Annotated in this window: 57 protein-coding genes, 1 pseudogene and 1 riboswitch (1 of these 59 running past the window's edge); of the genes and pseudogenes, 40 read left to right on the forward strand and 18 right to left on the reverse strand. The window is 53.2% G+C overall.

The window, feature by feature from the left end:
* Positions 1 to 300: 300 nt before the first annotated feature.
* Positions 301 to 858: a hypothetical protein gene (locus tag AN477_RS25195; protein ID WP_054967929.1), complete on the reverse strand. Its 558-nt coding sequence runs from the start codon at positions 856 to 858 to the stop codon at positions 301 to 303.
* A gap of 162 nt (positions 859 to 1020) precedes the next feature.
* Between AN477_RS25195 and AN477_RS04195 the strand changes: the two genes are divergently transcribed.
* Complete coding sequence (locus AN477_RS04195) at positions 1021 to 1398, forward strand: toprim domain-containing protein (protein WP_211265950.1); 378 nt, start codon at positions 1021 to 1023, stop codon at positions 1396 to 1398.
* A gap of 39 nt (positions 1399 to 1437) precedes the next feature.
* Here AN477_RS04195 and AN477_RS04200 read toward each other — a convergent pair whose 3' ends face one another.
* A complete protein-coding gene (locus AN477_RS04200; protein ID WP_054967930.1) occupies positions 1438 to 1821 on the reverse strand; it encodes a DUF488 domain-containing protein in 384 nt (127 codons plus the stop codon).
* 181 nt (positions 1822 to 2002) lie between these two features.
* Between AN477_RS04200 and AN477_RS04205 the strand changes: the two genes are divergently transcribed.
* Positions 2003 to 3163, forward strand: a complete 1161-nt coding sequence (locus AN477_RS04205; RefSeq protein ID WP_245631711.1) for a VIT1/CCC1 transporter family protein — start codon at positions 2003 to 2005, stop codon at positions 3161 to 3163.
* A gap of 141 nt (positions 3164 to 3304) precedes the next feature.
* Here AN477_RS04205 and map read toward each other — a convergent pair whose 3' ends face one another.
* The 5 genes from map to AN477_RS04230 form a co-directional block, all read right to left on the reverse strand.
* On the reverse strand, positions 3305 to 4051 hold the full coding sequence (map, locus tag AN477_RS04210; protein ID WP_211265951.1) for a type I methionyl aminopeptidase: 747 nt from the start codon (positions 4049 to 4051) through the stop codon (positions 3305 to 3307).
* Between the two features lie 229 nt (positions 4052 to 4280).
* On the reverse strand, positions 4281 to 6146 hold the full coding sequence (locus AN477_RS04215; RefSeq protein ID WP_211265952.1) for a S9 family peptidase: 1866 nt from the start codon (positions 6144 to 6146) through the stop codon (positions 4281 to 4283).
* Positions 6147 to 6347: 201 nt separating this feature from the next.
* Positions 6348 to 7631, reverse strand: a complete 1284-nt coding sequence (gene kynU, locus AN477_RS04220; protein ID WP_054967932.1) for a kynureninase — start codon at positions 7629 to 7631, stop codon at positions 6348 to 6350.
* Positions 7632 to 8210: 579 nt separating this feature from the next.
* Complete coding sequence (locus AN477_RS04225; RefSeq protein WP_054967933.1) at positions 8211 to 8402, reverse strand: hypothetical protein; 192 nt, start codon at positions 8400 to 8402, stop codon at positions 8211 to 8213.
* A 65-nt stretch (positions 8403 to 8467) separates the two neighbouring features.
* Entirely contained in the window at positions 8468 to 9196 is a 729-nt protein-coding gene (locus AN477_RS04230; protein WP_054967934.1) for a hypothetical protein, read from the reverse strand.
* A gap of 547 nt (positions 9197 to 9743) precedes the next feature.
* Here AN477_RS04230 and acpS point away from each other — a divergent pair.
* The 8 genes from acpS (at position 9744) to AN477_RS04270 (ending at position 15782) form a co-directional block, all read left to right on the forward strand.
* Entirely contained in the window at positions 9744 to 10118 is a 375-nt protein-coding gene (gene acpS / locus AN477_RS04235) for a holo-ACP synthase (protein ID WP_054967935.1), read from the forward strand.
* Positions 10119 to 10223: 105 nt separating this feature from the next.
* Positions 10224 to 11678: an NAD(P)H-hydrate dehydratase gene (locus AN477_RS04240; protein ID WP_054967936.1), complete on the forward strand. Its 1455-nt coding sequence runs from the start codon at positions 10224 to 10226 to the stop codon at positions 11676 to 11678.
* A gap of 53 nt (positions 11679 to 11731) precedes the next feature.
* The gene (locus AN477_RS04245; RefSeq protein ID WP_054967937.1) at positions 11732 to 12730 is read left to right on the forward strand and encodes a LolA family protein; all 999 of its coding nucleotides are present in this window, start codon (positions 11732 to 11734) and stop codon (positions 12728 to 12730) included.
* Positions 12731 to 12937: 207 nt separating this feature from the next.
* On the forward strand, positions 12938 to 14140 hold the full coding sequence (alr, locus tag AN477_RS04250; protein ID WP_054967938.1) for an alanine racemase: 1203 nt from the start codon (positions 12938 to 12940) through the stop codon (positions 14138 to 14140).
* A 113-nt stretch (positions 14141 to 14253) separates the two neighbouring features.
* Entirely contained in the window at positions 14254 to 14526 is a 273-nt protein-coding gene (locus AN477_RS04255; RefSeq protein WP_083485943.1) for a CopG family ribbon-helix-helix protein, read from the forward strand.
* A 4-nt stretch (positions 14527 to 14530) separates the two neighbouring features.
* On the forward strand, positions 14531 to 14881 hold the full coding sequence (locus AN477_RS04260) for a type II toxin-antitoxin system PemK/MazF family toxin (RefSeq protein ID WP_054967940.1): 351 nt from the start codon (positions 14531 to 14533) through the stop codon (positions 14879 to 14881).
* A 341-nt stretch (positions 14882 to 15222) separates the two neighbouring features.
* Positions 15223 to 15462, forward strand: coding sequence for a DUF1659 domain-containing protein (locus AN477_RS04265; RefSeq protein WP_054967941.1), 240 nt, complete (start codon positions 15223 to 15225; stop codon positions 15460 to 15462).
* 101 nt (positions 15463 to 15563) lie between these two features.
* Positions 15564 to 15782 carry a DUF2922 domain-containing protein gene (locus tag AN477_RS04270; RefSeq protein ID WP_054967942.1) on the forward strand — a complete coding sequence of 73 codons (219 nt, stop codon included), beginning with the start codon at positions 15564 to 15566 and terminating at the stop codon, positions 15780 to 15782.
* A gap of 84 nt (positions 15783 to 15866) precedes the next feature.
* Here the strand turns inward: AN477_RS04270 and AN477_RS04275 are convergent, their stop codons facing one another.
* From AN477_RS04275 to AN477_RS04285, 3 genes are all read right to left on the reverse strand, one after another.
* Entirely contained in the window at positions 15867 to 16118 is a 252-nt protein-coding gene (locus AN477_RS04275; RefSeq protein ID WP_054967943.1) for a YuzB family protein, read from the reverse strand.
* A gap of 24 nt (positions 16119 to 16142) precedes the next feature.
* Positions 16143 to 16748 (reverse strand): DedA family protein, encoded by a 606-nt coding sequence (locus tag AN477_RS04280; protein WP_054967944.1) that lies wholly within the window; start codon positions 16746 to 16748, stop codon positions 16143 to 16145.
* 185 nt (positions 16749 to 16933) lie between these two features.
* Complete coding sequence (locus AN477_RS04285) at positions 16934 to 17473, reverse strand: c-type cytochrome (RefSeq protein ID WP_054967945.1); 540 nt, start codon at positions 17471 to 17473, stop codon at positions 16934 to 16936.
* Between the two features lie 326 nt (positions 17474 to 17799).
* Between AN477_RS04285 and AN477_RS24265 the strand changes: the two genes are divergently transcribed.
* The 11 genes and pseudogenes from AN477_RS24265 (at position 17800) to AN477_RS24270 (ending at position 25734) form a co-directional block, all read left to right on the forward strand.
* Positions 17800 to 17961, forward strand: coding sequence for a hypothetical protein (locus tag AN477_RS24265; protein ID WP_157061811.1), 162 nt, complete (start codon positions 17800 to 17802; stop codon positions 17959 to 17961).
* A gap of 137 nt (positions 17962 to 18098) precedes the next feature.
* Positions 18099 to 18494 carry a fluoride efflux transporter FluC gene (locus AN477_RS04290; RefSeq protein ID WP_054967946.1) on the forward strand — a complete coding sequence of 132 codons (396 nt, stop codon included), beginning with the start codon at positions 18099 to 18101 and terminating at the stop codon, positions 18492 to 18494.
* Positions 18491 to 18856 (forward strand): fluoride efflux transporter CrcB, encoded by a 366-nt coding sequence (gene crcB, locus AN477_RS04295; protein WP_054967947.1) that lies wholly within the window; start codon positions 18491 to 18493, stop codon positions 18854 to 18856. The genes AN477_RS04290 and crcB overlap by 4 nt, the downstream gene beginning before the upstream one ends.
* A 22-nt stretch (positions 18857 to 18878) precedes the next feature.
* Positions 18879 to 19577 carry a DUF190 domain-containing protein gene (locus AN477_RS04300; RefSeq protein ID WP_054967948.1) on the forward strand — a complete coding sequence of 233 codons (699 nt, stop codon included), beginning with the start codon at positions 18879 to 18881 and terminating at the stop codon, positions 19575 to 19577.
* 83 nt (positions 19578 to 19660) lie between these two features.
* Positions 19661 to 21349 (forward strand): amidohydrolase, encoded by a 1689-nt coding sequence (locus AN477_RS04305; protein WP_245631713.1) that lies wholly within the window; start codon positions 19661 to 19663, stop codon positions 21347 to 21349.
* Complete coding sequence (thiL, locus tag AN477_RS04310) at positions 21346 to 22338, forward strand: thiamine-phosphate kinase (RefSeq protein WP_054967950.1); 993 nt, start codon at positions 21346 to 21348, stop codon at positions 22336 to 22338. Before AN477_RS04305 ends, thiL begins: the two co-directional genes overlap by 4 nt.
* A 24-nt stretch (positions 22339 to 22362) precedes the next feature.
* Positions 22363 to 22602 (forward strand): annotated as a pseudogene (gene tsaE / locus AN477_RS25815) (tRNA (adenosine(37)-N6)-threonylcarbamoyltransferase complex ATPase subunit type 1 TsaE); the annotation flags it as partial.
* 386 nt (positions 22603 to 22988) lie between these two features.
* On the forward strand, positions 22989 to 23756 hold the full coding sequence (gene tsaB, locus AN477_RS04320) for a tRNA (adenosine(37)-N6)-threonylcarbamoyltransferase complex dimerization subunit type 1 TsaB (protein ID WP_054967952.1): 768 nt from the start codon (positions 22989 to 22991) through the stop codon (positions 23754 to 23756).
* Positions 23743 to 24243 carry a ribosomal protein S18-alanine N-acetyltransferase gene (rimI, locus tag AN477_RS04325; RefSeq protein WP_083485945.1) on the forward strand — a complete coding sequence of 167 codons (501 nt, stop codon included), beginning with the start codon at positions 23743 to 23745 and terminating at the stop codon, positions 24241 to 24243. Before tsaB ends, rimI begins: the two co-directional genes overlap by 14 nt.
* 102 nt (positions 24244 to 24345) lie before the next feature.
* Positions 24346 to 25380, forward strand: coding sequence for a tRNA (adenosine(37)-N6)-threonylcarbamoyltransferase complex transferase subunit TsaD (tsaD, locus tag AN477_RS04330; RefSeq protein WP_083485946.1), 1035 nt, complete (start codon positions 24346 to 24348; stop codon positions 25378 to 25380).
* A gap of 186 nt (positions 25381 to 25566) precedes the next feature.
* Positions 25567 to 25734, forward strand: coding sequence for a hypothetical protein (locus tag AN477_RS24270; protein ID WP_157061812.1), 168 nt, complete (start codon positions 25567 to 25569; stop codon positions 25732 to 25734).
* Positions 25735 to 26021: 287 nt separating this feature from the next.
* Here the strand turns inward: AN477_RS24270 and AN477_RS04335 are convergent, their stop codons facing one another.
* On the reverse strand, positions 26022 to 26795 hold the full coding sequence (locus AN477_RS04335; protein WP_054967954.1) for a MerR family transcriptional regulator: 774 nt from the start codon (positions 26793 to 26795) through the stop codon (positions 26022 to 26024).
* A 173-nt stretch (positions 26796 to 26968) separates the two neighbouring features.
* Between AN477_RS04335 and AN477_RS04340 the strand changes: the two genes are divergently transcribed.
* The 3 genes from AN477_RS04340 (at position 26969) to AN477_RS24275 (ending at position 27886) form a co-directional block, all read left to right on the forward strand.
* Positions 26969 to 27259 carry a 4a-hydroxytetrahydrobiopterin dehydratase gene (locus AN477_RS04340; protein WP_054967955.1) on the forward strand — a complete coding sequence of 97 codons (291 nt, stop codon included), beginning with the start codon at positions 26969 to 26971 and terminating at the stop codon, positions 27257 to 27259.
* A 41-nt stretch (positions 27260 to 27300) separates the two neighbouring features.
* Positions 27301 to 27648, forward strand: a complete 348-nt coding sequence (locus tag AN477_RS04345) for a CHY zinc finger protein (RefSeq protein WP_054967956.1) — start codon at positions 27301 to 27303, stop codon at positions 27646 to 27648.
* A gap of 94 nt (positions 27649 to 27742) precedes the next feature.
* Positions 27743 to 27886 (forward strand): hypothetical protein, encoded by a 144-nt coding sequence (locus AN477_RS24275; RefSeq protein WP_157061813.1) that lies wholly within the window; start codon positions 27743 to 27745, stop codon positions 27884 to 27886.
* Positions 27887 to 28655: 769 nt separating this feature from the next.
* On the opposite strand, the gene AN477_RS04350 is transcribed toward AN477_RS24275, so the two are convergent.
* The 6 genes from AN477_RS04350 to AN477_RS04375 all read right to left on the reverse strand — a co-directional run bounded on the left by AN477_RS04350 (position 28656) and on the right by AN477_RS04375 (position 36715).
* Positions 28656 to 30281 (reverse strand): glycoside hydrolase family 13 protein, encoded by a 1626-nt coding sequence (locus tag AN477_RS04350; RefSeq protein ID WP_054967987.1) that lies wholly within the window; start codon positions 30279 to 30281, stop codon positions 28656 to 28658.
* Between the two features lie 212 nt (positions 30282 to 30493).
* A complete protein-coding gene (locus tag AN477_RS04355) occupies positions 30494 to 31324 on the reverse strand; it encodes a carbohydrate ABC transporter permease (RefSeq protein ID WP_054967957.1) in 831 nt (276 codons plus the stop codon).
* Entirely contained in the window at positions 31321 to 32259 is a 939-nt protein-coding gene (locus AN477_RS04360) for a carbohydrate ABC transporter permease (protein ID WP_054967958.1), read from the reverse strand. Before AN477_RS04360 ends, AN477_RS04355 begins: the two co-directional genes overlap by 4 nt.
* Before the next feature lie 96 nt (positions 32260 to 32355).
* Positions 32356 to 33705, reverse strand: coding sequence for an ABC transporter substrate-binding protein (locus tag AN477_RS04365; protein WP_054967959.1), 1350 nt, complete (start codon positions 33703 to 33705; stop codon positions 32356 to 32358).
* A gap of 34 nt (positions 33706 to 33739) precedes the next feature.
* Positions 33740 to 34762 carry a LacI family DNA-binding transcriptional regulator gene (locus AN477_RS04370; RefSeq protein ID WP_054967960.1) on the reverse strand — a complete coding sequence of 341 codons (1023 nt, stop codon included), beginning with the start codon at positions 34760 to 34762 and terminating at the stop codon, positions 33740 to 33742.
* A 378-nt stretch (positions 34763 to 35140) separates the two neighbouring features.
* A complete protein-coding gene (locus AN477_RS04375; protein WP_054967961.1) occupies positions 35141 to 36715 on the reverse strand; it encodes a sigma-54 interaction domain-containing protein in 1575 nt (524 codons plus the stop codon).
* A gap of 331 nt (positions 36716 to 37046) precedes the next feature.
* On the opposite strand from AN477_RS04375, the gene AN477_RS04380 reads away from it, so the two are divergent.
* Positions 37047 to 38237: an ornithine--oxo-acid transaminase gene (locus tag AN477_RS04380; protein WP_157061814.1), complete on the forward strand. Its 1191-nt coding sequence runs from the start codon at positions 37047 to 37049 to the stop codon at positions 38235 to 38237.
* A gap of 140 nt (positions 38238 to 38377) precedes the next feature.
* The gene (locus tag AN477_RS04385) at positions 38378 to 39271 is read left to right on the forward strand and encodes an MBL fold metallo-hydrolase (RefSeq protein WP_342668540.1); all 894 of its coding nucleotides are present in this window, start codon (positions 38378 to 38380) and stop codon (positions 39269 to 39271) included.
* A 55-nt stretch (positions 39272 to 39326) separates the two neighbouring features.
* On the opposite strand, the gene AN477_RS04390 is transcribed toward AN477_RS04385, so the two are convergent.
* Complete coding sequence (locus AN477_RS04390; protein WP_054967962.1) at positions 39327 to 41498, reverse strand: ABC-F family ATP-binding cassette domain-containing protein; 2172 nt, start codon at positions 41496 to 41498, stop codon at positions 39327 to 39329.
* 180 nt (positions 41499 to 41678) lie between these two features.
* Between AN477_RS04390 and AN477_RS04395 the strand changes: the two genes are divergently transcribed.
* The 14 genes from AN477_RS04395 to AN477_RS04460 all read left to right on the forward strand — a co-directional run.
* Positions 41679 to 42578 carry a phosphatase PAP2 family protein gene (locus AN477_RS04395; protein ID WP_054967963.1) on the forward strand — a complete coding sequence of 300 codons (900 nt, stop codon included), beginning with the start codon at positions 41679 to 41681 and terminating at the stop codon, positions 42576 to 42578.
* Positions 42579 to 42609: 31 nt separating this feature from the next.
* Positions 42610 to 43257, forward strand: a complete 648-nt coding sequence (locus tag AN477_RS04400) for a 5-formyltetrahydrofolate cyclo-ligase (protein ID WP_054967964.1) — start codon at positions 42610 to 42612, stop codon at positions 43255 to 43257.
* Complete coding sequence (gene mobA / locus AN477_RS04405) at positions 43244 to 44134, forward strand: molybdenum cofactor guanylyltransferase (protein WP_054967965.1); 891 nt, start codon at positions 43244 to 43246, stop codon at positions 44132 to 44134. Before AN477_RS04400 ends, mobA begins: the two co-directional genes overlap by 14 nt.
* A gap of 66 nt (positions 44135 to 44200) precedes the next feature.
* A complete protein-coding gene (locus AN477_RS04410) occupies positions 44201 to 45196 on the forward strand; it encodes a molybdopterin-binding protein (protein WP_054967966.1) in 996 nt (331 codons plus the stop codon).
* A complete protein-coding gene (locus AN477_RS04415) occupies positions 45189 to 46049 on the forward strand; it encodes a molybdopterin-guanine dinucleotide biosynthesis protein B (RefSeq protein WP_054967967.1) in 861 nt (286 codons plus the stop codon). Before AN477_RS04410 ends, AN477_RS04415 begins: the two co-directional genes overlap by 8 nt.
* Positions 46050 to 46164: 115 nt before the next feature.
* Positions 46165 to 46437, forward strand: a complete 273-nt coding sequence (tatA, locus tag AN477_RS04420; RefSeq protein WP_083485947.1) for a twin-arginine translocase TatA/TatE family subunit — start codon at positions 46165 to 46167, stop codon at positions 46435 to 46437.
* A 96-nt stretch (positions 46438 to 46533) separates the two neighbouring features.
* Positions 46534 to 47280, forward strand: coding sequence for a twin-arginine translocase subunit TatC (gene tatC, locus AN477_RS04425; protein ID WP_054967968.1), 747 nt, complete (start codon positions 46534 to 46536; stop codon positions 47278 to 47280).
* A gap of 250 nt (positions 47281 to 47530) precedes the next feature.
* Entirely contained in the window at positions 47531 to 47815 is a 285-nt protein-coding gene (groES, locus tag AN477_RS04430) for a co-chaperone GroES (RefSeq protein ID WP_054967969.1), read from the forward strand.
* 33 nt (positions 47816 to 47848) lie between these two features.
* Positions 47849 to 49468, forward strand: coding sequence for a chaperonin GroEL (gene groL, locus AN477_RS04435; RefSeq protein WP_054967970.1), 1620 nt, complete (start codon positions 47849 to 47851; stop codon positions 49466 to 49468).
* Between the two features lie 631 nt (positions 49469 to 50099).
* Positions 50100 to 51086, forward strand: a complete 987-nt coding sequence (locus tag AN477_RS04440) for an AAA family ATPase (protein ID WP_054967971.1) — start codon at positions 50100 to 50102, stop codon at positions 51084 to 51086.
* Complete coding sequence (locus AN477_RS04445; RefSeq protein WP_054967972.1) at positions 51083 to 52312, forward strand: DUF58 domain-containing protein; 1230 nt, start codon at positions 51083 to 51085, stop codon at positions 52310 to 52312. The genes AN477_RS04440 and AN477_RS04445 overlap by 4 nt, the downstream gene beginning before the upstream one ends.
* Positions 52293 to 54485, forward strand: coding sequence for a transglutaminase TgpA family protein (locus tag AN477_RS04450; RefSeq protein WP_054967973.1), 2193 nt, complete (start codon positions 52293 to 52295; stop codon positions 54483 to 54485). The genes AN477_RS04445 and AN477_RS04450 overlap by 20 nt, the downstream gene beginning before the upstream one ends.
* A gap of 307 nt (positions 54486 to 54792) precedes the next feature.
* A riboswitch (purine riboswitch) is annotated at positions 54793 to 54894 on the forward strand.
* A gap of 233 nt (positions 54895 to 55127) precedes the next feature.
* The gene (guaA, locus tag AN477_RS04455) at positions 55128 to 56684 is read left to right on the forward strand and encodes a glutamine-hydrolyzing GMP synthase (protein ID WP_054967974.1); all 1557 of its coding nucleotides are present in this window, start codon (positions 55128 to 55130) and stop codon (positions 56682 to 56684) included.
* A gap of 25 nt (positions 56685 to 56709) precedes the next feature.
* Positions 56710 to 57671, forward strand: partial view of an NCS2 family permease gene (locus AN477_RS04460; RefSeq protein ID WP_054967975.1) — the 5' portion only. Its footprint extends 397 nt past the window's final position; 962 of the gene's 1359 nt are visible here — the first part of the coding sequence; its start codon is at positions 56710 to 56712; its stop codon lies beyond the right edge, outside the window.

Here is a 57671-nt window from a genome sequence, read left to right on the forward strand (position 1 = left end):
CACGAATCACACATCATCCCATCAACCATGTGGTCATGGTTGGGCAAGCATGGCGAACCGCCGTATGCGGACCCGCATGTACGGTGGTGTGGGGAGACGGGGGCTTCTTACCCCCTCTTACCCGATTTCTTTGTGCGCCTTCGGACTTTTGCGCTATGTAAAAGAGGGCTGAACTCAGCCCTCACCTCAACCATCCTGAACCTCAATCCTCCTGAAGTTCAACCACCCGAAGCTCAACCATCCCGAAGCTCAACCATCCTGAACCAGAGGTTTGACGTACATGGGCAGGCAAAGCCCTCATCAGAACATGAAGGGGAATCCACGGCCCATCGTGCCAAACCAGTTGAACCCTCCATGCCCGCCGGATCCACCAGTACCTGGCCCGCCAAACGCACCGTAACCGCCCGACCCTCCAGGACCACCGTATCCACCTGTGGAACCGGGTCCGCCGAAAAAGCCGAGGCCTCCAGTGCCGGGCCCGCCAAACCAAGGGCTTGCGCCCGCCCCCGGTCCTCCATATCCGCCAAAACCACTGCCGCCTTGAGCGCCTCCGAAGCCGGACCGGCCTCCAAAAAGATTGCCGAGGCCGCCAAAACCGCCGGTACCACCGGCACCACCGGCACCACCGGCACCACCGGCACCACCGGCACCACCGGATCGTCCGCCAGCGAAACGTTTTCCTCCCCATAGCCCTCCGAGCATCAGGAGCAGGGGCAGGAAACACTCCTCTGCATCAACATCGTTGCGTCCGCCCGTAATTGCGTGACGGATTTCGGGATTTTCAAGCAATTTCAACGCTTGTTTGCGCTGTTGCGGTGTAAGTGAAACGGTACCCGGACGTTTCTTCTGTTTGTACAACTGTATCCACCTCCGTTTCCCGATCCGTAACACAGTATGCGACAATGGAGAGCAATGGGTGGACGATTGGACATCGTTTCCACCAAGGAGGAGTGCCCTAAGTGAGCTCTTGGTAGGACAATCTACGAAGACAACAGATGTATGCCAAAGGAGTGATGGATTGTGACAGAACCGTTTGAGCCCGCTCCAAGAAAGGTCATCGTAGTTGAGGGAAAAACGGATGAGGAGCGATTACTGCAGGTATTGATGGAGCCTGTCACAATTGTCTGCACCAGAGGGACACTGAGTTACGAGAAGGTCGAGGAGTGGATTGTTCCGCTTCAGGATGCAGACGTCTACGTGCTTGTGGACGCTGACAAGCCGGGTATGAAACTTCGCAGTCAGCTCAAACAGGAGCTGCCGAACGCCAGACATCTCTACACGACTCGGGTGTATCGCGAGGTGGCGCGTACGCCGCTGCCGTATTTAGCGAAGATTCTTCACACCGCCCACTTTGTCATAGACGAACAACTGCTTGAAGAGAACGGCCAAGAGCCATAGGTGCACAACAACGGGATGAGGTGTGGTCGCTGGCCCAGCTTAGACATCATCGCATGGCGGCTCAAACGTTTTTTCTTGAATCAGTTCCGCCAGCACCGAAGCGTTGTTCTCAGGTTCAAATCGTGAAGAGTAGAGCAGGGTTACGGGACCTGCAGCAGCCATGCGCTCGAGCTGATGCATGGTCTCTCTGGCTTCCTCGGAAGAGAGTAACTCTGCCCGATACCGTTCACGGAATTGCGCAAACTCATTTGTATTGGCGTGAAACCAGGTCCGTAGTTCTGTGCTCGGGGCGAGCTCTTTGGCCCACATATCAAGGCGGGCGTTGTCCTTGGATATCCCGCGGGGCCAGAGCCTGTCCACCAGGACTCGAAATCCATCTGTTTTGTCAATAGGCGTGTAGATCCGCTTTATGGAGATTGTCATGTTATGATCCTCCCAGTATCAGACTCATTTTTAGTATACTCAATCACGGAGGACGACAGCGTCCAGACATTTCGTGTCGGCTGGTTCCATTGTGGATGCAGAGGGCATGTCCAGTTGCGTAAAAAAACATGTGTGATGAGGGCTCCATGTTACAATTGGGCCGTCGTGGAGGGGAGACGGTATGGAGATTGACGGTAAACAGCAAAATTATTTGAAGAAAACGCTTGTAGAGAGCTGGAGAAAGGAAATTGAAGCAGCCAAGTTGTACCAGTTGACGGCACAGCGTGAACACGATCCAAAGCGTAAAGAGATTTTGCTCAAGCTCGCAGAGGTAGAGTTTAGACATGCGCAGACCTGGGTGGACAAGCTAAAGGAGTTGGAGTATCCAACGGAAAGCTTGGTCGAACCAGAGGTTGAATTGCCGAAAAACATGAACACAGTTCAAATGATGAAGCGGATCGACGAGGTTGAGCACAACAACATGACATGGTACTCGTCTTTGCGCAACGTGATCGAAGACGACAATCTGATTGCAATCCTTGACCAGATCGACGCTGACGAAGCTGCCCATCAAGATATGGAATCGTTACTGGAGCACTCCGGGGGTGCTGAGAAGCGTTTAGATAAGATGTGGAAGAGCGAAAGACATGCAAGCGGATCGAGCGACTGGGTCGGTGATGCGATCTATGGTGTGAACGACGGCCTTGGTGCCATCTTCGGTATCATCTCTGGTGTCGCCGGTTTCACGTCCAATACGCACACGGTTCTCATCAGCGGGTTTTTCGGAGCCTTGGCGAGTACCCTGTCCATGGGCGCTGGCGCTTGGTTAGCGACAAAGTCCGAGAACGAAGTGATGCAAACCACCCAGGCTCAGGAACGGCGGGAGATTCAGAATGACCCGGAGCACGAGGTCGAAGAACTGGCCCTCTTGTATCAGTTAAAGGGCTTCTCTCCGGAAGAATCGGCCCGCATCGCTGATCAAATCGCGACTGACGAAGACCAGTTCCTGAAAACGATGGTCCAAGAAGAATTCGGCTTCCATGAGGCAAGCCTTGGCAGCCCTTGGCGGTCAGCGATTTTTGGCGCCCTCTCAACGCTTGTCGGGGGCTTGATTCCGCTGATTCCGTTCTTCTTTATCGGTGGTATCCCTGCGCTCATCGCAGCTGCAGTCGTCAGCATCCTGGCTCACTTCGCAGTAGGCGCGGCAAAAAGCCTCATTACAACTCGAAGCTGGTTCACGAGTGGCTTAGAGATGACAGCAGTCGGCTTTATCGTTGGTATTGCGTCGTACGGCCTTGGCTGGGTAGGGGCAGTGTTGTTTGGTACGCATCTCGGCGGCTGATATTCGTCGTGAATGTTCCTCTGATAAAAAAGCAGGCTCGCATCCACAGATGCTGAGCCTGCCTTTTATTAACTTGATGTGAGCTCACAGTGTTCTATCGAACGTCAGAGGTTGCTGGCCGTGGGTGTCAGGATATCGAGCTTAAAGTTGGGTCAAGATATCAGGTCCATTGTCTGTGACAGCGAGGGTGTGTTCGTACTGAATGCTCAGTCCACCGTCTGCCGTGCGTACTGTCCAGCCATCGTCTTCGAGTTTGGTCCGGTAGGTGCCAGTGTTGACCATCGGCTCAATGGTGAACGTCATCCCTTTTCGGATACGTGGTCCCTTGTGCGGTGGGCCGTAGTGTAGGACCTCTGGTTTCTCGTGCATCTGTCTGCCGATGCCGTGTCCGATGTATTCACGAACAACAGACAGTCCTTCGCCTTCCACGTAGGTCTGAATCGCGTGTCCAATGTCAGAAATTTGATTGTCAATCACGGCCTGGTCGATCCCGATGAACAGCGCCTTTTTCGTTACCTCCATGAGGTGGCGCGATTCATCGCTGATCTCGCCTACCGCGTAGCTCCATGCTGAGTCCGCATGCAGCCCTTTATGAAGTGCAACCATGTCAACTGTAATAATATCGCCGTCTTTGAGACGGTAGTCACTCGGAAAGCCGTGACAGATGACATCGTTGACTGACGTACATGCGGCGAACGGATATCCGTTATAGCCTTTCTGGGCAGGCTCCATGCCGTACTTCGTAATAAACTGCTCGACAAACGCATCAATTTCCATCGTTGTCATGCCAGGTTTGATAAAGTCTGCAAGCGCTGCGTGACATCCCGCCACAACTTTCCCCGCTTCGCGCATAATTTCTATTTCATGCTTGCTTTTAGTGACTATCATGTCGATACCTCCGCTCATGAAACAATCATTCCATTACTCCACTGTACCACATCTGACGATCTATTGTACTCCAATGCCTCGTCTTGGCAGCGCAATTGTATGTGGTTGACCTGCAACAGATGCCAGATAGGTGGGTGTCTAAACAGCACAAGACCCCCGTTGGTTAACCAACCAGATTCGGGGGTCCTGTTCTATGTGAAACAAGGTTCACGACACTATTCGACGATTCTCATTGATTTTTGAGTGTCGAGAGATGTTGTTCTAAAAACCGTGCAATTTGTCCATAGGCCCGTATCCGGTTTGTCAACTTCACCACACCGTGCCCTTCATCTTCAAATCGAAGGTATTGAACTGGATGTTGGCGGGACTCAAGAGCACCGACAATCTGCTCTGCTTCACCAACGGGCACACGAGGGTCATTAGCTCCGTGGATAACAATCATCGGTGCCTGAATTTTGTCTACGTGGTGAATCGGGGAAATTTCATCAAAGAACGCCCCATCCTGCTCTACGGTACCATATTCACACTCACGCAGGTGCCGGCGGTAGGGACTCGTGTTTTCCATAAACGTTCTCAGGTTCGCGATGCCGACAATATCTACTCCTGCAGCCCACAGGTCCGGGTAGTGGGTCACGGCTGCGAGGACCATGAAACCGCCGTAGCTGCCGCCCATCACTGCAATCGCGTCTTTACGGGCATTACCTTCTTGAACCAGCCAGTCGACCGAACTGGCGAGGTCATGAACAGAGTCCATGCGTTTTCTGACGTCGTCGAGGTGGACATAAGTACGGCCATAACCGCTGCTGCCGCGAACGTTGGGTACAAGCACTGCGTAGCCCTGGTTGACGAAGTACTGAACGACCGGGTTGAACCCGTTTCGGCTCTGGGATTCTGGGCCGCCATGTACATATACGACGACCGAATACGGTCCATCTGAATGCTGTGGACGGTAGTAGTACGCCGGAATGGATAATCCGTCAAAGGACGGGTAATGGATGAGCTCAGGCGCTGCGAATGCAGTCTGAGGCACCCCTGATGCTGCCGCAAATGTTGTCCGACTGAGCGCTTTATCCGACAGGTTCAGGGTCCAGATGTCAATTCCGGCAGACGGCGTACTGAGGGTAAGGGCGAGACGCGATTTATCTCGGGCAAAACGAACCTCCGCAACGACTCCGGCGGGGAGTGCTGGCAAGCCCGCCACGGCTGACCACTCGGGTACGTCATGTGCTGCATCCTGCTCGAGTACTTCGAGTACGTAGAGCTTTGATGTACCGTCTTCGTTTTTCGAAAACGCCAGATATCGACCATCTGACGAAAGAACCAGGTTCTCTGCATCCCACTTGTCATCGGTTATCCAAGTCAGCGAGAGGTTGTCGAGTGAAATACGGGCAACTCTGGTAAACTCGCTGTCTAAATCTGACAGCACATACAGGTATGCTCCGTCTTGTGAGAATTGAGCTCTAGTGAAGGATGCTTCACTCTCATGAGGCGTCAAAAGCCGCATCTCACCCGTTTCAATATCAACCAGAAAAAGGTCGTTGTTCAGGTTGCTGTAGTGACGTGACACCAGAATAGATTTTCCGGATGGGTGGAAGCGACCCGAGCGGTTGGTATGATCACTCTGGTGTACGGGGCGATGTGTATTTGTATCCATGTTGTAGAGGTAGACGTCAAAAGCACGGCCGTCGCGACGGTTACTCGTGTAAGAGAACGACCGTCCATCCGGCGACCAACTGCCAAAATTGTGGATGTGAGCGGGATCGCCAGTCAGGTCTTGAACTGATACGCCGGTGCTGTCTGTCAGGTACAGCTGTGCATTCTCACTGCCTCCATTGTCTCCATTGATGATGAGTACGTCTCCTGTTGGACACGCAGAGACAGCCATCACGCGATCGGAGAAAAAAGTTAGCTGGACAGGCCAAGGGCGCCCTTCGGATAAAGCCCACACCTGATTCATGCCTGTGATGGTGGACAGGAAGTACATCGTCTTGCCATCATGTGAAAAACTGGGACCCGAAGACGATCGAACCTCCATATAGCGTTCAATCGGGATCGGAGATGGGATTGTTGCCTGGATTGCATCTGAATGTGTCATGAAAGCGCCTCCTTGATGGTTGTGTTGAACCGCAGATGTTCACCCGCAGACATTGAACCGCGGATATTGAATGGCAGATACCCCAGATATTGAACCGCAGTCGCTGAAAACATCTGCGATGGAAACCACGGCCCCACCGGTTTTACGGGTGGCCGGTCGGTTCCGGTAAAACCGGTGGGCCAGGCCAAGTGGATGACTTTGTCAGCTCACCACGTCGCGCTCTTTGCTGTATGCGTGATGTCGGCCGGTTTTGAGCAGGTCCGAAATGATCATGACCGCGTCGTAGATGTCTTGATAGCTGGTGTAAAGTGGGGCAGGAGCAAAGCGCAGCGTGTACGGCGGCCGAAAGTCTGGTACGACTCCCTCCACTCGTAAAGCCTTGGCCAACTGTACAGCATCCTCGTGCTCAAAGGCGATATGTCCGCCTCGGCGACTGTCTTCGATTGGGGTTCTAATGTTGCCGCCAAGGTCTGCGTCAATCACAAAATGCGTGAGCAGCTTACGCAGATAGCTGGTCTGCTGCAGGGACTTAGCACGGATGGCGGTAATGTCTGCCTCGTGCAGCATCTTCAGCGACGCTGCAATGGCTGCCGTCGCCAGGATGGGCGGCGTGCCGAGTTGCCATTTGCTCGCGGAACGGGCTGGTGTGAGCGGGAATGCCATGTCAAACTGACGGTCTTTGTCGGAACCAAACCATCCGGCGAGACCGGGCGCTTTATCGTGATGCCTTTCATGAACGTACAGGCCGGCGGTTGCCCCCGGACCGGAGTTCACATACTTGTAGTTGCACCAGACGGCAAAATCAACACCGATATCGTGGAGTTCGTGCGGCAGCGCGCCGATGGAATGAGCGAGATCGAAACCAATCACAATCCCTCGGGCATGTGCAGCCTCAGTCAAAAGTCGTATGTCGGCGAGTTGCCCTGACTTATACCAGACGGAAGGTAAGAGGATGAGTGCGATGTCGTCCTGCATGGCATCAATGATTGTCTGTTCGGACATTAGACCGTTTTCATCAGGTTCGATTAGCACAAGGTCCTCGTCCGGACGCCCGTGAAGCTGAATATGGCTGTGCATGGCGTACAGGTCAGACGGGAAATTTTCGCGATCTGCAAGGATCTTGGTCCGCGTACCTGTGGGCCGATAAAATGTGGCAAGCAGGGTATGAAGGTTCACTGTGGTCGATCCGCTGACGATAACCTCACTCGGCAGAGCGCCTACCAGCGGTGCGGACAGGCCACCGAGTGTCTCTGGCAGATGGAACCAGGGCTCAGGACCCTTTGTCCAACCGTCAATGGCGTAGGTTTTCCAGGCATCGAGCGCTCGCTGCACAGAAGCTTCAGCATCTTTCGACAAGAGCCCAAGGGAGTTTCCGTCAAAGTAAAGTGTTCCATCGGGAATGTAGAATCTTTCTCGGAAGCTGCTCAGCTTGTCTTCTATATCCAAACGGGCTGCTTCAGCACGGGTTAATGCTTGGTCCGTCATATCACACCACCCAAACAAATTTAATAGGTTGAATTTGGATAAGAGTTGTTGAAGAAATGACTAGAAAATCGGATAATAGCTTTCGTAGCATCAGCATTTGAGGGGAAGCGATCCCATGCCTTCAGCTATCTGCCCATACTGTAAAGAACCCGCATATTCCAGTGCAGCCTTCGACGAACCGTGGACGTGCCCGAGTTGCGGCCAGACTGTGATCCCTCCGGAGGATGAAACCGGATCGAAGCGGGGAGAACGCGAATCCTATGTAGAGCGCTACAGCCGCTTCTGGACTCGTGTAGAATAGGTTCGCCTGACCTATCTTCAGGCTGACAATCGACAGCCATGAAGGCAGGTCATACAGGCAACTTACACAGGCAGGTCATACAGACAGGTCATACAGGCAACTTACACAGGCAGGTCATACAGACAGGTCATACAGACAGGTCATACAGACAGGTCATACAGACACCTTTCAAGGGCAGCCTGTATATCAAAATAGAAACACTGGCTCTGCAGTACAGCACAGCTGTCTCTTGTGGGGAGCTGAAGCCGCCGGCTCGTTAAGCGGGAGCAGCTGCCTTGTTAAGCCGATACGGCATAGTAGTTGTCGGAAACCAGAAACACGCCGCTGATAATCAGTCCCACCACAAACAGGGCAACGAGTTTTCGGCGGTTCATCGGTCTCGCGCCGGGGCGTTTCGCGACGAACAATGTAAATAGTGCCGCAATCACAAGTGCAAAAACCCCTCTAATCGCGAGGTGCAACACCCTCATCAGTCCTCTCTCCGTCAATCAAGGTTCAAAACCTATTGTGCCATACTTGTACATAATTTTCAGCTTTACGCGCGAGCGCTTCTCTCCATCCATTTCGAAAAGTAGAGATATCGGGCGACGACCATATGGAGTGTCCAAGCAACAGCAATGCTGTACACCCCGGCGACGACGACCAAAAGTCCTGAACTGGTGCTTCCAGACAGCCATCTTCCGAGGTCGGTGAGCACGATGATAACGATGGCAAGCGGCAACATTACAAGCCACTGTTGAATTAACAAGCTTGGTGCCAGTTTCAGTGCATAGCGCGGGTCTTTTTCCGCGACCAGGGCAATGTCGCCAAACATAAAGGCAAACCGTAACAACAGAACGAGTATGCCCAGTCCGGGGGCAAAAGCAGGCAGACCGCGGCTGACCCCAAGGACGACCATCGATACAGCTGCCCACAACAGATTCCACAACAGCAGTTTTACGAAGGTGCGAGAGCCGTCTACGATAAAAGTAGCTGTATTGACTTGTTCATTGGTGTTTGCGCGAATCAGTGTCCCGTAGAACCCGCCCGTTAACCATACCTGAACAATCAGAACAACAAATGGTGGGAGCCAATCTTTCGTGTTCCCGGGTTGGATGAGGTTCCATATGGACGGGGCTTCGGTCGGAAGAACAAGACGTCCCAGGATCCCTGTCGGAGCGACTTGTAAAGTCAGGTGGGTTACAATGTAGATCCAGGAGAGCACATCCACAACCAATAAGAATAGGACAAGACCGATAAATGAACGCCAAAAGCGTTTGAGCAAACAGGGTACCACCTTTCTCGACATCCACCATCTACATATTTCAACATGGAGAGTCTACCTCTGATCGGAGGAGGTAACAAGCATCAGGCGTTTGTTTCAAGGAACGGACAAATCTCTGGCGCTGATTACAAGCCGGGACAGAAAGGTTGCAGATGAGCCTTAAGCCGTTGATGCCGCTGGTACAAGACATGGTAAGTCCCCAACTGTGGATTCCAGTTATGACACGAACGAGGTTATCAGGGAAGCCCCCAGCGGTGAATTCCAGTTGTGACAAGATAGGGGAAGATATGTTCGTTAATGACTAATTCAGGGCTCGGTGGATCTCAACAACGGACGAAAATTCCCTTGTGGGGTCTGCACTCCCCGGAAGTTGACGGGAAGGAGCCCGTAAGGGAACTTTTGTCTCTTAAATTCAAGTCATTGAGCAAAAAACGAGCAAGAGAGGAAGTTTTGTTCGTTGCATCCTGGCGTTGAGGCGTTTCTCTTCGCTGCTTTCACATAAGAGGAGTAACTGATAGAGGAGTAACTGATAGAGGAGGTGTATGCGGTGATAGCTGGGGTTGGCACCGACATTGTTGAGGTCCCGCGCATTGCCAAAGCATACGAACGATACGGGGACGCATTTTTGCGGCGGATTTTATCAACGGGTGAGTTCGCTCTGGCGAGAACGTATGCAGAGTCCCGGCGAGTCGAATTTACGGCGGGTCGGTTTGCGCTGAAAGAGGCGATGGCCAAGGCGAGCGGTTTGGGTCTGGCACGGCTCAAAATGGCGTTCGTGGACGTTCGGACAACCGATCGGGGACTCGCCGTTGAGTTTACGGCTTCGGATCATCCACTCAGTGCAACAGACGTCAACTGGCACCTGTCTATTTCTCACACGAATGACATCGCGTTTGCAGTTGCAGTTTTGGAGCGCCCCTAAAGACGGTGTACTCTCCGCAACACCTCGTCTCCTGGACGGGCCAGGATTGTACTATTTGTCGGACGGGCTGAATATGCTTTTACCAATCCTCGGGGAGGGTACCGAGTGTATCTTGTAACGAGAGATCAAATGCAGGCACTCGACAATCACACCATTCACGCACTTTTTGTACCAGGAATCGTCTTGATGGATCATGCCGGGAAAGCAGTCGCAGACAAGGTCATGGAAGATTCACCGCATCGAGTCGTCATCTGTGCAGGCAAGGGTAACAACGGAGGAGACGGCTGGATCGCAGCCCGCTGGTGTCACCAGTACGGAGCCGAGGTCGAGGTAGTGACCGTGGTCCCACCGGAGCAACTCAACCATGACGCTGCCACGGCGGCAAAGACAGCCGTCGCTGCCGGCGTGCCGTGGCGAGTGTACTCACCGGGTGATGAGCTTCCAGACGCGGATGTCTACGTCGACGCACTACTTGGGACCGGAACCGACAGACCGCTTCAGGGTGCTTTACAAAGTCTTGCAGCGGCACTGAATGACAGTGGACGTCCCATTGTTGCAGTAGACATTCCAACTGGGGTTAACCCGAATACAGGTGAGGTGACAGGGGACGCGGTACGGGCTTACCGGACAGTTTGTCTCGCTGCCCAGAAGTTGGGTACTGCAATCTCACCCGGCTGTCACTATGCCGGCAAAGTCGAGGTAGTCGACATCGGTATTCCTGTCGCTAGCCTCGTAGAGAAGTCTGGAAAGTCGCATGATATGGCACGTCTCATCACGCATTCAATGGTGCGTGAGCTGTTGCCAAAACGCTTGAATGAGTCCAACAAAGGAACCTATGGCAGGCTGGCTGTTGCAGTCGGGGCGATGCAAGGTGCCTCGGTCTTGGCTGGTATGGGAGCTGCCAGGGTCGGAGCCGGACTGATTGCGCTCATGGCGACTGATAGACTGCAGGTGAGTACCCCTCCAGAGTTCGTCGTACAGGTCCGCCCGGACGGTTGGACGGAGCCTGCAGCGGCAAGGGCGCTGGTCATGGGGCCGGGCCTCGGTGCAAACGCGGAAGCGTGGCGTCAAGTACTGGAGCAATTCAAAGGGCCAGTAGTACTTGATGCAGATGGGTTGCAACTGATTGGAAGTCTTGATAAGTCTCGTCATTCTACTGTCGTCACACCGCATCCGAAAGAGTGTGCCCGCATGCTCGGATGGTCAACCGATGAAGTTCAGGCACATCGATTGGAAGCGGCGCGACAACTTGCCGTAAAGACAGGAGCGATTGTGGTGCTCAAAGGATTTCACTCACTGGTGGTGAGTCCTGACGGGCGGGTCCATGTCAATCCGACGGGGGATTCATCGCTGGCGACAGCGGGAACCGGCGACGTCCTTGCTGGTATGGTTGGTGGAATGATGGCTCAATCACTTGACCCTTATGCAGCTGCATGCGCCGCTGTCTGGCTCCACGGTCGGGCAGGTGAAATGGCAGGTGAACAATTGACATCTGCGAGCACCATGGCGTCGGATATTGTCGACTTTATTTCCCGCGCAATTCGATCCATCTCGACATGATTTCCCAAGGGCGAATCGTCCGTGTGGTTCGTCGATGAAAGGCGAGGTGGACAATGCGTAAAGTTACCGGTTTGATTATTGCCACAGGGATTGTCGTTGGGCTTGTCGCAGGATGCGGTGCGCCGACGAAGCAGAATGTGGTATCGAAACTGGAGACCCAGGCAGAAACACTTGATGCAACCAATTACCAGACCACAGCGAAGATGACTGTGCAAATGGACAACGGATCGCAGACCTATTATATTGTGACTAGCTATGATTCTCCAAATACTTACAAAATTGCTCTGGGTGATGCGAACAAGCAAATCAATCAAATCATTGTTAAGAACCCGAACGGAATGTTTATTGTAAGTCCTTCACTTCAGAAGGTGTTTCGATTTAATGGCAACTGGGCGCAGAACCAAGGGCACATTTACCTCTACGATCAGATCCTTCAACAGATCGTCAACAGCAACAACGTGAAGCTGGCCAAATCGGGGAACAACCTGACGTTCACGATGCCTGTGACACCTCAAAACGATGTGGTGACAACGCAAAAGGTGGAGCTCGCACAGGGAACCTATGCGCCGAAACAGGTCGTTTTGCTGGATAAGCAAAACAAGGCGGTTGTCACGATTGACTTCCTGAGCTTCCAACAGGGGATGAAATTCACTTCAGCGGAATTCGACCCCCAGAAACTCGCCCAGTCTGGCAAAGCTACAACGACCATGGCGAGCATGAGTGAGTTTGGCTACATTGAACCGCTGCAGATCCCGACGGGTGATAAGCTCCAACTGCAGCAACCACAGTCGTCAGACGATATGCTGATGCGTTACAGTGGTCCCTACGGATTCACGCTTGAAGAGTGGCGTCCGACTGCCGGGGTAGCAGGATTGCCAAGCGCTGAACTGGTTGACCTGTTTGGCGTACCAGGAATTTTGTCAGGGTCCGGGAATGCACACCAGCTCACGTGGATGAACAACGGGGTTGAATTCTCGTTGACGAGTTCACAGATGACAGTCGACCAAATGCGGCAAGTTGCAATTTCCACCTTTGGACAGGTCGGGAAATAAAGCATCGGGATGACTGCTGAGTTTGCACGCAAACGAGTGCCTAAGGCCTCAAGGACGGCTGATGCAGCCGAACTTGGGGCCAGTTTGTATTCTTGGGGTGTGGAGGTCGTGTGTTCACAAAACTGATAGAGCCTGCAAGATTTGTACCGTCAGTGACGCCGATAAGTGCTACACTACTTTCAGCAGCTTTGAATGAGGGGGAGCAAGATGTTCCGGGGAACGTTTGCCGTCGTAAACCTCCAGGCAATCACGCGCAATGTAGAAAACATTATTGGCCTTCTGGGGCCAGAGACAAAGTTATTGGTAGCTGTAAAAGCAGCTGGATATGGACACGGTATCGTACAAGCCGCCCAGGCTGTGATTCAGGGCGGAGGACACGCACTCGGAGTGGCTTCGCTTGAAGAAGGAATGGAGCTTCGCAAGGCAGGCATTACAGCCCCAGTGCTTGTTTTCGGGCGCGTACCTGTTCATGGACTACCTGTTGCGGCAAGGCATCGGATCGCCGTGACCATGACATCCAATTGGGAAGATGAAGGTCTCGGCACCTGTGACCCTCCACTTGATGTGCATATCAAACTAGACACAGGGATGAGTCGGCTCGGTTATCAGGATCCCGCTGTGGCAGTTAACTTGGCAAAATGGATAGAGTCGCGATCCGATTTGAGGTTCGCTGGCTTGTATTCGCACCTGGCCTGTGCTGATGCACAAGACGCCGCCCATTTGACAGCTCAGGTTGCCAGGTTTGATAAGGCACTCCGTGTCTTTGAGCAACACGGCCTCCGTCCGCCTGCTGTTCACCTTGCAAACAGTGCAGGAACCTTTAGAAACAAGGCCCTGCATCATGACATGGTGAGAGTGGGGGTCAGCGCGTATGGCTATCCACCCAGTCCAGACTTCCCGTTGCCGATCCCCCTGCAGCCGGCCTTGAGTCTTTTTGCTCAGATTCAGCGTCTAGCTTTCATCGATATCGGCGAGACCGTTAGCTACGGAGCAACGTTCACTGCCAAGCGAAAAACGCTTGTCGCCACCGTTCCGGTTGGTTACGCAGACGGGTACTTCCGAGTTTTATCGAATCAGAGCCAAGTTTATGTTCGCGGACAACTTGCTCCTGTTATCGGTAACGTCTGCATGGATCAATTGATGGTAGATGTTACGGACGTACTAGGAATTCAAAATGGGGATTGGGTGACACTATACGGGCAAGCTGCGCCGGATGAGTGGAACCAAGTGGAATTTCTCAAGCACCCGGAAACGGAAATTACCAAGTATGTGGAAGCAACATTTGCTAAGGTGGCGACTCAGCCCGCTGTTGTGTCTTTGGACACATTAGCAAGATTGGCAGGGACCATTTCATACGAACTTATGTGTGCGTTATCGGAGCGCGTGCCCAGAATTTACTTCCATGGCTGAGTGAGAGACGAAAAGTCTACACATTGTGTATGAAACTCGTTTTACTTGAGCCGTTCATTTCGCTATAATAGCTCGTGTATTAATGGCAGGTTGGTGTTGGAGGTGTGCGGCGCGTGTCCGAGAAGAAGCGCATTGTACTGAGCATTTCGCAGCAGTTGTTGGAGCAAGTAGATGGTATCGCACAGCGGAGGCAAACAAACCGCAGTGAGGTGATTCGAGAAGCGATGCGCCAGTACGTCATTGAGCGACGGAAAGACGATATCAGGACAGCGTTGCAGCAAGGTTATTTAGAAATGGCTCCAATTAATTTAAGAATGGCTTCGGAAGCGTTCCTTGTGGAACAAGAAGCAGGCGGTACAGTCGAACGCTTGGTGAGTGGGGTGTGAGCCTTTGAACGTGAAGCGCGGGGACATATTCTTTGCTGATTTATCCCCGGTTGTTGGGTCAGAACAAGGTGGTTTTCGCCCGGTACTGGTCATTCAAAATGACATCGGTAACCGGTTTAGCCCCACTGTGATTATAGCAGCCATAACCGCGCAGATTCAGAAGGCAAAACTACCAACACATGTCGAGGTTCAAGCTCGGGAAGGCGGGCTGGAGAGGGATTCAGTCATCCTGCTCGAGCAAATTCGAACCATCGACAAGCAGCGTTTAACAGATAAAATCACCCACTTAGACGATGAGATGATGAGACGCGTCAACGACGGACTGCAGATCAGTCTTGGCTTGGTTGACTTTTAAACGATTCGAGGACGCACTTCTTTACGGTCAAGCTTATTTACGATCAAGCTTATTTACGATCAAGCTCCTTTACGATGAAACATCCCCGTTTTGCTTTGATGAGCGAGATTCCGCTTTTTGAACGTGCTTTTTTGACAGTAAGGCACAACCCGTACCCACTCGCATAGCAATTCCATCATCTTTTTATTCGCCCCGGCGGCCTATCCCAGGCGGACCCTGCGGCCACCATATCTAAGTTCCCTGCAAGGACTCTCCTTAAAACGTTGTCCCCCAGACTAATCAACCATGGCATCTCCCTCAGTGCGCAAACAAAATCAGCGCATGAGAGGAGTGAGTGAGAGATGGCACAAGTGACACCAATCTCGCGTCATTTGCAACTTCAGTTTCAGGTGGGTACCACGGCGAGTGGAGCACCAAAGCTCCTGAATCGTAACTACGCCAACGTACTGCCGAGTGCGGCTGACGATGACGTACTCGCTGTTGGCCAGGCATTAGCGGGCCTCTTTGCTGACAGCCTGTACCAGGTTACGCGAGTCGACCAGAACGGCCTGAGCAGCACTGCGGCAACCACAACTCCGTAATCTGACCTGATGGTTTGCGGGGCGCTGCCCCGAGACCCGTGACTCGTGACCCGTGACCTGTGAGATGCGAGGCGATATCAATACAGAAGGAGGGTGAAATCATGGCGACCAAGATGTCCCTGCAAATGGATTTTCTGACGGACCAGAATAAAAAGGTTCGGATCACCGTTCAAAATCCAAAACAACCAGTCGATAGTGCTGCGGTAAATAATACGATGGATCTCATCGTTTCCAAAGGCATCTTCGCATTCCCGCAAGGCGTTATTGTGAAGAAGGTTGGAGCGACCGAGGTTCAGACAGACAGCAACGCAGTCCTCTAAAACGGATAAAAAGCGGGCTTGGTCCGACTGTTGCGCAGCCACTTTGGTTCCAACAGGCGGACCAGTCCGCTTCCCGTCTTCACGTCATTCGTGTACGCTGCCTTTCTCGATCCGGTCAATCACCTTCTCGAGAAGCTCCTCAACCGTTTGCGCTTCAATATACTCGGTATCGTTCAAAAGTACGTAGGGTACATGAATACATCGGTGGCAATAGCCAAGGCATCCCCAACGGATGAGACGGATGTCTGGGAATAATTCGCCAATCCGATCCCACACCATCTGCGTTCCTACTTCAAGATTACTGATACAGACTTCTAGTTTCTTGATGCTCTCCATCAGTCATTCACATCCAATATCCCTTCAGCTCGGAGTCCGCAGCTTTCTCCGGACGACCCAGACCGTTCCTCCGATTGCAAACAGGCCTCCTGTGATGTACAGCAAGTAGGATTGTATCGTGTGCATGACTGCAGTGATGTGTTCCCCAAACCAAAACCCTAGCAAAACCCAGATCGCGCACCAAGCAATCACACCGATCCCAGTGTAGAGAAAAAACGGTGAGAATTCCATCCGCACGGCCCCGGCGACATAGGAACTAACGGATCGGACGCCGGGAAGAAAACGGCCAGGAACCAATAACATTGGGCCATACTTATTGAGCAAAGACGTCGTACGTTCAAAACTGCGCAGGTTCATCATTCGTGATGGCCTCCACCTGTCCAGCCACACGGAACCGAAATAGCGACTCAGTGCGTAACTGATAACCGCCCCAGTGAGATATCCAGCAACGCTAATCAGGATTAAGGCTCCCGGTTGAAACTTCCCGTTTGCAGCGGCCAGACCGTATAGAACCATCACCGCATCACCAGGGAAAGGCAGTCCAAGACCCTCAACAACGAGTGCCAGGTATGTACCCAGGTATCCAAGCGACAGCACTGCCTCCGCACCGTGTCCAAACCAATCGAGCATCTCTCACCGCCACCTGTCCAGATTGATTCTTTAATACATACGAGGACAAGTTCGAGATGATGCACTTGGTCTTCTACGCAAAAAGGTGAGCAGGCATCGAATGCCTGCTCACATGTCTCACATCGTAGTTTTCAATCGGCCAAACGACGCTGCTGCCTAAACCAAGTCGACGGACCGAACTTCCATCAACCCTTCTGGTTGGCCAGCCAGGCGACAACCTGTTGTACTTGGCTGCTGCTGGAGAGACTGCCATTTGGGGGCATCGCACCACGGCCTTGGGTTACGAATGCTTGGATTTGCGCTTGGCTCCAATATTTTCCGATCGCGTAAATCGGAGGTCCAAAGCCGCCTTCCGCAGACTGTCCGTGACACCCGCTGCACGTTGATTCGAAAATCTGGTATCCCGGCATCGTGGTATCTACCAAGTGAATCTGGGATGCTGGGATTTTTGGCAGGTTTACCAGTTGCGCTGGTGCCGATGCCGATCCGCTTCCGGATGTACTCGCCGTGGATCCCGACGAATTACCAGATGTGCTGCTCTGGCCGCTGCCATTTGTGGAGCCAGAGGAAGCTGAAGCAACCACCGATGATTGAATAGGAGGGTTCTTTGCGAGTTGGCGGTGTGTGCTGCCATTTGGCAAGCCAATGTAGCCGACGACCCAGATAAAAATGCCGGCGAGCGCGCCAAGTAGAACGACAAACACGCCTAAAGGGGATAATTTCATGAGTCCAAACTCCTTTCCACACAGGGTGGGCACACAGCAATCTTTGCTGTGTCAGGATGAGCCATAAGCGGCTCTGATAAAAGCAGTCTCCCATATCATAGCAAGCCCATAAACACGCGACAAGCCTGATACAAACGTGAAATCGACAGTTTGTTGGCGGTTTTGAACGGTGTATTCTGACTGGAAGTTTTTTTATTCAAATCCTATTGACGAACCCCCTCCGGCTCGACATAGTCTGTGCAGTTTTACACAGGCAGTTGTACCCGCCCTCTCTTTGGGCGTCTGCATACCATGAGGATATATATTCTCGACGGAGGAGGTTCATTATGGTTACGCAACGCAGACTTGCAGTGTTGAAAACCAAACGCAGGCGTATTGTTATTGATTTGACGCCACGGTATTGGGCACTCGGAGTGGCTGTCGGCAGACCAAATGTACATGTACAGTTCGGCCCCTTAGGATTCGGATTTCAAAAAAAGCTCTGTTAGGCGTTGTATGTTTCAGGTGGCATATCCACATGATAAAAAGAATAGAGAACATCGACTCAAAGCAGAATCCTACGGCGCTTTTGGACTCTCCAAAAGGTAACGCCGTAGGTTTTTCACTTTTGGGAGGAGTCTGATACATGGCCGATCTCGCCATTATGGTTGGTGGGGCAATTGGCGGGATGCTCCGTCTATTCCTTGAAATCATCATGCCGCGCCCCTATCAATTTCCTTTACCCACGCTGACCATTAACTTCGTTGGTACCTTTGTGCTTTCGTTTTTTTATCAATTTGCAGACGAACACGGCCTGCCTTCGTACCTTCGGGCTGGGTTCGGGACGGGCGTCATAGGGGCTTTCACCACATTTTCAACCTTTTGTTTGGAAACGACTGACCTCGTCTACATCCATCCGCTGCTTGCTGTGGTCTACGGGCTGCTGAGTTTGTCAGGCGGCGTGACGCTTGCGTTTGCCGGGAAATCCATCGCAGCCTCATTGATTGCATGGACTACTCCCGAAGGTCGTCGGACTCCATGACCGGCGTTACACTTTTTTTCGTCGGACTTGGAGCCGCAGTTGGGTCCATCATGCGATATCGAGTCGGAAGGTTTGTCATGCAACGGGTCGGAGCAAGTGAATTTCCATGGGGTACATTCGTTGTCAATGTCATCGGGACCTTACTGCTCGGCGTATTTTATCAAGAGCTGGATGTGCACCACTCGGCACCGGACTGGTGGGTGCTGCTTGGGACCGGGTTTTGTGGGGCGTTTACGACATTTTCAACCATGTCCGTCGAAGCCCTTCAGTTAGTTCAAACGCGCCCTGTCCGTGGAGTGGTCTACATTGTCGGTTCGTTTTCAAGTGGACTTCTGCTCTCTTGGATGGCACAGTGGGTATAAAGACTGATAATTTCTTCAGGGGGTGAGCAAAACGGAGCACCTGAAGTATCTCGAGATTCGAATGTACGAAGGTGAGCGCAAGGGATGGTTCGGCCCGCCGCGTTATCAACGCCTCGTCGAGCAACTGTGGGAAAAGGGCATCAGCGGTGTCACTGTAACCCGGGCAGAACAAGGGTTTGATCGGCGTGGAAAGATTCAGGATATCCATTCTGAGTATCTGTCGGACAATCTGCCTGTGACCTTAGAGTGCGTTGCCACTGCGAATGAGATGGACCAGGTTATCGCACTCGTCAGGGAGATCGTCACACAAAACCTGCAGGCGTGGACAACGGATCATGTCATGGATGCGAAAACGCTGAACAGAGAACAAACAGGAGTAACTTCTGAAGGGACGGTCGATCCGGTGGCGGACAGCGGACTTGTGAAGGTGTATATGAAGGAATCGGATATGGTCGGTGGTGAGCCCCTGCACCAAGTCTTACTCGAAAAGCTCTCCGAACTCGGCGTTCCTTGGGTCAACGTGTATTCAGCATTAGAAGGGTTCGGCAAAGAACAGGTTCTCCGACGCACCCATAATTTTTCCATGACCAATAAAGCGCCTATCGTGCTTGAGGCGGTTTTAACGAGGGACATTGACACCGCAAACGTACTTGCCGCTCTGCAACCCTATTTTCAGAAGGCAGCAGGCCCGGCGGTCTTTATACCTGGGCAGTCGGTATGAGCACAGGATGGTTTCTGAAAAAGGTCGTCTCCTGCTATCATAGGACTAACTGATATTTTGACAGGAGGAACGCGCCTGTGTGGATGATTGTGGGTGCAAACGGCTATCGGTTGCAAGATTATCATAGAGCACTGCAAAGCGGGTCCACGAGCTCGGTACAAAGCGGGTTGGACCCACAGGGCCGAACCGGGTTTGATAGATTCAACGCTCTTGCTATTGACAACGGCAAAATTGTTGCTGTTGGGGACGCGGCAGACCTGAGACTGCAACTCGGTGCCATGGCAGACCGTATTGTGGATGTCGAGGGGGCGACGGTCATCCCCGGCCTCATTGACAGTCATCTGCATGTGGCAGCCCTTGGCGAGCATACGGCAGAACTTGACCTGACAGGCGTTGCTTCGCGGGATGAACTGCTCGCCAGAGTGAGGGATTTCTCCTCCCGTACACCTGTGGACAGCTGGGTCATCGGTGGAGGATGGGATGACAACCGCTTTGCGGTTAAAGGACTGCCGACCCTGGCAGAACTCGATGAGGCAGCTGGCGGGCGACCGCTGTTACTGACCCGTGTCTGTCACCACGCATACCTGGTCAATCAGGCTGCGCTGCGAGCGGCGCAGTTGACGCTTGAGTCACCGGATCCGGATGATGGTTATTACGGACGCGATGACGACGGGCGTCTGAACGGGCAGGTATTCGAAAATGCCTCTCGTCCCATCCTGAAAGCACCCCCGGAGAAATCGAGAGACGCCTGGAAGAGGCTCGTTCGCGTCGGGATGGAGACCGCTTTGAAACAAGGCATTACGGGCGTGCACACAGACGATGTGCGCAGCCTCGGCAGTTTTGATGCGGTGGCAAGCGTCTACCACACCTTGATTCATGATGAGGGGATTCGACTTCGCGTTCATGAATTGGTGAACTGGGCCAGCATGGATGAGGCGTTAGCAGTCCTCAGTCAGTATCCATTTGAAGACGAGTGGTTCACCCGCGGGGCTGCGAAATTGTTCTCGGACGGCGCACTGGGGAGCCGAACTGCCTGGTTTTCTGAACCGTACAGCGATCAGTCTGGGTGGTCGGGCAGTGCGATGTATGCACCACAGGAACTCATGGAGCGCGTTCGAGCAGCGCATGAAAAGGGCTTCGGTGCCGCCGTTCACGCGATTGGGGACGCTGCGGTAGACCTGACCTTGCGGGCAATGGCGGCAGCACCGCGGGTGGCACAGCGAGATCGGTTGATTCACGCAGAAGTGATTCGCCCGGACTTAATCCCTGTCATGCAGGCGTTCGGAGACCGTCTCGCTGTCGACGTCCAACCTCGGTTCACAGTCAGTGACTTCCCTTGGTTAGCGGACAGGGTAGGTCCTCACCGTGTGGACTTTGCCTGTGCCTGGCGGATGATGCAAGAGGCAGGTATTCACATCGCCGGAGGGTCGGATGCCCCCATTGAGCCGGTTGCTCCTTTACTTGGAATCCACGCGGCACACACGAGAAGGCGCCCTTTTTCAGATGGGCCCGTCTACGGAGCGAAGGAGTGCCTCAGTGCCAGAGACGCCGTCATGCTGTTTACGAGCAAGGCAGCCTATGCAGCAGGACAGGAAGGGCAGTATGGCACCATTGAGGTGTCGCGGCCTGCAGACTTGACCATTCTCAGTCAGGACATTGTGAACCCCGCTCACCCGGACGATATGCTGAAGGCTGAGGTGCTCTACACTGTGGTTGGCGGCGAGATCGCCTACGCTCACCCGGGCGGCATCGCGAAAGAGAGTGTCGGATGAAACTCGATGAATTTGGACTCATTCGCAATTTAACATCCAGAGTTCCGACAACGGGCCGTCACGTGGTTGTCGGCCCGACGGACGATGCCGCTGTGTTGTCGATAGAGCCTGGTGAACAGGTGCTGGTAAGTACCGACACGATGGTCGGCGGAGCGCACTTCTTGCCGGAGACGATGGCCCCCTTCGACATTGGGTACAAGGCAGTCGCCGCATCTATCAGCGACATCGCTGCGATGGGTGGAGAACCGCGGCAAGTCCTCGTGGCTCTCGGGATCCCGTCGGACCTTGAACCTGTGTTTCTCGAGGCGCTGTACGACGGAGTCTGTGACATCTGCAGCTATTTCGATTGCGCTGTGGTAGGCGGGGATGTCGTTCGTACGGACGGGCCATTGTTTGTCAACACCACTGTCCTCGGTGCAACATCACGTCCGCCGCTGCTCAGAAGCGGTGCCAAGCCGGGAGATGTGGTGTTTGTGACGGGGCAGATCGGATCGTCTGGAGCCGGACTCGACTTTTTGCTGCACCCGAAACTGCTCATCGACCCTGCTGATGGTGCTGTTTTAAAAGAACGCCATCAGCGGCCGAAGCCCCAGGTGACGGCAGGGCAGATTTTAAGCCTCGAAGGGGCCTCAAGCTGCGACGACATCAGTGACGGGCTGGCGAGTGAGCTGAACGAGATCGCCAGTGCGAGCGGCGTCCGACTGCGAATTGAGACGGCCCGGATTCCGGTGCACGTTGCTGCGCGGAATCTAGGCAGGCTCCAGGGGAAAGACCCGCTCGACTACGCCTGGTATGGCGGAGAAGATTATCAACTGGTCGGAACTGCCTCACCGTTTGCGTTTGCACGAATTTTGGCCCGTGCTGAGAGTATGCAGATACAGGTGACACAGATTGGCCGAGTGATGCAGGGAGACGGCGTTGTGGCAGAGTTTCCGGACGGAACGCTCGATGTCATCACAGCCAAAGGTTACAATCACTTTCCCGGATAAGGAGGATGCCAGGTGGTCAATGAAATGGCCTTCACAACGCGATCAGCTGCTGAAACACAGCGCCTCGGCCGCCAACTCGGGGCTTTAATGAAGGCGGGGGACGTCATCTTTCTCACCGGCGATCTCGGTGCGGGCAAGACAACGTTCGCAAAAGGTGTCGCACTCGGCTTGGGTATCCGGGAGGATGTGACGAGCCCGACGTTCACGCTTGTGACCGAATACGAAGGGCGAGTACCGCTTGCCCATATGGACCTGTACCGCCTGTTACCAGAGCAAGGAGCCACCGCGGCGAATGGGGACGGCACTGGAGACACGGGTGCGTCCGTCGATGGCACGGGTTCCGGCGGCAGTGTTGGCTCGGGGAGCAGTGTGGCCTCGGGCGGTGGCGTGGCCTCGGGGAGCAGTCTGGGCTCGGGCGGTGGCGTGGGCTCGAGCGGCGGCACAGATTTCGCGTCCATCGGGGTGGAGGATTATCTCTACGGAGACTACGCAGTGCTTGTCGAGTGGCCAGGCGACTTAGTGCATGAGGTGGACGATGCCTTGCACATTCACATTGTGCAGCAGCCCTTGCCTCGTATCGATGAGCGTGAATTTCAGTGCAAGGCAACCGGAGAACGCAGCTGGAAAAGACTCGATGAGTGGGTGAAGCAATGGCTGTTCTGACGATGGATACCTCAACCCAGGCGCTTGCCGTTGGACTCGGAGACGGAGAACAGGTGCTGGTCTCTGCGGTATCGCTCATCCCACGCGCTCATTCCCGATTGCTGCAACCCATGTTGCAGCAACTTCTCGAAAAGGCGGGTCTTACCGCACGCGACTTAACCGAGATTGCGGTTGGAGTTGGACCGGGATCGTACACGGGCGTACGTCTCGCTGTTGCTACGGTTAAGGCGATGGCATTGGCTCTCAACATCCCGGTCATCCCCATCCCGACACTTGCTGCTCTCGCCGAAGCTGCCTGTCCCGGGGAGACTCTCCAGTCAACCTATGTCATGCCGCTTGTCTACGCGCGTCGGGAACGGGCTTTTGGCGCCATTTATAAGAAAACTGGCGTACAATGGACCTGTACCGACGAAGCTCAGGTTTTGCAGGTCGCAGATTGGATGGAGCGGCTTCACGAATACCGAGCGAATGTACCGGACTCATATTGTGTGGTTGTTCATGACTTCAGCGGTCGATCCGATGCTGCCGCCGCCAAGTCCCTGGAAGATGGTCGGACTTTTGTGAACGCAGTGCTTCCGCTGGCTAGCGTGGCAGGAAATCTCGGAGCTGCCATGCAACGTATCGCAACGCGGCAGGATTTTGGTTGCACACCGCGAAACGGGGAGGATATCCATGCGCTTGTTCCAGAGTATGCGTTACGCGTGGAAGCTGAGGTCAAGCAAAGCGAGAGGGGAACGGTTGATGGTACCAGCTGAGGCGTTCAACTTTGAGAACATGACCCTGCGACGGATGATGCTCCAGGACATTGATCAAGTCCTGCAAGTCGAACATCGTTGCTTTACTGCTCCTTGGTCACGGCAGGCCTTTGTCACAGAACTGGTTGACAATCGACTTGCACACTACCTTGTCCTCGAATACGAACATCGCGTGGTCGGTTACGCCGGGGTATGGCTGGTTGTCGATGAAGGACATGTCACGAATGTCGCGGTTGATCCGGATTTTCAAGGGCGTCATCTCGGCGAATTCCTAATGCGCACATTGATGGATTACTGCGCTTCACAGGGTCTGCAGCGGATCACGCTTGAGGTGCGCGTGACAAATACGACTGCTCAGAACCTGTACACCAAACTGGGCTTTGTGGGCGTTGGGAAACGCCGCGGCTATTATACAGACAACAACGAGGATGCACTCATCATGTGGGCTGAACTCCCAGGGGAATGGGCATCATCAGAGATAGATTGAGCGGATTGCATGCCTGATGGTTCTGTTGGATGCCTATGTTGGGCCATGGAACGAAGACTCAATCGAATAGACGAATATATCAAATTGGAGGAGACGACGGAATTGCGGATCCTTGGTATAGAGACAAGCTGTGATGAGACAGCCGCTGCCGTTGTCGAGAACGGTCGCATTATACTCGGCCAAACGATTGCTTCACAGATCGATATTCATACAAAATTCGGCGGAGTCGTACCGGAGATGGCCTCACGAGTGCATGTTGAGACGATTACACAGGTGGTGGAACAGACACTTGTGGAGTCTGGCATCACGTGGTCAGACCTTGACGGGATAGCCGTGACGTGCGGGCCAGGTCTGCTTGGCGCCTTACTTGTTGGGGTGTCAGCCGCCAAAGGGTACGCGCTCGCGACGGGATTGCCTCTGATTCCCGTGCACCATATTGCTGGGCATGTTGCCGCAGCGCTGATCGACAACGCTGTAGATCTGCCGTTTTTGGCGCTGGTGGTATCTGGCGGCCATACTGAGATCTTGTCAGTGGACGAGCAGTTTGTGTTCACCAGGCTTGGCGGTACGAAGGACGACGCAGCGGGTGAGGCCTACGACAAAGTTGCCCGCATGGTTGGACTGGCGTATCCGGGCGGGCCAAAGGTAGATGAGATGGCTGCCAAGGGGAATCCGGTGGCTTTCAGTTTCCCGCGATCGTTGATAGACGAAGACAACTACGACTTCTCGTTCAGTGGATTAAAAACTTCTGTGTTAAATGAGATCAATCAACGGCGCCAGAAGGGTGACGAGGTCCCTGTTGCCGACCTTTGTGCAAGCTTTCAACAAGCAGTGGTTGAAGTGTTGGTGGAAAAGGCGGCGCGAGCGATGAAACAAACCGGATCGAACCAACTTGTCGTCGCTGGAGGTGTAGCTGCCAATCAGGGGCTGCGCAAAGCCTTGCAAGAGCGCGCCAAACAAGATAGTTTTAAGGTCCATTTTCCGCCGCTGTCTTTATGTACAGACAACGCAGCGATGATTGCTGCTGCGGGTACTAAGGCATTAGAGAGAGGACTTACGCACGATTTGTCCCTCGACGCCTACGCGACACTTTCCCTCGCAGATTGGCAAGCTGGTCGTTTTCCCCGCCGTGCCTGATATAGGGAACCTACTTTTCTTACAAAATCCGTCAATCTCCATCAAAACTGTCACTTTCGTTTTTCTGTATGGTCGATATAATAGGTTCATAACCATAGCAGACCGATCTAGTTTATAATCTTTATAGATAGTTAAGGAAAGGGTCCCAATCCGGATCCGAATGATAATTTGGGAGGTATGACGGGCGTGGGACTTGACTTGTTGCGGATAGGACGCTTTTGCCTGGAACTCGCAGCGTCGATGATGGTGTCCGTATTGGTCGTTTGGGCGCTCGCCACCTTTAGCAGCGGATTGTTCATTGCTCGGCATGTCGGCAATGTCATGAAGTGGCTTCGCCTTCATCAAGCTGAGTAAACGGACGAATGACTTGAACAAATGACTTGAACAAATGACTTGATTGAACAGAACAGGGTTGCCAGAAGCCAACTTGAACATGGGCCTCTGCAACCCTCTATTTGTGACAGGGAGAAGCTGTCGGATTCGGAGCCTGTCGCTAGGGGGCAGATTTGGAACGGATCGATGCGGGCTGAAGTGAATTGGTAGTGGATTGGAACGGATCGATACGGGCTGAAGTAGATTGGTAGTGGATTGGAACGGATCCTGTGCTATAAAGGGGCCGTCCCCGGCTGGGAACGTTGCCGTCAGCTCGCAGCCACTCCAGTATAGACAGCGATAGCATCGCGAAGAAACACTGCACCGCCGGGAACGATGTCGTCGTAGTGTTTACGGAAGCGATCATCGTCAACGTACATTTGTGCGAGTCTCGCGTGTGCCTCCTTGCTGTAATCGCTCCAGTAATGAATCAGCCACTGATGGTGAAGGTGCGCCAGTCGTTGTGCTGTTTCTCCAGCGGGATCGCCTGACTGTACAGCCGTTTGCAACGTGCTTCGTATACGATCTTCCAACGTCGCCATGCCCTCGAATGTCTTGGGGCTCATCTCCAGCAAACGCTGGTTGGATTCATCCACCGCTTTATCGCCGTATTGGGCCCGAATTTCATCTCCATAGAGTTCTTCGTTCTGTTGCACGAGATTGCGCTTAAATCCCTCGAACTTCTCCTTGTCCTGCATCGTCACTCGTCCTTCCTCACTGGCAATCGTTTTTTCCACATTTTGAATCAAGGTATTCAGTTGCACTTGCTTCTCTTGGAGTCGCTTCAGGTGCTCTTTGAGTGCAGTCAGCGCATCAAAATTTGGTGAATCAAGAATCTGGCGGATGGTATCGAGTTCCACGCCAAGTTCCCGGTATAACAGGATTTGTTGCAGCTTTTCGATTTCCTGTGAACTGTAGATTCGGTATCTCGACGAACTTACGCGAGCCGGTTTCAACAGCCCGATCTCGTCATAATACCTCAGCGTCCGTGCACTGACTCCGGCCATTCTAGTGAGTTGTTGAATGGTATATTCCGCTGTCATCACCCCCAACGCATGATTCATCGTCGTATGCCAACTGGTTTCCTGATGTCTTTCACTCTAAACCTTTACGCACCGTCAAGGTCAAGACATGAATATCACGACATTCAGAAGCGGGATTGAACGGGCTGGTGTATGCTGATGTTAATAATGGTGACGACGGGAGTGGATAGGAAATGGCTGATTTAAAACTTTCGGATGCCGATATTGCCGCGCGCCTAGCAGCTCTGCCGGAATGGAAAATTGATGGAAAGGTCATCTCACGGAGGTTTTCGTTTTCTTCATTTCCTGAGGCGATCCAGTTCACAAACAGCGTTGCGGAGATTGCCGAGGAGAGAAAGCATCATCCGTTCATTCAGATCGACTTCAAACACGTTACGCTGAAGTTAACCACTTGGCATGCAGGCGGACTGACAGAAGAAGACTTCGAGGAAGCAAGGGCGTTCGATGCATTATATCAGTCCTAGATATGGTCTCTGAACTAGACTTAATCCAGTGGAGGAAGACGATGGAGAGAATTGTACATGGGGTAAAGGTAAAAGGGCTTCAAGTGGACCCTGAGACGCGTTGCGAGCATTACGCTGCAGACGTGGACATCATCGCGATCAAGTTCGCATGTTGTGATACGTATTACCCTTGCAGAGAATGTCATGACGCTTTGCGCGATCACGATGCAAAGACATGGAAGCCGGCGGAATTCGGCGAGAAGGCGGTGCTTTGTGGACATTGTGGACGTGAGCTTACGATTGAGGAATATCTCAGATCTGACTCACGCTGTCCGGAGTGCCATGCACCGTTCAATCCTCGGTGCAGTTTTCACTATCACTCGTACTTTGACGTCCCTTCGGAAGCGTAAATTTGTAACAGCCACGGGTTAGAGTTACGGGTTAGAGTTACGGGTTAGAGTTACGGGATTGGTCAGGTTTCGATCCTGAGGTTGGGGCGACAGCATGAAGGCCGCATGGAGCAGGCAGGAGCAGGCAGGAGCAGGCAGGAGCAGGCAGGAGCAGGCAGGAGCAGGCAGGAGCAGGCAGGAGCAGGCAGGAGCAGGCAGGAGCAGGCAGGAGCAGGCAGGAGCAGGGGAACGGCCATAACTTCCGCTATTGTGTCAATAAGGGACAAAAACGGTTTATCCTTTCAGAACGAACGAACAAAATTTCCCTTATCGCTCTGATTTGAATCGTAGCTCGGTCACCAACGAACAAATCTTCCCTTGTTGCCTGATTTTCATCTTGATTTGGGGTCGCGGAGCCGAACAGCGAACAATTTGTTCGTTGTTCGGCAGATTTTAGTTGAAAAACCCCATTAAGGAACAACTTTTCCCTTAGGCGCCGGGCATTAAGAGGCTCGCAGCGACTTAGCCAGGCGTCCTCGCACCAACCAGGCCGCGGTAAGTCGCTGACAGCCACTTAAATCGCCGAAAATATCACTTTAAGTCGCTGGCACCGGCTTAACGGATCGGACCGTCGGGCATTAAGAGGCTCGCAGCGACTTAACCAGGCGTGACCGCACCAACCAAGCAGTGGTAAGTCGCTGACAGCCACTTAAGTCACCGAAAATGTCACTTTAAGTCGCTGGCACCGACTTAACGGATCGGACGGAAGGGTATTAAGTCGCTCACAGCGACTTAATCGGTTGGACGGAAGGGTATTAAGCGGCTGACAGCCGCTTAACTGGGCGGGTTCCCAGAGCTAAGCGGCTGTAAATCCAATCATGGGGTCTTTGTACCGTGCCGATTTGACACCGGCACCTGCCGTAGTGCGAACCGCCGGCCCCCCACCTCAGTGACGGTCCCTGCCTGAGTGACGGTCCGCCGACCCGCCGGTCCCTGCCTATACCTGCCTTAGTGACGCGCCTAGCCGCTTACGACAACTTGTACACGAGGGCCTCGTATGGTCGGAGGCTGAGACGTCGAACATCCAGGCTTTCACGTGCTTCGTAGTTCGACACAATCAGCTCGACTGCAGTCTCGGGGAGACCTGTTGGCAGAGTGAACTCAGCCTCATCACCGTAGAAATTGCAAATCACCAGCCATACTTCTTCGCCAAGTGTGCGAGTGTAGGCGTAGATCTGCGGGTGGTCACGGAGAATCAGGTCGTACTTCCCGTAGACCATAATCAGATGGTTATGGCGCAGGTCTACAAGCTTCTGATAATAGTGGAACACGGAGTTCGGGTCTTCAAGCGCTGCTTTTGCGTTGATGTCCACGTAATTCGGGTTCATTCCAATCCATGGTGTACCCTTTGTGAACCCTGCATTTGCACTCGCATCCCATTGCATCGGCGTACGGGCGTTGTCCCTTCCCTTGACGTGGATGGCATGGAGGAGCTTGTCGGCATCACCGCTGCCTTCGACGATCCGTTCCCGCCACAGATTGTGAATCTCCACATCTCGGTAGTCCTCGATGCTTGGGAACGCAACATTCGTCATGCCGAGCTCTTCGCCCTGATAGATGTACGGTGTGCCTTGTTGTAAATGCAGGAATGTGGCCAGCATCTTTGCAGACTCAACCCGGTAGTTTTTATCGTCGCCAAACCGCGAGACTGAGCGGGGTTGGTCGTGGTTGTTCAGATACAGGCTGTTCCATGCTTTTCCGTACAGTTCATCTTGCCAGCGGCTCATGATGACTTTGAGATCGCTCAGTTTCCAAGGTGCCAAGTCCCACTTTCCGCCAGGACCGGAATCGACATCTGTATGTTCAAACTGAAACACCATGTTCAGCTCATCTCGGTTATACCCAGCGTAAAGCTGTGCATCCTGTGGCGTCACTCCGCCAGTTTCTCCGACAGTCATGATGTCGTACTTGGACAGAACCCGCTCGTTCATCTCCTGGATGTATTCGTGGACTTTCGGGCCGTTGGTAAAGAACTCTCCGCCCCAAGCGTATTTCTCGCCCGGTGCCGGTGTTGCATCAGGCAGACCCTCTACTTTTGAGATGCAGTTGATGACGTCCATGCGAAATCCGTCGATGCCCTTGTCGAGCCAGAACGTCATCAGATCGTAGACTTCGTTGCGCACCTTGGGGTTTTCCCAGTTCAAATCAGGTTGTTTGCTGCTGAACAGGTGCAAGAAGTATTCATCCGTCGCTTCGTCATATTTCCATGCCGATCCGCTGAAAAATGACACCCAGTTGTTTGGCTCGCTTCCGTCTTTGCCGGGGCGCCATATGTAGTAATCGCGAAACGGGTTTTCTTTTGATTTCCGGGACTCGATAAACCAGGGATGCTCATCAGATGAGTGATTTACGACCAAGTCCATGACCAACTTTATGCCGCGTTTGTGCATTTCTGAGAGCATTTCATCAAAATCTTCCATGGTGCCAAACTCTCGCATGACGTCACGGTAGTTGCTGATGTCATAACCGTTATCGTCGTTTGGCGACTCGTAAATCGGGCTTAACCAGACGACATCGACGCCGAGTTCCTTCAAATAGTCGAGCCGTGATGTGATGCCTTTCAGATCTCCGATGCCGTCACCGTTCGAATCCATGAAGCTGCGCGGATAAATTTGGTAGACAACGGCTTCTTTCCACCACTTGCGATCGAGATCAATCACGCTGGCCCCTGCGCTTGCACGCTCGGCTTTTTTCTGTTGATTTGAGCTATCGTTTGACTGCAAGATGACGTTCCTCCTCGATGTCCATACCGTGTGCAGTGTTTAGCTTGCCGGTATCCAACAATCAGTAATTATACCTGGAGGCCTCAGCCCTTGACAGCACCAGCTGTAAGACCTGCGACAATCCATCTCCGGAATATGATCACCAAGATGACAATCGGCACGATGGATACGATGGAACCCGCAAAGATATCTCCGTACGGGATGTTGAACTGGCCGCTGAAGAGGGCGATACCAACCGGAATCGTCCGCATGTTATCGGACGAGTTGAAGACAAGTGCCATAAAAAATTCTGTCCAGGCAGCCACAAAAGTAAAGACGGCAGCGGTGAACAGACCCGGTGTTGTCAGCGGCAAGAAGATACGGTAGAAGGTTTGAAAAATCGTCGCACCATCGATTTTTGCGGCTTCGAGCAGCGCACCCGGCACCTGTAAAAAGTAATTCCTCAAGATCCAAATTGCAAACGGAAGATTAAATGCAGTATATGGCACTATCAACGCCTGATAACTGTTTAACCAACCAATCTGTCGCAAAATCATATAGAGCGGGGTAATCACCGCTATCGGCGGGAACACAGAGATGATAAGCAGTCCAATCAGGGTTGGAGTTTTCGCACGTATCGGCAGCCGAGCAATCGAAAATCCAGCCATACTGGCCAAAGCCAAAACCAGAAATGTCGTGATGACGGCCACGATAACGCTGTTGATGATATACTTGGCAAACCCAAATTTGACAAATGCATTGGTGTAATGCGCAAAAGTCCAGTGTCGTGGGAACAACGAAGGCGGGTAGGCCCCAATATCCATATTTGGCTTGAAGGACGTGATAAACATCCAGTAAAACGGCAGTAAGATGATGATTAGAAACAGAATCAGAACCACCCAGCCGATGACGCGCTGTGTTCGAGATTGGATCATGCTGCATCCCCCTCCACCATGCTTCGAAATGCTGAAAGGAAAATCAGGCAGACGGCGAGCACGAGGATGACTGTACTGACAGCGATCGATGCTCCGATGCCAAAGTGCAGGTTTTGAAACAGGGACGTTTCGCCAAGCATAGCCAGTGACTCAGTAGAGTTTCCTGGTCCGCCATTGGTAAGGACAAACGGCAGGTCGAACACGCCGAATGCCTGTAAGATGCGAAAGAGTGCCGCCAACGAGATACTGCCGCGAAGAAGGGGGAAGGTGATATTCCAAAAAACTTCCCATTTGTTTGCTCCATCAATATAGGCAGCTTCGTAGTAGTCCTTCGGAATCATCTGCAGTCCACTGACTAGGATGATGACAACAAAGGGGGTTGTCTTCCAAATGTCTGCCACCATCATCGAGATCACGGCGCTGACTGGTGTGCCAAGCCATGTGACAGGCTGGCTCACAATATGCAGGGAGGTTACGATGTAGTTTAAAACCCCGTACACACCGTTGTATATGTAACCCCACATTTGAGCCGAAATCACCGTGATGAGCGACCAGGGAATCAGCATCACGACAATAGACACGCCCTGCAACCGTTGTACATTTTGAATGGCGAGTGCAATCAGCATGCCAAGTACAAGCTCAACGATGACGGTCACGATGGCGTAATAAACAGTGAACCATACGCTGTGCCAGAACACCCCGCTGTTTACAAGAACTCCATAGTTTTTCAAGCCGATAAATGACATCTTATAGCCGCTTGTCGTCAATTGAATGTCATTCAAGCTCATAAACACGGAGTACACGATAGGAAACAGCGTGACGACTGCAATCACAAGGATGGCAGGGGACAAAAGTCCGTACCCAGACCGTCGATCCGATGCTTGTAGGGACTTTCTTGCCTGTACTGGCGGTAAACTTGGCACTTGTGCTTCCATCAATGCCTCACCTCAATATTGGATGGAGGGTGTGGCTGACCACACCCTCCGCTCCTGACTCGAATTGAAACATCCCAATTCGGGACTTTGAAACGATTATAGTCCGCCGCCGCTTGCAGCCTGGTTAATTTGCGTTTGTGCCTGCTGCAACGCAGCCGAAACACTCACTGAACCCGTCAGAGCAGCGTTGACGTTCGTGTAGAGGGCTTTCGAGATGGCCGGGTAGTTCGGGTTCTGATCTGGACGAGAAACGTAATGCGTCTTGCTGACAAGCCCGAAGATGGGGCTGACTGCTTGCACGGATGGATCATTCGCGACCTGAGCATTGGTCGGGATTTCAGAGAACTGTTTGGCCAAAATGGTCTGTGCTTGCGTGTTTGTCATCCAGTCAATAAATGTAACCGCAGCCTGTGTGTGTTGCGTATGCGGGTTGATGTACAAGTCCCAGCCACCGATGGTGCTGTACCCGCTTGCGCCGCCAAAGGTCGGAAGCACAGTTACACCAACCTTGCCGACAACCTTGGAACTCTTGTTGTTTTGCGAGTCCGACCATGCATACGACCAGTTACGGAGGAATGCAGCGTTGCCCTGGACGAACACGTCCTCAGATTGTGGTTCTTGGAAGTTGATGACTGACTTTGGAGTCACGCCGCTGGTGATGAGCCCGCGCATAAAGGTGAGGGCTTTGATTGCTTGCGGTGAGTCGATGGCAGCTTTGCCGCTTGAGTTGAGTACCTGTCCGCCTGCGTCCGTTAAGTACTCTGTAAAGTCACACGTCAAACCTTCGTAAGACGCTCCCTGCCAGACAAAGCCGTATTGGACCAGACCTTTTTTCTGCAAGGTTTCTGCCTCTTGCTGTACTTGCTGCCAAGAGGTTGGGACAGGCAGACCAGCTTGCTTCAGAAGGTCTTTGCGGTAGAACAGGAAGCCCGAGTCAGCAAAGAACGGGGCTGCATAAACCTTGCCTTGGTAGGTCGCACCTTGCACCAAGCCCTTCGAGAATCGATTAAAAAAGTTCGATGGAACAACTCCGTTGAGCGGCATAGCTAATTGGTTACTGGCAAACTGCGCCGGCCAAACAACATCGCCCATATATACGTCTGGTGTCGCAGCACCGCCGCCAATCGTGGTTGTGAGGCTGGCACGGTTGGTGTCAGTGTTGCTGTTCTGGTCTTGAAGGGTTACGTGGATATTGGGGTGCTCCGCATTGAATTTGCTAATCAGGGTCTGCCGAAGTCCGGTGTGGGTAATCGGAGGCGCAGCCCATACGATGTTGACAACGCCGCCGGCCCCGGAACCTGCAGCGGTGTTGGTACTGTTGGTGGTTGCATTTGTCCCTGCTGTTCCATTGGAAGCGTTGTTGGTACCCGTGCCGCAACCTGCAAGCAACCCGCCAGCGACTGTGAGCGTGGCAAGAATGGCGCCGCCTCTGTAAAGACCTTTCATTCTGAAATCCCCCTTTTCACTGTTGAACCTGAAACTACAACAGGCTTCGCACGGACTCCCGTTCAACCATTCGGTGAGGCAAGTAATACACCCCAGTTGGCTTCGGTTCCTTCGGATGTTGAATCATGCCGAGGAGACTATGTACTGCCTGGGCCCCGATTTCAGCAAAGGGTTGTGCCACCGTAGTCAAAGCAGGGATCGTCATCCGTGCCATCGTCAGGTCGTCAAATCCGACGATGGACATGTCGTCTGGAACATGTAAGCCCATATCATACAAGCAACGCATTGCACCCAGTGCCATTTCGTCACTCGCTGCACACACAGCGGTGAGCTGATTGACGGACTGACGCTCCAAGAGCTTCTGCATTGCTGTATAACCACTGTCAAACCGATAATTTCCGACTTCTACCCACTCTGGGTGATATCCGATGTCGTAATGAATGACACCATTTCGATAACCCTGCAGACGCAATTCGCCGGTGATATCATCTGTTTCTTCGCCTGTAATCATTCCAATCCGACGATGACCCCGCGACACCAGGTATGACACAACATCAAACTCTGCCCGAACTTCATCAACTTTGTAAGCTGGCAGAGAGATTCCGCCTCTTGCTTCAGTTAGAGTGAGAGCTACAGGGATTTGCAGGCGTTGCAACAACGCATCGTAATCATCGGTCACAACTTTACTGCTGAAGATGATGCCTTCTACTTGATGCTGTTTTAGAAATGCGAAACCTTCCAGTGAGCGGCTGCGTGAATGTTGGGAGTCAAATAGCAGTACTTTCATACCGTTTTCCCGACTTGCTCGCTCAATTCCGCCATACAGTTCAGTAAAGAACAAATCGTTGATTCCAGGAATAACCAGGCCGATGGTGTGCGTTGCCTGAGAGCTGAGTCCGCGAGCGATAGCGTTCGGCTGGAAATGCAGCGTTTTCATGGAATGCCGAACTTTTTCTTTGGTAGTTTCATCAACCAACTCTGGGCGATTCAGCACGCGGGAGACGGTCGCAGGCGAAACGCCGGCATGCGTTGCAACATCCCGAATTGTGACCTTCATGATTAACCTCCGAATGTCTGCAAAGCCATCTCAGTACGCATGACACAAGTGCATGAATTCCTGAAACAACTATGAATTATTTTCATAAAACGGTTTCATTGCGGATAGCATACTTCGTTTCGAAAACGCTGTCAAGACTGCTGTTCAATATGTATTTTTCTGCTAGGATTGGGAATGTTTTCATGTAAATTCGACCAATTTCAGAGAACTGATTCAGCTTTGGTGCGTCTCAAGGACTAAGGATGAGAGCGCTCTCACGTCAGTCGACCTACGGCTTCATTCTGTTTATCCTTAATCCCACGAGAAAGTTGTACATGTTTCTGTTATCGGTTTCATAACCGTACTAATATCGGCAACCACCCAACTGCGTTGCTTGGGTCAGCGCAGACCCAACTTTCGCAGGCGGTATTGCAGGTTTTGACGACTGAGGCCAAGTATCCGTGCGGCTTGGGAAACGTTGCCGCCCGCACGAGAGAGGATTTCACCAATGTATGCCCGTTCATAGGTTTCCAAGACTGTATGCAGGTCTGGTCGTGACCCGACAGATGGGGTGACAGATGGGGTGACAGATGGGGTGACAGATGGAGTGACAGATGGAGTGACAGATGGAGTGACCCAAGATGTGCCCACACTGCCATTCGACTGAGGGAAGACCTCAGGGGTCGCACTTGCAGTTTCGACGGCTGGATGTTCAGCCGCTGTGTCTTGCTTCTGGGGTGCGTCGTTGTGCCTAGCCATCCCGTCGCTAAGATGCGCACTCGCCTTGCTGCCCTGGGTCAGCCGTCTGCGGATGTGAAATGGGAGGGATTCTGCATGAATCACGTTATCGCCCTCGAGTAGATTCATGGCGCCCTCAATCGCGTGCTCTAATTCGCGTACGTTTCCGGGCCATGAGTAGTGCGTAAACCGCTCGATCAGGGACGCCTCAATGCCTTGTACCTTGAGGTGAAACAATTGATTGTACTTGTCGATAAAGTGCTGGACCAGAATGGGAATATCACCAGGTCGCTCTCGCAGCGGGGGGAGGAACAATGTGACCACCCCGAGTCGATAATAAAGGTCCTTGCGCAAGCGGTTTGCGGCAACAGCGTCCACCGGATCCTCGTTGATAGTCGCTAAGACTCGAATATCAACTGGTTTGTCTTTTGTCGCGCCAACCCTTCGAACAGTCCGCTCCTGAAGCACGCGCAAGAGTTTCGCTTGCAACGCTGGACTAAGCGCGTTCAGTTCGTCGAGCAAAAGTGTGCCCTTGTCTGCTTGTTCAATTAGACCGGGCCTGTCAATCGCCCCGGTAAATGCCCCTCGAACAGTCCCAAACAACAGTCCCTCAATCAAGCTCTCAGGCAACGCGGCGCAGTTCTGCGAGACAAAAGGTCCGTGTGCGCGCGGACCGGCCTGATGCATACTCTGGGCAATCAGTTCCTTTCCTGTACCCGTCTCTCCCACAATCAAAACTGAGGACACGGTGCGAGCTGCCCGTTTAGCCTGCTGCAACACGTCCTGAAGCCCAGAGTCTTCTCCGATGATCCGGTCAAACGTGTACTGCAGGGATGGCTGCAAACGGTCTTGCAGGACCTGTTCCATCGTGGTTACATCGCGGGCGATTTCGACGGCACCGATCACCCTTTCGGCGACCAGAAGAGGATATGTATCGTTAACCGTTGTAATCGCTTTGCCGCGATTGTTGAAGTAAGTTTGACGGATATTACGCGTTTCCTTACACTCCCGGAGGGCGAAGAGAAGCGTACTGTCTTCGTTGTCAGCAAACCGGAACACGTCAGAGATGCGGCGGTCAAGTACGTCGTCAGGCTCCATCGCCTCTAGCTCAGCCATCTTACGGTTATACACCTTCGTCACACCGTCGGAATCGATCACGTGAATCCCTTCGTCAATGTAGCTCAATATAAACGCATGAACAGTGGACCAAAACGCATCCGGAAGCTGTAACGCCATCTGAATCGTCTCCTCTCACAAGTTCAGTGTACATCGGAAATCACTTGGCGCAAATTATTTTTGCTATTGAAAGGCAAATATTATTTGCGCTATGCAAATTCACTCTGCACCATGAGCATTTAGCAGCATTTATGAGCATTAAGGTGATTATGAAGTATTGGTTGATCAGTGCTGGCGAATGAGGTGAATCATTGACAAATCAGCTCAGAAGCGTAGCAGGTTCGGGTTCGCTCTTGCCGGGAAACGGGTATCTTGACCTGGTGGCACGAAAATTGCATATGTCTATAAAACGGAATCGTTGAGGTAGAGTTTTTTATAGGGAGGGTTTGACATGGAGATAACCACATCCATGATGGAACTGGAGTCAAAGTACGGAGCACACAATTATCACCCGCTTCCGATTGTGTTGGTCAAAGGGGAACGCGTTTGGGTTGAGGACCCCGAAGGGAATCGCTATATGGATATGCTCAGCGCCTATTCGGCTCTTAACCAGGGACATCGCCATCCTAAGATTATTGAGGCCCTAACCGACCAAGCGGGGCGCATCACCTTGACCTCGCGGGCCTTCCATAACGACAAACTTGGACCTTTTTACGAGAAGTTGGCGAGCATCACTCAGAAGGAAATGATCCTGCCCATGAACACTGGGGCGGAGGCTGTCGAGACGGCGGTCAAAGCCATCCGTCGCTGGGCTTACGACGTGAAAGGGGTGCCGGATGGTCAGGCTGAAATCATTGTCTGTACTGGTAACTTCCATGGTCGCACAACGACAATCATTTCGTTTTCGTCCGATCCGGAGTATCAACGCGGGTTCGGGCCACTGACACCGGGATTCAAGATTATTCCGTACGGGGACATTGAAGCGCTCCGCAGCGCTATCACCAAGAACACAGCGGCTTTCCTAGTCGAACCGATTCAGGGCGAAGCAGGTATTAACATTCCTCCAGATGGCTTCCTGCGTCAGGCCTACGAACTTTGTCGTGAGAATGAAGTCCTGTTTGTTGCAGACGAAATTCAGACCGGTCTCGGCCGCACCGGCAAGATGTTTGCGTGTGACTGGGAATCTGTCATACCGGACATGTACATCATCGGCAAGGCTTTGGGGGGCGGTGTCATCCCCGTGTCAGCCGTCGCTGCCAACAAGGATGTGCTCGGGGTATTTGAACCGGGATCGCACGGTTCAACGTTCGGTGGAAATCCGCTCGGTTGTGCTGTCGCACTTGCAGCGCTTGAGGTCATCGAGGAGGAACACTTGCCGGATCGTTCTGCGGAGTTGGGTGAGTACTTTGTCAGCAAACTGCGGACCTTGTCCAACCCGGAAATCAAGGAGATCCGAGGCCGCGGCTTATTCATCGGCATCGAATTGAAAACGAAGGCCCGTCCGTATTGCGAGCGTCTGAAAGATATGGGGATCCTGGCGAAGGAAACACACGAAAACACCATCCGGTTTGCTCCGCCGCTGGTCATTACGAAAGAAGAACTCGATTGGGCATTTGAACGCATTCAGAAGGTTCTCGGTTAAACTCAATACTTGCTGCACCCGCCGCCCGGACGAACAAAAGTCCGGGCTTTGCTTTGTCAGGCTTCATCGCTCTCGCCGGTATCCAATTTGGTACATATCCGAAGACTGATTTCGGTACCCTGACATCTGAGGTGGTTCTCATGAACGAGGATGAGCGTATTGAAAGTACCGAAAGCAACCATGAACTCAACCATGAACTATTGATGCACCAGGAAGGGCACGGCTCTGACCTGCAAAATGACATCCCATTGCATGTGCTTGGTGACACACCTCCCGGGCTGTATCCCACTCGTACGCAGATTGCCAACGTGTGTTTTATTGCAGCTGGGGATTCAGGTGAATTCGTGCTTGTCGATGCGGGTGTGTCGCCTGCAGGCAAGCGGATACTGGAGGTTGCGGAAGAACGCTTTGGTCCTGCCGGGAAGCCGCTGGCCATTATCCTGACACACGGTCACTTTGACCATGTGGGTGCCGTCTCGACATTGCTCGAACGGTGGGATGTGCCTGTTTACGCTCATCCATTGGAACTTCCCTATCTGACGGGCGAGTCGGATTATCCTCCAGCAAACCCAGGAGCGGGAGGTGGCCTTATGTCTCTGTTGTCGCCGCTGTATCCACGCGATCCGATTCATCTGGGACAACACGTTCAAGCCTTGCCAAAAGACGGCAGTGTGCCTGGTCTGTCCGATTGGCGTTGGTTGCATACTCCAGGACACACGCCTGGACATGTCTCCTTCTACCGCGAACACGACGGAGCCTTGATCGCCGGGGATGCCTTTACCACTGTAAAACAGGAGTCTTTGCTTGCCGTGCTTACACAGCACGCCGAAGTGCATGGACCACCGGCATACTTTACGACGGATTGGGATGCGGCGTGGAATTCGGTGCGTCTCTTAGCAATGCTTCATCCCGCATGGGCCATCACGGGTCATGGTCTTGCCATGTCAGGCGCTTCGCTGCAGGAGGGGCTGATTGATCTCGCAGCCCGCTTTGACGAGCTAGCCATGCCTGATGAGGAGCGTTTCTTGCAATGACGGATCGGTAACCGGCATTGGTCCAAAACGTCCTAGAAGTATGCGAAGCTCCTTATCACAGTTGGGACTCCAGTTCTTCCAATTCGGCAGCTAGCTTTTCCCATACGAGAAGCTGCTCAGTGTGTGTTTGGTCTAAGGTGTCGAGTTCACTTTGCAGTGCAAGCGTGCCCTCCACGTCCTGGTTCATGGCAGCCTCAGTCATTTCACGGCCGATCTCGTTTTGTCGCCGCTCAATTTCCTCAATCTTCATCTCTACAGCAGCAACCCGTTCTCGCGCCTTACGGAGGTCTGCAGAGCGGACGTGGCGTTTGGCATCACTTGAGCCGCCAGTCCCGACAGACTGTCCGGTTCCTGTCGTCGGCCTAGGTCCTGCACTCTGTCCCTTTCTCTCGTTCGCTCCCGGTTCGGTGCCTGTCCGAGTACTTGCATCATGCATGGTACCTGCACCCGTGCCCTTTGGAGAAACGGTGCTTGAAGTTGAATGGGCATTTCCTTGAGAAGGATTTTTCCGCACGGCTCCGTGCATACCGTGACCCTGGCGGATGCCGACAGAGCGTGACAAATCGTCGAGGTCTTCCGGGTCTGTCCCTTCCGGCTCCTCCCATTTCTCATCGTCTGCCCGTTTGCGCATGTAGTCACTGTAGTTGCCAATGTAGGTCGTAAAGCCCTCGGTATCCAGAACCACGACGTGTGTCGCAAGAGCATCGATAAAGTAACGGTCGTGGCTGACAAAAATCAGTGTTCCTTCGTAATCAGAGAGTGCATCCTCGAGCACTTCTTTCGCGAGTAAGTCGAGGTGGTTGGTCGGTTCGTCCATGACAAGGGTATTGGACCCTTGCAGCATCAGTCGACACAGGGAGAGTCGACTTCTCTCGCCGCCGCTTAAGCTGCCGACTGACTTGTTCACATCTTCGCCGCGAAATAAAAACCGGCCAAGTGCTGTTCGGACCGTTGTCTTGTCGAGTGTCGGGTATTCATCCCAGATCTCCTGAAGCACAGTCTTGTCGGCGTGCAGATACGACTGTTCTTGATCGTAGTAGCCGAGGTCCACGTTGGTACCAAATCGGATCGATCCCTGAATCGGCTTCAGTTGGCCGAGTAACGCTTTGAGAAAGGATGTCTTGCCGATCCCGTTCGGTCCAAGGATTGCGACCCGCTGCCCACGTGATACATAGAGGTTGAGCGGACCAGGCAGGAGTTTGTCCGGATATCCGACAACGAGATCGTGAACGTGGAGGACGTCTTTGCCCGAAGCTCTGTTGGTTGTAAACGCAAGGGCCATCTTCGGCGTGCCGCCAGACGGCTTTTCGAGTTTGGTCATCCGTTCCAACATTTTGCGTCGGCTTTGGGCACGCTTGGTGGTGGTAGCACGCACGATGTTTTTCTGAACGAACTCTTCCATGCGTTGAATTTCTTCTTGCTGCGCTTCATACCGCTTCAAATCTGACTCATAACGAGCTGATTTTTGGTCCACATAATCCGAGTAGTTACCGGTGTAGCGTGTTGTCTTTCCATCCTCGAGCTCGTACACCACGTTGACGACCTTATTGAGAAAGTAGCGATCGTGGGAGACAACAAGCAGTGCGCCGGCATAACCGCGCAGGTAGTCTTCGAGCCAAGTGAGCGTATCCGTGTCAAGGTAATTCGTTGGTTCGTCGAGGACCAGGACGTCTGGCTCTGTTGCGAGCAAACGGGCTAGTGACAGGCGTGTCTTCTGTCCACCGCTGAGGACGGAAACGGGCAAGCGATGCATCTCCTTTGGAAACTGCAACCCGTCCAGCACCCTGCGGATACGGGCCTCTACAGCATATCCATTCGCCTCTTCGAAGCGGTGCATGAGCTTATCGTAGGCACTCGTGATGTCCGCAAACCGCTCCTGGTCTTCATACACGGATGGGTCCGCGATCTGCTCTTGATACGTCTGTAACTGCGCTTCCATCGCGTAAATGTCTGAGAATGACTGTGCCACGTAAACGTAGACAACCGTGTCTTCGCCGGCCTCGACAAATTGGGCCACATACCCCACTTCCACGTCTTTTGCCACACTGAGATCGCCCGTGTCTGCCCGGTCTTCCCCGATTAGAATCCGAAGCAGCGTCGACTTTCCCGCACCGTTTACCCCGACCAGAGCTACTCGTTCGCCGCTTTGGACAACGACAGATGCATCCAGCAGAACCTCGTGACCCTCGTATTGTTTTGTAATATGACTTGCCTGCAGAAGTATCATGGTTGTCCCCTTGCGCTCATAGACTCTATCGAACTGGTTGTGTGGACGTGCACAACCCGACAATGCGTCCGCCCGTCTTTAGTCCACTTCAGTGTATCGCATGTCCGCTGGCTACGGCAATGAAGCTGGCGTTCTGACGAGGGGAACACAGATGGGCGGGCGATGAAGGGGGCGTTCTGAGTGAGTCCGGATTTTCCGATGCCGCACGGTTATGTCTGGCAGTATGAATGGATACGGTGGATACAGACTATCCATGCACCGTGGCTTGAGCGAGTACTTCATTACCTTACGATATTGGGGACAGAGCGGTTTTACGTTATCGTACTCCCGGTTATCTTTTGGGGGATTAGCAAGCAACTCGGATTACGACTGGCGTATGTCTTTCTGACTTCGATGTTTGTCAATGGGTGGATGAAAGACGCCTTGCGCGTGGTCCGTCCGATGGGCATCCCAGGCATTCAATCGTCTCATACGGCCACGGCGACAGGGTATGCGATGCCAAGTGGACACGCCCAAGGTTCGATCACGTTCTGGGGTTTGGTCGCTCGCTGGGTTGGCAAAGCGTGGTTCTGGATTCTCGCACTTCTCCTCGCTTTTGGTATTGGCGCTTCACGGGTCTACTTTGGTCTGCATTGGCCGCTTGATGTGATGATTGGTTGGTTGATAGGACTTGTGTTTGTGTTTGTCGGCTGGGGGCTCGGACGCTGGTGGAGTTATCGGCAGTTCGCGTTCAACGTGCGAATGACGTTTGCTGTGGGCATCCCGCTTGTGATGTTCATCATCCATACAGGCACAGCTTCCGCGCAATATGCGAGTCTCCTCCTTGGGATCGGCGTTGGTGCTGTTATGGAAGAACGCTGGCTTGGGCTGGAGTTGTCAGAAACCTGGTGGAAACGGGTTTGTGCCGTTGTCATCGGCATGGCAGGACTAATTGCGTTACAATGGTTCATAAAGTGGCCTGCAGATGTGCTGGTGTGGATCATTGTACGAGATGTGCTGATTGGCTTGTGGGCAACGTTCGGCGCTCCTTACGTGTTTTTGCGCAGCGGCTTATATCAGAAGAGTGAGGCCAGTCAGTAAGCGACGGACGGGCAAGGAGGAGTCAAATCACTTGAGTACCCAACAGAGCACCGAGAAAAAGCAGCTCAGGCGTCATTACATCAGGGTGCGTGGACAACTTTCAGAGGCGATGCGCAAAACCAAAGATGAACAGTTATGCGCAGGGCTGATGCCGTTTTTGTCTGACATCGCAAAGGGACTGGCAAATGGGCATGGGAACGACACCCATGGCACCATGACGGTTGCATTGTACCGCCCCATGGGCAGTGAAGTGAGTGTGTGGGAAATGGCTGAAGCCTTTGCGACTCTCGGTTGGCGAACGGTCGTTCCTGTGACAGATACCGAGGTGCGGCAATTACGCTTTGCGGCAGTGACCAGGGAAACCATCTGGCGCAGCGGCGCACTTGGAATTATCGAACCTGATTTGACAGACCGAGGCACGTCGCTTGTTGAGCCGGCTGAAGTTTCTGTGTTCTGCGTCCCAGGCCTTGCTTTTACGGAAGACGGATGGCGGCTCGGTTACGGAGGCGGCTATTACGACCGCCTGTTTTCTCACCCTGGGGTCACTGCGCGGCGCATCGGCGTTGCCTACGAGTGTCAGCTGGCGAGCACGCTTCCAGGAGAATCACATGATATTCGGATGCACGCTCTGGCCACAGAGAACGGGGTAAGGGAGTGCAAGGGCGTTGAGCTTCAGTAGTGAGCGCTTCACTGGTGATCGAGGACCGCTTGGGCATTCCATTGCCTTTGTGCTGGCGGGGGGCCAAAGCCGCCGGATGGGGCGGGACAAGCTGACCTTGGCCGTATCGAAACACCGCGATGAGGTGCATCTCACAGGTCGAGATGATGTGCTTCTCACAGGCCGCAATCAGGTGCATCCGACAGCTCGAGATGAGGTGCATCTCACAGGCCAACCGGAAACCATTCTTGAACATGTTGTCAAAGTGGTACGTGCTGTCGCGGATGTGGTGTGGATTTTGACCCCGCCCGAGCACGCTCTGGCGGCGAATGACTTTGAGCAGGGCTCTGACCTGCGCTCGCTTGCTGATGACGAGTTCTACCAGGGGCCATTGGCCGCCATTGCCCGTGCGTGGCCCCGTGCTGTGGACGCGATTGCTGATGACATGTTACAGGCTGAGTCTCGCGCTGACTCTGTAGACTGTGTGTTTGTCGTGGCAGGTGATCTGCCAGGGATTGAGCCAGATGTGCTCCGAGCATGCCGAGATCGTCTGCGAAGTGAAGCACCCAGTGTAGATGCAGTGCTCACAGAGCGCGAAGGTATGTTGCAACCACTGCTTGGTTGCTATCGGGCTAGGGCAGGTCAAGCGTTTGCGGCGGCTTTTTCAAACGGCGACAAGCGCTTGTTTCAGGCCGTTCAAGCCCTGCGTGTCGAGACGGTGTCGAGCGATGTCCAAGGTTGGTCAAAATGGGCAACGAGGCCTGTCCATACACCCGAGGACTACGCGGAATGGTTAAATGAAGCGGATCGACGAGAGGAATCTGCACGATCCGGTAAGGAACCACTGAAATCTGGTGAGAAACCACTGAAATTTGGTTGTGATCGCTTTCAAGGGTGAGTGCGTGATCGTTACAATAGATTTAGATACTGAACGGGTTTTGGTACGGAGCAGGAGGGGAGCGCAATGGTGAAAAGGGAGATACCCGTAGAACAGGCGATTGGAATGACGCTTGCACACGATCTGACCCGGATTGTCCCAGGCCAGTTTAAGGGGCGAGCCTTTGCAAAAGGTCACGTCATTCAACCGGAGGACGTGCCGGTTCTGTTGGATATTGGCAAACGTTACATATATGTCCTTGAGATTGGTTCGGATGAGCTGCATGAGAATGATGCTGCGGTCATCATGGCGGAAGCTGTAGCCGGTGACGGACTTGAATGGGGAGAAGTACACGAGGGAAAGGTTGTCCTGAAAGCGGTGACAGATGGTATGCTGTGGGTCAACCAAGAGGCAGTCACTGCGATGAACTTGATTGATGGAATCTCGATTACGACCCGCCCAAACCTTATCCACGTTACAAAAGGCACATCGGTTGCCGGAGTCAGACCGATTCCGCTGGTAATCGAGAAAAACAAGGTGGATGAAGTCGTCACCATCGCTAATGAGGTAAAAGACAAGCGTTCCGCCATCGACGTTCTCCCGTACAAGATGAAGACCGCCGCGTTGGTGACCACAGGAAGTGAGATTCAGTCAGGGCGCATTGAGGACAAGTCCGGCCCTGTGCTTCGTGCAAAGCTTGAAGCCTATGGCATCCAGGTGGGGCGACAAGTGTTCCCAGGTGATGAGAAAGATGCCATTGTCAGTGAAATCGTATCCGCAGCAGACCTCGGTGTGGACCTGGTACTCGTGACGGGAGGCATGTCCGTCGATCCCGATGATCGTTCCCCTGCATCCATTCGCGAGGCCGCAACACAGGTTGTTACGTACGGCACCCCGATGCTGCCGGGCTCAATGCTGATGCTTGCCTACCGCGGGAAGACAGCGATTTTTGGGTTGCCAGGCGCTGTTTTGCATGATGCGAAAACGTCGTTTGATGTATTGTTGCCACGAGTTTTGGCACGCATGAAGGTAACCAAGTCAGACATCGCGCAGCTCGGCGTAGGCGGGTGGCTCAATGAGTGATGGCAGAGGCCCGCTCATTATCGCCGTCGTGGGACGCCACAACGTTGGGAAAACGACGGTTGGGACCCGCATGGTGGAAGCATGGACGGAGATGGGCTTGCTGGTTGCCGCGCTAAAACACGACGGTCACGCCGATGACAGACGGATGGACAGGGAGTCTCGTTTTGACCGATCTGGGGATGACAGCGTGTCTGGTGTCGAGGAGTCTAGTGTCGAGGAGTCTAGTGTCGAGGAGTCTAGTGTCGAGGAGTCTAGTGTCGAGGAGTCTAGTGGCAAGGAGTCTAGTGGCAAGGAGTCTAGTGGCAAGGAGTCTAGTGGCAAGGAGTCTAGTGGCAAGGAACGCCACTCGCCAGCCGCCCGTCCTCGATCGGATGATTGGGAGAAACCGGGCAGCGACACAGAACGGTTGGTCACAGCGGGCGCCGCGATGACCATGATCGTGGGCGGCGGCCAAACATTGCTTCGTACCACTCGAGACACCGAGGCAGATGACGTCTACAAACTGCTGTCGCGTCTCGAGCAGCACGCGAACGCGGTTGGTCCAGCACTCGACATTATTCTGGTGGAAGGCTATAAATACACTGATCTGCCAAAAGTCGTTGTGATTGGACCTGAGGACCGTGAGTGTCTTTTGAATGAAGCATTTACCAGTGTGCAAGCGGTGATAGAGAGTCCATTATGGGAGTGGAGAGAGTCGCAAAGGCTCGGGAAAACTTTAAATCTCAGTAATTTACCAGCCAAGACTCTGAATGCGTCCTTTACTCAAAAACACCTGCCAGTGTATCATGGGAATAATCTACGAGATCTATGCAGGTCTCTATGGTACACCCACATTCGCGATAACTCGCTTTGAAGTCTCTCTCTAACTGTCGTCGTCATTACGCATTTCAGTGGTGTCTAGGTCGTGCGGGATTTCGGTGCAGGAGTTCAGAAACGAGGGTGTTGAATATTACAGGAGGTGACGCGTCGTGAATTTTGCTAACATCGGATGGTCCGGTCTCATATTAATTTTGGTTGCACTGCTCCTTGTGTTTGGTCCGAGCAAGCTTCCAGAGATTGGGAAGGCGTTCGGCAAGTCTTTGCGTGAGTTCAAGAGTGCCACGCAGGGTATGATGGAAGAAGGCGCTAAGGCAGCGAAGGAAGAGACAGTTCAGCCTGTTTCCGCCGTACAAGCTGCACCGGTTGTGCAACCTATCGAACTCAAGACCACCGCAGAAGAAGAGCAGAAGGCCAGTCAGTGAAGTGAGTGAAACAGCGGCGCAGATGTCTTTACATGCAGCCGCTGGATCCCCACAGAGCCAGGATGTTGCCTGAAGCGGATTGAACAGGAGACGTTTATGGCAGAGAACAACAAGATGAAGTTGACAGACCACCTCGCGGACTTGCGAAAACGCATCATCTACACGCTTGTCGTGTTTGTCGTTCTCCTGCTCGCGGGGTTGGCTGTCGTATCCAGACTCTACAGCTTCTTTGTGAACCCGCTGACAAAGGCGGGCTATCATTTGATTGTCACATCACCGGGTGAAGTCATCACGGTGTATTTGTCCATGGCCGGGGTTGTCAGTATCGGTCTAACGCTGCCGTTCGCCCTCTACCAGCTGTGGAAGTTTGTGAGTCCGGGACTTCGGCCGGTTGAACGTCGTTATACGCTCCAACTGTTGCCGTTCGTAGTGGTCATGTTCGTCGCTGGCGTTTGCTTTGCGTGGTTTATCATTTTTCCGACTATCCTTCATTTTCTGCTCAAAATCTCTAGTGAGCACTTTCAAGTGTTGATGCGTGCAGGTGCCTATTTTTCCTTTATGACAAGTATCTGTATTCCATTTGGGTTTGTGTTTGAACTTCCGATTGTGGTTGTATTCCTTACCCGACTCGGCATTATCACGCCAAAACTAATGCGGAAAATGCGTCGTTATGCTTACTTGGTGATTGTCTTGATCGGGGTGTTCATCAGCCCTCCGGAACTTGTATCTCATTTGAGTGTTGTTCTTCCCATGATCGCACTCTATGAAATCAGCATCCTACTGTCTGGCGTCGCTTTGAAACGGCGTGATCGGGCGTTGAGCAAGCTGAATCACACCGATTGACAAAGCTGCGGGCATTTCCTACTGATCCGATGCTGTTCGACATTTCCTTGAGCTGTCCACGGTGGGTTGTCCACAGTAGCTTTCGAGCTTATCTAGGCTGTCTATGATGTCCTTACGAACAGGACCAATTTTGTTTATCAACCCACTTGCAAAGAGAAGTGGGAGCGATTAATATATGGAATGTAATTAGCACTCAGTCGAATCGAGTGCTAACAAACAACCTACGCTAAGATTTGAGGAGGGTTTACACATGGTAAAACCGCTCGCAGACCGCGTGGTGCTCCGCCCGGTTGACCGCGAAGAAAAGACCCAGAGTGGGATTTTTCTTCCTGACACTGCGAAAGAGAAACCCCAGGAAGGCGAAATTGTAGCCGTTGGACCGGGTCGTGTGGAAGATGGAAAGCGCATTGAGCTTGAAGTCAAGGTTGGAGACCGCGTAATCTACTCCAAATACGCCGGCACAGAAGTTAAGGTTGGCGACCAAGAACTGCTTATTCTCCGCGAGAGCGACATTCTCGCGATTGTTGAACAGTAATCTACATATTCACCTGAGGAGGGAATCGCTGATATGGCAAAGGACATCAAGTTCCGCGAAGACGCACGCCGTGCAATGCTCCGTGGCGTCGATGCACTCGCTGATGCAGTGAAAGTGACTTTGGGGCCTAAGGGCCGCAACGTCGTTCTGGAAAAGAAGTTTGGCTCACCGCTCATCACCAATGACGGTGTGACGATTGCCAAGGAGATCGAACTCGAAGACCCATTCGAGAACATGGGCGCACAGCTGGTCAAGGAAGTTGCCACCAAGACGAACGACGTCGCTGGTGACGGTACTACCACAGCGACTGTGTTGGCACAAGCCATGATTCGCGAAGGCCTGAAGAATGTTGCTGCTGGCGCGAACCCGATGGTTCTCCGCCGCGGTATCGAAAAGGCTGTAGCTGCCGCTGTTGGTCACATCAAGGAGATCTCCAAGCAGGTAGAAGGCCGTGAGAACATTGCGCAGGTCGCAGGTATCTCCGCCGGATCGGACGAAATCGGCGTGTTGATTGCCGACGCAATGGAGAAGGTTGGCAAGGACGGCGTCATCACTGTTGAAGAGTCAAAGGGCTTCACCACTGAGCTCGAAGTCGTTGAAGGTATGCAGTTTGACCGCGGCTACAGCTCCCCGTACATGGTTACAGATACCGACAAGATGGAAGCGGTCCTCGACGATCCGTTCATCTTGATTACCGATAAGAAGATTGGCAACATCCAAGAGATCCTGCCGGTTCTCGAGCGCGTTGTGCAGTCTGGCCGTCCGCTGTTGCTGATTGCTGAAGACGTTGAGGGCGAAGCTCTTGCGACTTTGGTGGTCAACAAGCTGCGCGGTACTTTCACCGCTGTTGCGGTTAAGGCACCTGGCTTCGGCGACCGCCGCAAGGCCATGTTGCAAGACATCAGCATCCTGACTGGCGGCCAGGTTATCAGTGAAGAACTCGGCCTCGAATTGAAGAACACCAGCCTCGATCAACTCGGCCGTGCTCGTCAGGTCCGCGTAAGCAAAGAGAACACCATCATTGTTGACGGCAACGGCGACAAGAAGGAAATCGACGCTCGCGTTACTCAGATTAAGAAGCAGATTGAAGAAACCACTTCTGATTTCGACCGTGAGAAGCTGCAAGAGCGCTTGGCCAAATTGGCTGGTGGCGTTGCAGTCATCAAGGTCGGTGCTGCGACTGAGACTGAGTTGAAGGAAAAGAAACTGCGCATGGAAGACGCTCTGAATGCAACTCGTGCTGCAGTTGAAGAAGGGATCGTCTCCGGTGGTGGTACCGCACTGGTGAACGCCATCGCAGCACTTGGCAGTGTTGAAGCAACCGGCGACGAGTTGACCGGTGTGAACTTGGTCCGCAAGGCTCTCGAAGCACCTGTCCGCATGATTGCTGACAACGCTGGTGTGGAAGGTTCCATCATTGTGGAGCGCTTGAAGAAAGAAAACCCAGGATTCGGTTACAACGCTGCAACTGGCGAGTGGGTTGACATGATTGGCGCTGGTATCGTTGACCCTGCAAAGGTGACCCGTTCAGCTCTGCAGAACGCAGCCAGCGTAGCAGCAATGTTCCTGACCACCGAAGCTGTTGTTGCTGACAAGCCGGAGCCTGAGAAGGCACCTGCTGGCGGCATGGGCGGTATGGACGGCATGATGTAATAAAAGAGGATAGGAAGCGTCGCACTCCGGTGCGACGCAATCCACCTTGGTAAGGTTGGCCTGAGGCGGCACTTGATTTGCTGCCTTGGGCCAGCTTTTTTGCTGTTTGCTTTGCGACCCCAAATCGACGCAGCGAGCCCGACGCAGGGGCCCCCGCGGGGATTAAGTCGGTGCCAGCGACTTAACCGCGTGATTTTCCGGACTTAAGTCGGTTATACCGACTTAACCTTGCTGTTTTTTGGGCCTAAGTCGCTCAGGCCGACTTAGCGAGCCCGACGCAGGGGGCCCCGCGGGGATTAAGTCGGTGCCAGCGACTTAACCGCGTGATTTTCCGGACTTAAGTCGGTTATACCGACTTAACCTTGCTATTTTTTGGGCCTAAGTCGCTCAGGCCGACTTAGCGAGCCCGACGTTCCATCGACCGCGGCGAAAGTCCCAGCCTCCACGAGCCCAGCCCCCACCGCGGCGAAAGCCCCAGCCCTCACCAGCCGGGCTCTACCGGCCCAATCCTTCCACCAACTTCCGAATCTCCGAAAGATTGCTATCCAAACATCTCCTAAAGGTCTCCCGATGTAACACAAATCAAGGTACAATCGTCCATAGAGGTGAAATTCGGACAGGAGGTGCCAGATTGGCCCCAAACAAGACAGGAAAGAACCACTTTGACAGCTGGAACTCAGAAGTTTTACCTGTGGTGCAGAACATCTCGAAGGTCATCATCGGCAAGGATGATGTAATTCGACTGGTGTTCGTTGCATTGCTGGCTTCGGGACATTGTTTAATAGAGGACGTCCCTGGGGTAGGTAAAACGATGATGGTCCGGGCACTCGCAAAATCACTGAGCTGTGACTTTAAGCGTATCCAGTTCACACCGGATTTGCTGCCGTCTGATGTGACCGGTGTTTCGATATACAACCAAAAAACACAAGAGTTTGAGTTTCGTGCGGGTCCCATCTTCGGTCAGATTGTGCTTGCTGACGAAATCAACCGTACCTCGCCGAAAACCCAGTCTGCGCTTTTGGAAGCCCTTGAGGAGCGCAACGTGACCGCAGATGGACATACGTACACGCTGCCGACACCGTTTATGGTGCTCGCCACGGAAAACCCGATTGAGTTTGAAGGAACGTTTCCACTTCCGGAGGCACAGTTGGACAGGTTTTTGCTTAAGTTTTCGATGGGTTACCCAAGTATCAACGACGAGCTGAATATCCTTGACAGCCAGCGCGTTCGTCATCCGATTGAGAACCTGTCAGCGGTTGCAACACCTGCCAATGTCCTTGCGTGGCGTGCGGCTGCGGCTGATGTCTTCGTCGATCCCGCCGTACGACGTTACCTGGTGGAGATTGTCCAACATACACGGGGGCATGAACGGGTGTATCTTGGGGCGAGTCCACGCGCGAGTATTGCTCTGTTTAAAGCATCCCAGGCACTCGCGTTCTTGTCGGGAAGGACCTACGTCGTTCCGGATGACGTCAGATACCTGGCGCCGTACGTACTAGCGCATCGTGTACTGTTATCCGCAGACGCGAGGCTGTCTGGGATCAATGTGGCCCAATTTGTTGAGGAAGTGGTCGACAGAGTCGCAGTGCCGGTGCTGCAGGGAGCGGGACGACCATGACCTTGCGGCGAGCGGGCCTCTGGGCGCTGTCCTTTGTGGGTCTCGTGGCAGCTTTCATCTTTGGGAAAGTGCAAGGGGGATTTCTCGCGTGGTTTATCTTCGCGTTTATGCTTGTCCTTTGCTTGTATGAGTTGGTCACCGCACTCGTAGGGCTCAGATTTGTAGAATCTGAGCGAAGAATATCAGCGACGCGAATCTCTGCCGGCCAGTCCTTGCGGATCCAACTGATCGTCGAGCGACGGGGTTGGTGGCCGCTTGTGTGGCTGCGAGTCCAGGACGATCTTCCGCAACGCTGGGCGCTTGCTGTTTACGGAAACGAAAGAGTCCTGTTACCGCTTTGGGCTAGACAGATTGATTACACGTATCAAATCAATAACGTTCAAAGAGGCGTCTACCATATCGGGCGCACTGTGTTGCAGTCCGGCGATTTGCTTGGTCTGATGACGCAACAGCGGGAGCATGAGCGATTGGACAGTGTGATCGTCTACCCGCGCGTTGTTCCGGTGCGAGGATGGTCAACCACCCATCCGGAGGAGCTCGGTATGCGTGAGTCGACACGCAGACGCTCAGAAGAGTCCACAAACGTGCTGGGGGTCCGGGACTATGTTCCCGGAGACCGCCTGAGCCGTATTCACTGGCCCGCCACGGCAAGACGGGGAGCTTTGCTGGCGAAAGAGTTTGAGATGCACGTCTCGAGCGACCTGCTGTTTGTACCGGACGTGTCCATGATGAGCTATCGAGGACTGGATCCAGCCATTTTTGAACTGGCGATGACGGTCGTCGCGTCTCTGCTTAAACACGCATATGAGCGACACCGCAAGTTTTCGCTTACACTGCACGGAAATACCTTGCAGCGATTCCCGTCCGGAAGCGACGAAGCCTTGTTTCTGCATTGTCTTGAGGCGCTGGCTGTCGCATCTCCAGATGGAAAAACGCCTTTCGCGCAATCACTGCTGCGCATTGCCCAGGAGGCCCCTGCCGGAACCATCGTTGTAGTGGTGTCACCAAGTCTCGATAAGCAGATGGTTGTCACGGCTGAGCAGATGCGCCGGCGAACACCCCTCGAGTGGTTTGCGCCGATTGTCCAGAATGAGCTCACGGCAGATCAACGAAACTCGATTCGATTGTTGGAATCTATGCGCGTACCGGTTTATCCGTTGCGCCAGGCTGAACAGTTATCGCAGTTGGTGCGAGGGGGAGGTCATCATGCCGCAAACGTACGCTGAACGTCCGAATGTATTTTTTCGGATGGTTGTGGGTGTCTTGGCCGCCGCATGGTTGTACGCCTTTCTTCCACCGATGCAACACCTCGGACTGCTGCAGGGGGCTTCGACGATGCTCCCCGTCATGGCTGTACTCGTCGTCGGGCAGTTTTTCCCCTGGCGCTGGATCCGACCTCTTCTCGCCCTCTTCGCGATCCTGATCTATACAGGTTTCTGGTGGGTACAGGCCAACGGGCCAATAGCGGTCATGAAGCTTTTGCTTCGTGAAACAGGTGCTGATATCGTACAGGGTCTTCACACCATGCGATTCGGTGAACCACTCCAGACAGAATTGTTTTTGCTCGTGCTGTGTCTCGTCTACTGGTTGATTGTTTACGCGGCGTTACGTCCAAAACTGTGGGCGTTTTACAATTTGCTGGCTGTTTTGGTGCTCGGCATTGTCGACGGGAATACGCCCGTCCATCCAAATGCCTCTATCGTTGTGCAACTCTTGCTGTTTATTGCTCTGCTCGGGGTCATGCAGTATCGCAGGATTTCCGGCCAGTTGATTTACCGCGGACGGCCGGGTCTTCGCTTCTTCATGCCGCTGGTGGCACTGCTTGTGGTTGCTGCGGGGCTTGGTTTTATCGTGCCAAAGCCTGGGGCTGTGTGGGCCGATCCGTTTGCCCGGTTCGAGAATGGAACCAGCGGCGCCGGTCCTGCCATGAAACAGATCGGCTATCAGATGGACAATACACGCCTTGGCGGCTCGTTTGTTGCGAATCACGATCCGGTGCTTTCTTACATTTCACCAACCCCCACCTACCTGCGGGGAGCGGTTTATTCTCAGTACACTGGGCATGGCTGGCTGCCAGGCTCGTCCGACCTCCGTCCGCTCACGGTTGGTCAACAGATTCCATCTGCTGCGCAGCAGGTGAATCTTTCAAGCGGCGTGCAGTACACGCCCTTGACAGAACAGATCCGGGTCCTGTCCAACAAGCTGAATGTGCCGATCATCTTTGCAGCGTACTCGGCGCAGAAAATCGCCAGTGACCTGTCTTCCAGTAAAGGTGCCGGTATCGACGTCAATGCAGCGACGGACGTTCTGTACGGCCCGCCGCTCGCTGCAGGTCAGGTTTACACCATCACCAGTGAACAGATGCAACCGCCAGACGGCATTCTCAGTGCACTGCCGGCGTTGCCTAAAAATGCTGCTACCGCGTATCCGAGCTCGATCGCAAACGAGTATTTGCAACTGCCGTCAAGCCTTCCTTCTGATGTACATCAGCTGACACTGTCTCTGACTCAAGGCATGACGAGTGAATATGACATGGTCATGGCAGTACAGAACTACCTCAAGCTGAACTATGCGTATTCGACGGAGGGCATCCCGGTTCCGGGTCCGGGGCAAGACTATGTGAGCCAGTTCTTGTTCGATACGAAAAAGGGGTATTGCAACAACTTCTCCACCAGCATGGCTGTCATGCTGCGGACGATTGGCATTCCGACGCGTTGGGTGACGGGGTTTGCACCGGGAACCATGGACCCGCAGTACAACGGGACCAATGACCGCTTTATCGTCACCAATGCGGATGCTCATTCGTGGGTAGAGGTCTATTTTCCGAAGGTGGGTTGGGTTCCATTTGATCCAACTCCGAACTTTGATATGACGTTCGCTATTCCAAATACGCCAAATGCAACGGCACCTGTGACACCGCCGACAAAACCCGTTACACCGCCAACTCCGCCCGTAGTACAGCCAACCGGAGGTGGCAGCGGGGGAGGAAGTTCATTTCACATTCCTTGGAACACAATCCTGCATGGTGCAGCCTGGACACTCTTGGTCTTCGTGATTCTCGCGCTTGTGCTCGTGTTTCTGTTCCGACACCGTATTCAGGAGTGGCGTCACGGTCGAGCATGGCGATCCGATACGACGGAAGGCTTACAGCGGGGAGTCGTCCATTTGGTCCGACTACTCATTCGCTTCGGCGAACTCAAGAAACAGACGCCAACGATTCGAGATCTGTATCCCGCAGCACGGTCTTACGGTGTCGAGGAAGAGGATTTCCGTGACTTTGTTGAAACCTTTGAGGTAATTGCATACGGTGGGCTGAAAAAGCCAGACAAGTCGAGGCTAAAGAGGGTGCGAGGGATCTGGAATCACTGGGTCATCGAAGTCCTACGGCGCGGACGCTAGGCCTTCCGAGCCGACACCAGGCAGTGTGAGTGGACATCAGGCATCCTTATCACACGCCAGGCATTCATTGCGGATACCAGGGTTTTCTTATCGCACGCTAGAGCAATGCAAGTCGACATCAGGCCTTCTTAGCGGATGATAGGCAATGTAAGTCGACACTGAGGATTCAAATCTGGGGTTTTACGCGGTATCTTTTGTGTGTGCCGCGTAGAACCCCTTTGTTGTCTCTGGCTAAACCATCAGATTCTTTTACAATACATATTTCTGCTATAATGCATTGACGACGCGCTGTCGCCTTCAGTAGAATGATGTCGAATTCCAGAGCCTTCGTATAATGCCGGGGATATGGCCCTGCAGTTTCTACCAGACGACCGTAAATCGTTGGACTACGAGGAAGAGCAGAAATGTCGTCTCCCCATTATTATTTCTTGCTCTACACGGGAGTAGTTTACCCGATCCCTCGTATCACGTCCTTGGTTGTGGTCAACCTAGTGACGTAGAGGTGTCGGGTTTTTCAATTTATCAACTCAAGTCGCCATACGTTTACACGGTCATCCAGAACAACGGACAGATGAGTGAACCAGAACCTTGAACAGCCCACAAATGATTCTACATCTCTGCATTTGAAGGAGTGTGACGTGATTGAACGCAGCAACGGCAGGGCACTCTCATGAAGCGGTTGTCGTCCTTGACTTCGGAGGTCAGTACAATCAGCTGATTGCTCGGCGGATTCGCGAACTGCACGTCTTTTCTGAGCTGCTGCCACACACGGTAACGGCAGAGGAATTAAGACGGAAAAATCTCAAAGGCATCGTCTTCAGCGGTGGTCCCAACAGTGTATTTGCAGAGGGGGCCCCGGATGTCGATCCCGCTCTTTTTGACCTCGGCGTCCCCATACTCGGCATCTGCTACGGTATGCAGTTGCTTGCCAAGCGGTATCAAGCCCAGGTACGCCGCGGACACGTTCGAGAGTATGGTCGAGCGACGCTCCAGACAGCGGATCACGCAGGTACGCTGTTTGCCGGGCAACCGAAAGAACAACAGGTCTGGATGAGCCACAGCGATGCCGTCGTTGAGGTACCCGCAGGTTTTCAAGTCGATGCGGTCACGCCGAGCGGGACGATTGCGGCCATGAGTAATCCGGATGCACAGTTATATGCGGTGCAGCATCACCCGGAAGTCCGGCACACAGAACAGGGGCAAGAGCAGATCAAAAACTTCCTGTTTGAGGTGTGTCATTGTGAGGGTGACTGGACGATGGAATCCCTTGTAGACAGTGCCGTAGCCCAGATTAAAAGCCAAGTTGGTGACGAGCGAGTGCTTTGTGCCTTGTCAGGCGGCGTTGATTCTTCGGTAGCTGCTGCGCTTGTACATAGGGCCATTGGCCACCAACTGACAGCCGTGTTCGTCGATCACGGTCTGCTTCGCAAAGGTGAATCCGAGGCCGTCATGGGCACACTCGGGGAACAACTGGGTATTGACGTTGTGCGTGTCCATGCGAGTACACGCTTCATGGACAAGCTGGCCGGTGTATCTGAACCGGAACAAAAGCGCAAGATCATCGGAACAGAGTTCATTCGCGCATTTGAAGCAGAATCCGAGCGGCTGGGACCTTTTCGTTACCTGGTACAAGGGACTCTGTACACGGACATCATCGAAAGCGGCACGGCAACTGCTGCGACGATTAAATCTCATCATAACGTCGGCGGGCTCCCCGAGGACATGACATTTGAGATTATTGAACCGCTGAAGGAACTGTTTAAGGATGAGGTTCGGGAACTTGGCCAAGTGCTTGGTTTGCCGGCCGATCTGGTTTGGCGCCAGCCGTTCCCAGGCCCAGGTCTCGCGATTCGGGTCATCGGTGAGGTGACAGAAGAAAAACTACACGTCGTTCGTGAAACCGACGCGATTCTGCGGGACGAGATCGCCAAAGCCGGACTTGAGAGGGACGTATGGCAGTACTTCACGGTGCTCCCTGGCATTCAGAGCGTTGGGGTCATGGGGGATGAGCGGACGTACGCGCAGACGATTGCAATTCGTGCGGTGGCTTCTACAGAAGGCATGACTGCGGATTGGGCTCGAATTCCGTTTGATGTATTGGAGCGGATCTCAACACGCATGGTGAATGAAGTGCCGGAAGTGAACCGCGTCGTGTACGACATCACCTCGAAGCCGCCTGCGACGATTGAGTGGGAATAATCAGCACCGTAAGGGAGGGTGAAGATTGTTTCAACTAAAAAAATATAATACCTCGGTTGGCACGGAGATCGCTGCGGGTTTGACCACGTTTATGACGATGGCGTACATCTTGTTCATCAACCCGTCCATCTTGAGTGGAACTGGGATGAACCCGCATGCGGTATTTTTTGCAACGTGTATCGGAGCAGGTGTCGTCACGATTTTGATGGGGCTCTTCGTGAACTACCCCATCGCTCTTGCTCCGGGTATGGGACTGAACGCGTATTTCGCCGTCATTGCAGCACAGCACGGCGGGCAAGTGCCATGGCAGACGGCGCTTGGCGCTGTTTTCATCTCTGGTATCGTGTTCATTATTCTCACTCTGACGCGGATTCGACAGCTGCTCGTCAAAGCGGTGCCAGACTCGCTAAAAATGGCCATTACCGTAGGTATCGGCCTGTTTATCACCATCATTGGATTCAAAATCGGTGACATCACCATCATGCGGTTTACGGGTGGCTCAGCATCCACCTACCAGCCGAACGGGATCATTGACAACTTCTCTTGGCAGCCCGACATCGGTGCCTTGCACAACCCGTCCACACTACTCACGTTAATCGGTCTTTTGATTATCGCTATCTTAATGGCACTTCGCGTACCGGGGGCCATGTTAATTGGCATTTTGCTGACAACGATTATCGGGATCCCGATGGGTGTCACAGATACATCTGGACTCACTGGGAAGGAGTTCATCCCGGATTTCAGCAACCTCGCCATCGGTAAGTTCGATCTCGCCGGAGTCTTTCACTGGGGGCTTGTCAGCGCTCTGTTTACGTTCACCTTTGTGGAGCTCTTTGACACCTTTGGAACGCTTGTCGGGACAGCGCAGAAAGCAGGTTTGTTGGAAGGCCCGGATGGGCAACGGCGACTCGGACGAGCCATGTTGGTGGATGCCTTCGGTGTCAGCTTCGGGGCTTTACTTGGGACAAGCACCATCACCGCGTTTGT

This window comes from Paenalicyclobacillus ferrooxydans (assembly GCF_001399675.1).
GTDB lineage: Bacteria > Bacillota > Bacilli > Alicyclobacillales > Alicyclobacillaceae > Alicyclobacillus_B > Alicyclobacillus_B ferrooxydans.

Bases quoted from the DNA above. Each gene is read 5' to 3' on its own strand.
- AN477_RS04200 (WP_054967930.1), bottom strand. From the start codon at position 1,821: ATGACAATCTCCATAAAGCGGATCTACACGCCTATTGACAAAACAGAT.
- AN477_RS04205 (WP_245631711.1), top strand. From the start codon at position 2,003: ATGGAGATTGACGGTAAACAGCAAAATTATTTGAAGAAAACGCTTGTA.
- map (WP_211265951.1), bottom strand. From the start codon at position 4,051: ATGATAGTCACTAAAAGCAAGCATGAAATAGAAATTATGCGCGAAGCG.
- AN477_RS04215 (WP_211265952.1), bottom strand. From the start codon at position 6,146: ATGACACATTCAGATGCAATCCAGGCAACAATCCCATCTCCGATCCCG.
- kynU (WP_054967932.1), bottom strand. From the start codon at position 7,631: ATGACGGACCAAGCATTAACCCGTGCTGAAGCAGCCCGTTTGGATATA.
- AN477_RS04225 (WP_054967933.1), bottom strand. From the start codon at position 8,402: ATGAGGGTGTTGCACCTCGCGATTAGAGGGGTTTTTGCACTTGTGATT.
- AN477_RS04245 (WP_054967937.1), top strand. From the start codon at position 11,732: ATGCGTAAAGTTACCGGTTTGATTATTGCCACAGGGATTGTCGTTGGG.
- alr (WP_054967938.1), top strand. From the start codon at position 12,938: ATGTTCCGGGGAACGTTTGCCGTCGTAAACCTCCAGGCAATCACGCGC.
- AN477_RS04265 (WP_054967941.1), top strand. From the start codon at position 15,223: ATGGCACAAGTGACACCAATCTCGCGTCATTTGCAACTTCAGTTTCAG.
- AN477_RS04270 (WP_054967942.1), top strand. From the start codon at position 15,564: ATGGCGACCAAGATGTCCCTGCAAATGGATTTTCTGACGGACCAGAAT.
- AN477_RS04275 (WP_054967943.1), bottom strand. From the start codon at position 16,118: ATGGAGAGCATCAAGAAACTAGAAGTCTGTATCAGTAATCTTGAAGTA.
- AN477_RS04280 (WP_054967944.1), bottom strand. From the start codon at position 16,748: ATGCTCGATTGGTTTGGACACGGTGCGGAGGCAGTGCTGTCGCTTGGA.
- AN477_RS04285 (WP_054967945.1), bottom strand. From the start codon at position 17,473: ATGAAATTATCCCCTTTAGGCGTGTTTGTCGTTCTACTTGGCGCGCTC.
- AN477_RS24265 (WP_157061811.1), top strand. From the start codon at position 17,800: ATGGTTACGCAACGCAGACTTGCAGTGTTGAAAACCAAACGCAGGCGT.
- AN477_RS04290 (WP_054967946.1), top strand. From the start codon at position 18,099: ATGGCCGATCTCGCCATTATGGTTGGTGGGGCAATTGGCGGGATGCTC.
- crcB (WP_054967947.1), top strand. From the start codon at position 18,491: ATGACCGGCGTTACACTTTTTTTCGTCGGACTTGGAGCCGCAGTTGGG.
- AN477_RS04305 (WP_245631713.1), top strand. From the start codon at position 19,661: ATGATTGTGGGTGCAAACGGCTATCGGTTGCAAGATTATCATAGAGCA.
- thiL (WP_054967950.1), top strand. From the start codon at position 21,346: ATGAAACTCGATGAATTTGGACTCATTCGCAATTTAACATCCAGAGTT.
- tsaB (WP_054967952.1), top strand. From the start codon at position 22,989: ATGGCTGTTCTGACGATGGATACCTCAACCCAGGCGCTTGCCGTTGGA.
- rimI (WP_083485945.1), top strand. From the start codon at position 23,743: ATGGTACCAGCTGAGGCGTTCAACTTTGAGAACATGACCCTGCGACGG.
- AN477_RS04335 (WP_054967954.1), bottom strand. From the start codon at position 26,795: ATGACAGCGGAATATACCATTCAACAACTCACTAGAATGGCCGGAGTC.
- AN477_RS04340 (WP_054967955.1), top strand. From the start codon at position 26,969: ATGGCTGATTTAAAACTTTCGGATGCCGATATTGCCGCGCGCCTAGCA.
- AN477_RS04345 (WP_054967956.1), top strand. From the start codon at position 27,301: ATGGAGAGAATTGTACATGGGGTAAAGGTAAAAGGGCTTCAAGTGGAC.
- AN477_RS24275 (WP_157061813.1), top strand. From the start codon at position 27,743: ATGAAGGCCGCATGGAGCAGGCAGGAGCAGGCAGGAGCAGGCAGGAGC.
- AN477_RS04350 (WP_054967987.1), bottom strand. From the start codon at position 30,281: ATGGATTCGAACGGTGACGGCATCGGAGATCTGAAAGGCATCACATCA.
- AN477_RS04355 (WP_054967957.1), bottom strand. From the start codon at position 31,324: ATGATCCAATCTCGAACACAGCGCGTCATCGGCTGGGTGGTTCTGATT.
- AN477_RS04360 (WP_054967958.1), bottom strand. From the start codon at position 32,259: ATGGAAGCACAAGTGCCAAGTTTACCGCCAGTACAGGCAAGAAAGTCC.
- AN477_RS04365 (WP_054967959.1), bottom strand. From the start codon at position 33,705: ATGAAAGGTCTTTACAGAGGCGGCGCCATTCTTGCCACGCTCACAGTC.
- AN477_RS04370 (WP_054967960.1), bottom strand. From the start codon at position 34,762: ATGAAGGTCACAATTCGGGATGTTGCAACGCATGCCGGCGTTTCGCCT.
- AN477_RS04375 (WP_054967961.1), bottom strand. From the start codon at position 36,715: ATGGCGTTACAGCTTCCGGATGCGTTTTGGTCCACTGTTCATGCGTTT.
- AN477_RS04380 (WP_157061814.1), top strand. From the start codon at position 37,047: ATGGAGATAACCACATCCATGATGGAACTGGAGTCAAAGTACGGAGCA.
- AN477_RS04385 (WP_342668540.1), top strand. From the start codon at position 38,378: ATGAACGAGGATGAGCGTATTGAAAGTACCGAAAGCAACCATGAACTC.
- AN477_RS04390 (WP_054967962.1), bottom strand. From the start codon at position 41,498: ATGATACTTCTGCAGGCAAGTCATATTACAAAACAATACGAGGGTCAC.
- AN477_RS04410 (WP_054967966.1), top strand. From the start codon at position 44,201: ATGGTGAAAAGGGAGATACCCGTAGAACAGGCGATTGGAATGACGCTT.
- AN477_RS04415 (WP_054967967.1), top strand. From the start codon at position 45,189: ATGAGTGATGGCAGAGGCCCGCTCATTATCGCCGTCGTGGGACGCCAC.
- tatC (WP_054967968.1), top strand. From the start codon at position 46,534: ATGGCAGAGAACAACAAGATGAAGTTGACAGACCACCTCGCGGACTTG.
- groES (WP_054967969.1), top strand. From the start codon at position 47,531: ATGGTAAAACCGCTCGCAGACCGCGTGGTGCTCCGCCCGGTTGACCGC.
- groL (WP_054967970.1), top strand. From the start codon at position 47,849: ATGGCAAAGGACATCAAGTTCCGCGAAGACGCACGCCGTGCAATGCTC.
- AN477_RS04445 (WP_054967972.1), top strand. From the start codon at position 51,083: ATGACCTTGCGGCGAGCGGGCCTCTGGGCGCTGTCCTTTGTGGGTCTC.
- AN477_RS04450 (WP_054967973.1), top strand. From the start codon at position 52,293: ATGCCGCAAACGTACGCTGAACGTCCGAATGTATTTTTTCGGATGGTT.